At 66.8% G+C, this 55,921-nt stretch carries 55 protein-coding genes (2 of these 55 running past the window's edge); 25 read left to right on the forward strand and 30 right to left on the reverse strand.

Annotation, left to right across the window (positions count from 1 at the left end; genetic code table 11):
* The 6 genes from QOL57_RS09270 to QOL57_RS09295 form a co-directional block, all read left to right on the forward strand.
* On the forward strand, positions 1-339 hold the 3' portion of the coding sequence (locus QOL57_RS09270) for an amidohydrolase (RefSeq protein ID WP_089236804.1). Its footprint begins 1,071 nt before the window's first position; only the last 339 of its 1,410 coding nucleotides appear in the window; its start codon lies beyond the left edge, outside the window; it ends in the stop codon at positions 337-339.
* Positions 339-1,607 carry an amidohydrolase family protein gene (locus QOL57_RS09275; protein WP_089236806.1) on the forward strand — a complete coding sequence of 423 codons (1,269 nt, stop codon included), beginning with the start codon at positions 339-341 and terminating at the stop codon, positions 1,605-1,607. Before QOL57_RS09270 ends, QOL57_RS09275 begins: the two co-directional genes overlap by 1 nt.
* 19 nt (positions 1,608-1,626) lie before the next feature.
* A complete protein-coding gene (locus QOL57_RS09280; RefSeq protein ID WP_089236808.1) occupies positions 1,627-2,259 on the forward strand; it encodes a DsbA family protein in 633 nt (210 codons plus the stop codon).
* A gap of 95 nt (positions 2,260-2,354) precedes the next feature.
* Complete coding sequence (locus QOL57_RS09285) at positions 2,355-3,296, forward strand: DegV family protein (protein WP_049464775.1); 942 nt, start codon at positions 2,355-2,357, stop codon at positions 3,294-3,296.
* Between the two features lie 78 nt (positions 3,297-3,374).
* Positions 3,375-3,713 (forward strand): hypothetical protein, encoded by a 339-nt coding sequence (locus tag QOL57_RS09290; RefSeq protein ID WP_089236810.1) that lies wholly within the window; start codon positions 3,375-3,377, stop codon positions 3,711-3,713.
* A gap of 199 nt (positions 3,714-3,912) precedes the next feature.
* Positions 3,913-4,311: a hypothetical protein gene (locus QOL57_RS09295; RefSeq protein ID WP_089236812.1), complete on the forward strand. Its 399-nt coding sequence runs from the start codon at positions 3,913-3,915 to the stop codon at positions 4,309-4,311.
* A gap of 94 nt (positions 4,312-4,405) precedes the next feature.
* On the opposite strand, the gene QOL57_RS09300 is transcribed toward QOL57_RS09295, so the two are convergent.
* The 4 genes from QOL57_RS09300 to QOL57_RS09315 form a co-directional block, all read right to left on the reverse strand.
* Positions 4,406-5,815 (reverse strand): efflux transporter outer membrane subunit, encoded by a 1,410-nt coding sequence (locus QOL57_RS09300; protein WP_089236814.1) that lies wholly within the window; start codon positions 5,813-5,815, stop codon positions 4,406-4,408.
* Positions 5,812-6,894, reverse strand: coding sequence for an HlyD family secretion protein (locus QOL57_RS09305; protein ID WP_089236816.1), 1,083 nt, complete (start codon positions 6,892-6,894; stop codon positions 5,812-5,814). Before QOL57_RS09305 ends, QOL57_RS09300 begins: the two co-directional genes overlap by 4 nt.
* Before the next feature lie 21 nt (positions 6,895-6,915).
* Positions 6,916-8,445 (reverse strand): MFS transporter, encoded by a 1,530-nt coding sequence (locus QOL57_RS09310; protein WP_089236817.1) that lies wholly within the window; start codon positions 8,443-8,445, stop codon positions 6,916-6,918.
* Between the two features lie 154 nt (positions 8,446-8,599).
* Positions 8,600-9,517: a LysR family transcriptional regulator gene (locus QOL57_RS09315; protein WP_089236819.1), complete on the reverse strand. Its 918-nt coding sequence runs from the start codon at positions 9,515-9,517 to the stop codon at positions 8,600-8,602.
* Positions 9,518-9,658: 141 nt separating this feature from the next.
* On the opposite strand from QOL57_RS09315, the gene QOL57_RS09320 reads away from it, so the two are divergent.
* Together QOL57_RS09320 and QOL57_RS09325 are read left to right on the forward strand one after the other, a co-directional pair.
* Entirely contained in the window at positions 9,659-10,099 is a 441-nt protein-coding gene (locus QOL57_RS09320) for a universal stress protein (RefSeq protein WP_089238102.1), read from the forward strand.
* 11 nt (positions 10,100-10,110) lie between these two features.
* Positions 10,111-10,581, forward strand: coding sequence for a hypothetical protein (locus QOL57_RS09325; RefSeq protein WP_089236821.1), 471 nt, complete (start codon positions 10,111-10,113; stop codon positions 10,579-10,581).
* 41 nt (positions 10,582-10,622) lie between these two features.
* Here QOL57_RS09325 and QOL57_RS09330 read toward each other — a convergent pair whose 3' ends face one another.
* The 6 genes from QOL57_RS09330 to QOL57_RS09355 all read right to left on the reverse strand — a co-directional run bounded on the left by QOL57_RS09330 (position 10,623) and on the right by QOL57_RS09355 (position 15,926).
* The gene (locus QOL57_RS09330) at positions 10,623-12,068 is read right to left on the reverse strand and encodes a GGDEF domain-containing protein (protein WP_089236823.1); all 1,446 of its coding nucleotides are present in this window, start codon (positions 12,066-12,068) and stop codon (positions 10,623-10,625) included.
* Between the two features lie 184 nt (positions 12,069-12,252).
* A complete protein-coding gene (fghA, locus tag QOL57_RS09335) occupies positions 12,253-13,083 on the reverse strand; it encodes an S-formylglutathione hydrolase (RefSeq protein WP_089236825.1) in 831 nt (276 codons plus the stop codon).
* A gap of 62 nt (positions 13,084-13,145) precedes the next feature.
* Entirely contained in the window at positions 13,146-13,505 is a 360-nt protein-coding gene (locus QOL57_RS09340) for a YqcC family protein (RefSeq protein ID WP_089236827.1), read from the reverse strand.
* 8 nt (positions 13,506-13,513) lie between these two features.
* On the reverse strand, positions 13,514-14,623 hold the full coding sequence (locus QOL57_RS09345; protein ID WP_089238104.1) for an S-(hydroxymethyl)glutathione dehydrogenase/class III alcohol dehydrogenase: 1,110 nt from the start codon (positions 14,621-14,623) through the stop codon (positions 13,514-13,516).
* 62 nt (positions 14,624-14,685) lie between these two features.
* Entirely contained in the window at positions 14,686-14,961 is a 276-nt protein-coding gene (locus QOL57_RS09350; RefSeq protein ID WP_049461844.1) for a metal/formaldehyde-sensitive transcriptional repressor, read from the reverse strand.
* A 56-nt stretch (positions 14,962-15,017) separates the two neighbouring features.
* The gene (locus QOL57_RS09355) at positions 15,018-15,926 is read right to left on the reverse strand and encodes a LysR family transcriptional regulator (protein WP_089236829.1); all 909 of its coding nucleotides are present in this window, start codon (positions 15,924-15,926) and stop codon (positions 15,018-15,020) included.
* A gap of 131 nt (positions 15,927-16,057) precedes the next feature.
* Between QOL57_RS09355 and QOL57_RS09360 the strand changes: the two genes are divergently transcribed.
* Positions 16,058-17,161 (forward strand): alkene reductase, encoded by a 1,104-nt coding sequence (locus tag QOL57_RS09360; RefSeq protein WP_089236831.1) that lies wholly within the window; start codon positions 16,058-16,060, stop codon positions 17,159-17,161.
* A gap of 46 nt (positions 17,162-17,207) precedes the next feature.
* On the opposite strand, the gene QOL57_RS09365 is transcribed toward QOL57_RS09360, so the two are convergent.
* Both QOL57_RS09365 and QOL57_RS09370 read right to left on the reverse strand, forming a co-directional pair.
* Positions 17,208-17,777, reverse strand: a complete 570-nt coding sequence (locus tag QOL57_RS09365; RefSeq protein ID WP_089236833.1) for a hypothetical protein — start codon at positions 17,775-17,777, stop codon at positions 17,208-17,210.
* Positions 17,778-17,817: 40 nt separating this feature from the next.
* On the reverse strand, positions 17,818-18,495 hold the full coding sequence (locus QOL57_RS09370) for a hypothetical protein (RefSeq protein WP_100309797.1): 678 nt from the start codon (positions 18,493-18,495) through the stop codon (positions 17,818-17,820).
* 13 nt (positions 18,496-18,508) lie between these two features.
* On the opposite strand from QOL57_RS09370, the gene QOL57_RS09375 reads away from it, so the two are divergent.
* A complete protein-coding gene (locus tag QOL57_RS09375) occupies positions 18,509-18,925 on the forward strand; it encodes a VOC family protein (RefSeq protein WP_089236837.1) in 417 nt (138 codons plus the stop codon).
* A 9-nt stretch (positions 18,926-18,934) separates the two neighbouring features.
* Here QOL57_RS09375 and QOL57_RS09380 read toward each other — a convergent pair whose 3' ends face one another.
* On the reverse strand, positions 18,935-19,630 hold the full coding sequence (locus QOL57_RS09380; RefSeq protein WP_089236839.1) for a hydrolase: 696 nt from the start codon (positions 19,628-19,630) through the stop codon (positions 18,935-18,937).
* A gap of 75 nt (positions 19,631-19,705) precedes the next feature.
* Here QOL57_RS09380 and QOL57_RS09385 point away from each other — a divergent pair, with 75 nt between their 5' ends.
* On the forward strand, positions 19,706-20,368 hold the full coding sequence (locus QOL57_RS09385; RefSeq protein WP_089236841.1) for a TetR/AcrR family transcriptional regulator: 663 nt from the start codon (positions 19,706-19,708) through the stop codon (positions 20,366-20,368).
* Positions 20,369-20,390: 22 nt separating this feature from the next.
* On the opposite strand, the gene QOL57_RS09390 is transcribed toward QOL57_RS09385, so the two are convergent.
* The gene (locus tag QOL57_RS09390) at positions 20,391-21,062 is read right to left on the reverse strand and encodes an SMI1/KNR4 family protein (protein ID WP_089236843.1); all 672 of its coding nucleotides are present in this window, start codon (positions 21,060-21,062) and stop codon (positions 20,391-20,393) included.
* 164 nt (positions 21,063-21,226) lie between these two features.
* Positions 21,227-22,111, reverse strand: a complete 885-nt coding sequence (locus QOL57_RS09395) for a LysR family transcriptional regulator (protein WP_089236845.1) — start codon at positions 22,109-22,111, stop codon at positions 21,227-21,229.
* Between the two features lie 107 nt (positions 22,112-22,218).
* On the opposite strand from QOL57_RS09395, the gene QOL57_RS09400 reads away from it, so the two are divergent.
* Complete coding sequence (locus QOL57_RS09400; RefSeq protein ID WP_089236847.1) at positions 22,219-23,271, forward strand: NAD(P)-dependent alcohol dehydrogenase; 1,053 nt, start codon at positions 22,219-22,221, stop codon at positions 23,269-23,271.
* 131 nt (positions 23,272-23,402) lie between these two features.
* On the opposite strand, the gene QOL57_RS09405 is transcribed toward QOL57_RS09400, so the two are convergent.
* Positions 23,403-24,767, reverse strand: a complete 1,365-nt coding sequence (locus QOL57_RS09405; RefSeq protein ID WP_089236849.1) for a glutamate--cysteine ligase — start codon at positions 24,765-24,767, stop codon at positions 23,403-23,405.
* A 152-nt stretch (positions 24,768-24,919) separates the two neighbouring features.
* On the opposite strand from QOL57_RS09405, the gene QOL57_RS09410 reads away from it, so the two are divergent.
* The 3 genes from QOL57_RS09410 (at position 24,920) to QOL57_RS09420 (ending at position 28,073) form a co-directional block, all read left to right on the forward strand.
* Entirely contained in the window at positions 24,920-25,624 is a 705-nt protein-coding gene (locus QOL57_RS09410) for a VIT family protein (protein WP_089236851.1), read from the forward strand.
* Positions 25,621-26,445, forward strand: coding sequence for a helix-turn-helix transcriptional regulator (locus QOL57_RS09415; protein ID WP_089236853.1), 825 nt, complete (start codon positions 25,621-25,623; stop codon positions 26,443-26,445). The genes QOL57_RS09410 and QOL57_RS09415 overlap by 4 nt, the downstream gene beginning before the upstream one ends.
* Before the next feature lie 653 nt (positions 26,446-27,098).
* Positions 27,099-28,073 (forward strand): MBL fold metallo-hydrolase, encoded by a 975-nt coding sequence (locus QOL57_RS09420; RefSeq protein WP_089236855.1) that lies wholly within the window; start codon positions 27,099-27,101, stop codon positions 28,071-28,073.
* A gap of 118 nt (positions 28,074-28,191) precedes the next feature.
* On the opposite strand, the gene yihA is transcribed toward QOL57_RS09420, so the two are convergent.
* The gene (yihA, locus tag QOL57_RS09425; RefSeq protein ID WP_025878662.1) at positions 28,192-28,794 is read right to left on the reverse strand and encodes a ribosome biogenesis GTP-binding protein YihA/YsxC; all 603 of its coding nucleotides are present in this window, start codon (positions 28,792-28,794) and stop codon (positions 28,192-28,194) included.
* 155 nt (positions 28,795-28,949) lie between these two features.
* On the opposite strand from yihA, the gene QOL57_RS09430 reads away from it, so the two are divergent.
* The 4 genes from QOL57_RS09430 to QOL57_RS09445 all read left to right on the forward strand — a co-directional run bounded on the left by QOL57_RS09430 (position 28,950) and on the right by QOL57_RS09445 (position 32,216).
* Complete coding sequence (locus QOL57_RS09430) at positions 28,950-29,747, forward strand: c-type cytochrome (RefSeq protein WP_089236857.1); 798 nt, start codon at positions 28,950-28,952, stop codon at positions 29,745-29,747.
* 106 nt (positions 29,748-29,853) lie between these two features.
* Positions 29,854-30,504, forward strand: coding sequence for a thiol:disulfide interchange protein DsbA/DsbL (locus tag QOL57_RS09435; RefSeq protein ID WP_089236859.1), 651 nt, complete (start codon positions 29,854-29,856; stop codon positions 30,502-30,504).
* A gap of 106 nt (positions 30,505-30,610) precedes the next feature.
* The gene (locus QOL57_RS09440) at positions 30,611-31,426 is read left to right on the forward strand and encodes a thiol:disulfide interchange protein DsbA/DsbL (protein ID WP_089236861.1); all 816 of its coding nucleotides are present in this window, start codon (positions 30,611-30,613) and stop codon (positions 31,424-31,426) included.
* Positions 31,427-31,478: 52 nt separating this feature from the next.
* Positions 31,479-32,216: an endonuclease/exonuclease/phosphatase family protein gene (locus tag QOL57_RS09445; RefSeq protein WP_218946652.1), complete on the forward strand. Its 738-nt coding sequence runs from the start codon at positions 31,479-31,481 to the stop codon at positions 32,214-32,216.
* A gap of 112 nt (positions 32,217-32,328) precedes the next feature.
* Here the strand turns inward: QOL57_RS09445 and QOL57_RS09450 are convergent, their stop codons facing one another.
* Positions 32,329-33,204 (reverse strand): EamA family transporter, encoded by an 876-nt coding sequence (locus QOL57_RS09450; protein ID WP_089236864.1) that lies wholly within the window; start codon positions 33,202-33,204, stop codon positions 32,329-32,331.
* A 72-nt stretch (positions 33,205-33,276) separates the two neighbouring features.
* Here QOL57_RS09450 and QOL57_RS09455 point away from each other — a divergent pair, with 72 nt between their 5' ends.
* The 3 genes from QOL57_RS09455 to fhuE all read left to right on the forward strand — a co-directional run bounded on the left by QOL57_RS09455 (position 33,277) and on the right by fhuE (position 36,677).
* Positions 33,277-33,750, forward strand: a complete 474-nt coding sequence (locus tag QOL57_RS09455; RefSeq protein ID WP_089236866.1) for an Lrp/AsnC family transcriptional regulator — start codon at positions 33,277-33,279, stop codon at positions 33,748-33,750.
* Between the two features lie 43 nt (positions 33,751-33,793).
* Positions 33,794-34,363, forward strand: a complete 570-nt coding sequence (locus QOL57_RS09460; protein ID WP_089236868.1) for a M23 family metallopeptidase — start codon at positions 33,794-33,796, stop codon at positions 34,361-34,363.
* Between the two features lie 178 nt (positions 34,364-34,541).
* Entirely contained in the window at positions 34,542-36,677 is a 2,136-nt protein-coding gene (gene fhuE, locus QOL57_RS09465; protein ID WP_089236870.1) for a ferric-rhodotorulic acid/ferric-coprogen receptor FhuE, read from the forward strand.
* 147 nt (positions 36,678-36,824) lie between these two features.
* Here fhuE and QOL57_RS09470 read toward each other — a convergent pair whose 3' ends face one another.
* Together QOL57_RS09470 and QOL57_RS09475 are read right to left on the reverse strand one after the other, a co-directional pair.
* Positions 36,825-39,689: a TonB-dependent receptor gene (locus tag QOL57_RS09470; RefSeq protein ID WP_089236872.1), complete on the reverse strand. Its 2,865-nt coding sequence runs from the start codon at positions 39,687-39,689 to the stop codon at positions 36,825-36,827.
* Positions 39,690-39,947: 258 nt separating this feature from the next.
* Positions 39,948-40,355 carry a biopolymer transporter ExbD gene (locus QOL57_RS09475; protein WP_025878672.1) on the reverse strand — a complete coding sequence of 136 codons (408 nt, stop codon included), beginning with the start codon at positions 40,353-40,355 and terminating at the stop codon, positions 39,948-39,950.
* Between the two features lie 151 nt (positions 40,356-40,506).
* Between QOL57_RS09475 and QOL57_RS09480 the strand changes: the two genes are divergently transcribed.
* Positions 40,507-42,492 (forward strand): transglycosylase SLT domain-containing protein, encoded by a 1,986-nt coding sequence (locus QOL57_RS09480; RefSeq protein WP_089236874.1) that lies wholly within the window; start codon positions 40,507-40,509, stop codon positions 42,490-42,492.
* Between the two features lie 119 nt (positions 42,493-42,611).
* Positions 42,612-43,832 carry a multifunctional CCA addition/repair protein gene (locus QOL57_RS09485; RefSeq protein WP_089238106.1) on the forward strand — a complete coding sequence of 407 codons (1,221 nt, stop codon included), beginning with the start codon at positions 42,612-42,614 and terminating at the stop codon, positions 43,830-43,832.
* A gap of 43 nt (positions 43,833-43,875) precedes the next feature.
* Here the strand turns inward: QOL57_RS09485 and QOL57_RS09490 are convergent, their stop codons facing one another.
* From QOL57_RS09490 to QOL57_RS09505, 4 genes are all read right to left on the reverse strand, one after another.
* The gene (locus QOL57_RS09490; RefSeq protein ID WP_049467432.1) at positions 43,876-44,310 is read right to left on the reverse strand and encodes an SseB family protein; all 435 of its coding nucleotides are present in this window, start codon (positions 44,308-44,310) and stop codon (positions 43,876-43,878) included.
* A gap of 87 nt (positions 44,311-44,397) precedes the next feature.
* The gene (locus QOL57_RS09495; RefSeq protein ID WP_089236876.1) at positions 44,398-44,757 is read right to left on the reverse strand and encodes a transcriptional regulator; all 360 of its coding nucleotides are present in this window, start codon (positions 44,755-44,757) and stop codon (positions 44,398-44,400) included.
* Between the two features lie 63 nt (positions 44,758-44,820).
* Entirely contained in the window at positions 44,821-45,159 is a 339-nt protein-coding gene (locus QOL57_RS09500) for a hypothetical protein (RefSeq protein WP_089236878.1), read from the reverse strand.
* A gap of 3 nt (positions 45,160-45,162) precedes the next feature.
* Complete coding sequence (locus QOL57_RS09505; protein ID WP_157803062.1) at positions 45,163-46,197, reverse strand: S41 family peptidase; 1,035 nt, start codon at positions 46,195-46,197, stop codon at positions 45,163-45,165.
* Positions 46,198-46,589: 392 nt separating this feature from the next.
* Here QOL57_RS09505 and QOL57_RS09510 point away from each other — a divergent pair, with 392 nt between their 5' ends.
* Positions 46,590-47,012 (forward strand): hypothetical protein, encoded by a 423-nt coding sequence (locus QOL57_RS09510; RefSeq protein WP_089236882.1) that lies wholly within the window; start codon positions 46,590-46,592, stop codon positions 47,010-47,012.
* Between the two features lie 190 nt (positions 47,013-47,202).
* On the opposite strand, the gene QOL57_RS09515 is transcribed toward QOL57_RS09510, so the two are convergent.
* The 6 genes from QOL57_RS09515 to QOL57_RS09540 form a co-directional block, all read right to left on the reverse strand.
* Positions 47,203-50,337: an autotransporter outer membrane beta-barrel domain-containing protein gene (locus QOL57_RS09515; RefSeq protein ID WP_089236884.1), complete on the reverse strand. Its 3,135-nt coding sequence runs from the start codon at positions 50,335-50,337 to the stop codon at positions 47,203-47,205.
* A gap of 556 nt (positions 50,338-50,893) precedes the next feature.
* The gene (locus QOL57_RS09520; protein ID WP_089236886.1) at positions 50,894-51,961 is read right to left on the reverse strand and encodes a DUF5009 domain-containing protein; all 1,068 of its coding nucleotides are present in this window, start codon (positions 51,959-51,961) and stop codon (positions 50,894-50,896) included.
* Positions 51,962-51,963: 2 nt separating this feature from the next.
* Positions 51,964-53,112, reverse strand: a complete 1,149-nt coding sequence (gene nagA, locus QOL57_RS09525) for an N-acetylglucosamine-6-phosphate deacetylase (RefSeq protein ID WP_089236888.1) — start codon at positions 53,110-53,112, stop codon at positions 51,964-51,966.
* The gene (locus tag QOL57_RS09530) at positions 53,112-54,140 is read right to left on the reverse strand and encodes an SIS domain-containing protein (RefSeq protein WP_089236890.1); all 1,029 of its coding nucleotides are present in this window, start codon (positions 54,138-54,140) and stop codon (positions 53,112-53,114) included. Before QOL57_RS09530 ends, nagA begins: the two co-directional genes overlap by 1 nt.
* A gap of 7 nt (positions 54,141-54,147) precedes the next feature.
* The gene (locus QOL57_RS09535) at positions 54,148-55,215 is read right to left on the reverse strand and encodes a LacI family DNA-binding transcriptional regulator (protein WP_025878684.1); all 1,068 of its coding nucleotides are present in this window, start codon (positions 55,213-55,215) and stop codon (positions 54,148-54,150) included.
* Between the two features lie 39 nt (positions 55,216-55,254).
* On the reverse strand, positions 55,255-55,921 hold the 3' portion of the coding sequence (locus QOL57_RS09540; protein ID WP_089236892.1) for a sugar MFS transporter. It continues 626 nt past the right edge of the window; 667 of the gene's 1,293 nt are visible here — the last part of the coding sequence; its start codon lies beyond the right edge, outside the window; it ends in the stop codon at positions 55,255-55,257.

The raw sequence follows: 55,921 nt of genomic DNA on the forward strand, positions 1-55,921 counted from the left end.
GCCATCGTCCACTCCGACTCGCCGGAAGGCATCCAGCGCCTGAACCAGGAAGCGGCCAAGGTGATGGCCGCCGCGCGCCGCGCGCACATGCCGGAGATCGCGCCGGAACGCGCGATCACGTGGATGACCGCCAACGCCGCCAAGGCGCTGGGTATCGAAGCGCAGACCGGCACGCTGGAGGCCGGAAAGATGGCCGACGTGGTGATCTGGAACGGCAACCCCTTCAGTTCGTATGCGCTGGCCGAACAGGTCTTCGTCGATGGCCGCCGTGTGTACGACCGCAGCACGCCACCGGCAACGCCGCGGTCGGATTTCCAACTTGGGCAGGAGCTGCGCTGATGGGCATGTTCAAGGCAATGGCGAAGCCTGCCGCAACGCTCGGCGCTGCCGTCATGGCGCTGGCCTGCATCGCATCGTCTGCGCAGGCGCAGGACCTGCTGGTGCGCGGTGCGACCGTCGCTACCGCCAGCGCACGCGGCAACGTGGAGGATGCCGACGTACTGGTGCAGGGCGGCATCATCCGCGCGGTGGGTCGCGGCCTGTCCGCACCGGCTGGCGTGCCGGTGGTCGAGGCCAAGGGCCGCACGCTGACCCCTACCCTGTTCGGTGGCATCACCGAGATCGGCATCGAGGAAGTGTCCGGCGAATCGAGTACGGTCGACAGCGCGCTGAAGATCGGTGAGCAGCCGTTGCGTCCGGAGTTCGACGTGACCCTGGCCTACAACCCCGCTTCGGTGCTGATTCCGGTGGCACGCCTGGATGGCATCGGCTTCACGGCGCTGGGCGCGGCCACCGGCGGTGGCTTCGTCGCCGGCCAGGGTGGCGTGGTGCGCTTCGATGGCAGTGCCGACCCGATCGGCCCGCGCGCCCTGTTCCTGCGCCTGGGTGCTGCAGCATCTGAACTGACCGGACAATCGCGCGCGGCGCAATGGATGCTGCTGCAGCAGATGGTCGATGAAGCACGTGGCCAGGTCGCCGCCGACTCGCCGCATGCGCTGCTGACCCCGGCCGGTCGCTGCACGCTGGCCCGCTACCTGTCCGGCCAGGGCCGCATCGTGGTGGAAGTGGACCGCGCGGCCGACATCCGCCAGCTGCTGCGCTGGGCGGCCCGCGAGAAGGTGAGGATCGCCATCGCCGGCGGTGCCGAGGCCTGGCAGCTGGCACCGGAACTGGCAGCGGCCAAGGTACCGGTGTTCGTCGATGCACTGGGCAACCTGCCGACGACCTTCGACCAGATCGGCGCCACCCTGGAAAACGCCGCGCGGTTGCAGCGCGCCGGCGTGCCGGTGGCCTTTGCCCAGCGCGACGACGCCTCGCACAACGCGCGCAAGATGCGCCAGCTGGCCGGCAATGCTGTAGCCAATGGCCTGCCCTGGGCCGACGGCCTGGCCGGGCTGACCCGGGTACCGGCCGAGGTGCTGGGCGTGGCCGACCAGATCGGCAGCATCGAGCCGGGCAAGCGTGCCGACCTGGTGCTGTGGGAAGGTGATCCGCTGGATGTGGCGCACTATGCCGAACAGGTCTGGCTGGGCGGCCGCGCGATGCCGATGCGCTCGCGCCAGACCGAACTGCTCGACCGCTACCTGCAGCGCAACGCGCAGCCCTGACCGCTACAAGGAGCCCCCGATGCCCACCCTGCGCTGGTATTTCGACTTCGTCTCGCCCTATTCCTACCTGCACTGGCAGAAAGTGAAGCGGCTGCCGCAGTTCGAGCACATCCAACCGGTACCGATCGCCTTCGGTGCGGTCCTGCACCATCTGGGCAACCTCGGCCCGGCGGAGATCCCGGCCAAGCGCCGTTTCATGTACCGGCAGCTGCTATGGACCGCGCAGGCCGAGGGTACCCCTCTGCGCTTCCCGCCCGGGCATCCGTTCAACCCGCTGGCGGCCCTGCGCCTGTGCCTGGCCGCGGGCGCCAGCACCGAGGCGGTGGATGTGCTGTTCGACTGGATCTGGCGCGACGGCCACGCGGCCGACAGCGCCCCGGCCCTGCGCGACCCCGCCACCCGGCTGGGTATCAGCGATGTGGAGGCGGCCATTGGCGAGCCGGCAATCAAGGAACAGCTGCGTCGCAACACCGATGCGGCGATCGAGGCTGGCGTATTCGGCGTGCCGACCCTGGCCATCGACGGTGAACTGTTCTGGGGCAACGATACCCACCCGCTGATGGCGGCGGTGCTGGAGGACCCGGGCCTGCTGGATCGCCCCGACTGGCAGCAGGCGGTGGCCCTGCCGATGGCAGTGCAGCGCAGTCGCTGAACAGGCAGTGGCGCATTTCCCTCGCGCGCCCGATCCGGTTTTGAGATAGTTTTCACATTTCCGAACCTACAACCGCCCTGGAGGGGGAGCCGCGGATGCGCATCGGAATCGTCGTCGACTCGGCCTGCGACCTGCCGCAGGACTTCATTGCCGAGCACAACATCGTGCTGTTGCCGATCACCGTGCGGATCGGCGAAGCCGTGCTCGCCGACCACCGCGACGAGCAGGCAACGCTGAGCTTCCTGCACGCGCACGTAGCCGAGCACGGCGCCGAAGCGGAGACCATCCCCTTCAGCGTCAACCAGATCCGCGACCTGTTCCTGCAGCGGCTGGTGATCGACTACGACCACGTGTTCTGCATGACCATCACCAAGACCCGCAGCCCGATCCACGACAACGCACTGCAGGCCAGCTTCGCCATCCTCAACGACTACAAGCCGGTGCGGCAGGCGGCAGGCTACAACTCGCCGTTCGCGCTGCGCGTGCTGGACACCCAGAACCTGTTCGCCGCACAGGCAGTGACGGCGGTGGAAGCGGTGCGCCTGCGTGCCAGCGACGCCAGCGTGCAGCAGATCCGCGAGCGCTTGGAAGAACTGGCGGGCAACGTGCACGGCTACATGGTCACCCGCGACCTGTACTACATGCGCGCCCGCGCGCGGCACAAGGGCGACCGCAGCGTCGGCCTGCTCAGCGCAGCGCTGGGCAGTGCGCTGGACATCAAGCCGGTGCTGCATGGCTATCGCGGCGAGACCGGGCCGGTGGCGAAGATCAAGGGTTTCGACAATGCCGTGCTGAAGCTGTTCGGCGTGGTCGGCCAGCGCGTACGCGCCGGACTGATGACGCCCACGGTGTGCGTCAGCTACGGCGGCGAACTGGACGAACTGCGCGCCCTGCCCGGCTACGCGCAGATGAAGGAGGTCTGCGCCGGCCATGGCGTGACCGTGTACGAATCGGTGATGAGCCTGACCGGCATGGTAAACGTCGGCAAGGGCGCGGTCACCGTGGGCTTCGCCGATGGGCCGCATCGGTTTGAATGAAGGCCAACCACGCAGTGGAATCTGCACATCGATTCCACCGCGCTTATGCCAGCCTAGCGCCACCTCAAGGAGATCAACATGCCTGCGCAGTACCACATCAGCCTGCCCGAACCGTCCAAGGCCCGCGGCAACGACCCCGACCTGTCTTTCCATTCGCAGGGTGCCGCCGGCTTGGCCGAAGAACTGCAGAACGCGCTGCGCAATGGCAGCCTGTTCGAGCGCTGGCGCGACAAGCAGCCGGACCCGGATGCGGTGGAGCCGCAGTGGGGCGTGACCGATCCGGAGGCCACCGTGACCGGTGAGCAGAAGGATCTTCGCATCAACCTGGTGGCCACCACCCGCATCGACAGTGATGTATTCAAACAGCGCCTGCGCCTGCTGGCCGGGCACCACTGGGAACTGCGCGACGTGCGCTGAGGTGCCCGCCGGGCATGGCCCGGCGCTACCTGCCTTGCTCTACTACCTGCCCCGCTTTGGTAGGTGCCAACCTTGGTTGGCACTTTCCAAAAGGCTGCCAACCAAGGTTGGCATCTACCCGTTCCTCGTTGCCGGCACTACCGAGCACCAGGATCTGCTGCTATCGTGCCGCCGCCAACGGCGACTGCACGGATTGCACATGGACCCCAAGCTCAAAGCCCTCATCGAGCAGACCAACCTGTCGGACCTGCTGCCGTCGGCGCCCAAGGAAATGGACCTGCAGCAGCCCGTGGCGCCGCCGGAACCAGCAAAGCCGCCGCCCGCCCGTTCCACCAACGATGCACTGCAGGTGTATTTCGGTGGCACCGACATGGTCGGCAAGCTCGCCAACGCGCCCACCAGTGGGCGCATAAAGACTTTCGCGATGCTCCTGCTGGGCGGGCCGACCATCGTGCTCGGCCTGCTTCTGCTGGGCATGGTCTGGACCGAGCCTGGCAAGTCGGTGTTCGCGCTGGTCTACGGCACGGTCATCGCAGCGGTGTTGATCGGCATCTGGCCTTATCTGCTGTTCCGCAAGCGCGAGAAGTCGTCGGACTGACGCGGACTGCCGACCAGGGTAGTGCCGGCCGCTGGCCGGCAATCCATGCATCCTGCAGCTGCCGGCCAGCGGCCGGCACTACCCATCCTGCGGCCTACCAACCGCCGCCCAGCGCGCGATACAACTGCACGCGCGCAATTGCGGCTGTGGCCTGGCTGTTGGCCAGCGCGGCCTGATTGTCCAGCGCGATGCGTTGCGTGCTCAATACATCCAGCATGTCGACCACGCCTGCCTGGTACTGCCGACGCGCAGCGCCCAGCGCCGTCTCGCTCTCATCCACCGCCACATGCAGCTGCGCGGTGCGTTGCTGTTCGGCGGCATAACCGTCGATGGCGTCGTCCACTTCATGCCAGGCCTGCAGCACGGTACGGCGGAACTGCAGCGCCGACTGTTGCTGCTGCAGCCTGCTCAACGCCAGGTTGGCCTTCAGGCGTCCGCCCTGGAAGATGGGCAGGCTGATCGACGGCCCGATGCTGAAGCGGTGGGCATTCCAGCCATCCAGGTCATCCAGCTGCCTGGCCTGGAAACCGGCATCGCCATTCAAGGTGATGCGCGGCAGGAAGCTGGCTTTGGCCACGCCGATGCCAGCCGTGGCTGCATGCAACGCAGCCTCGGCACGGCGGACATCGGGGCGACGCTCGGCCAGCTCACTGGGCACGCCCACGGCGACGGTCGGCAACGCAGGCCAGTCGCGGCGCGCGTTCTGCAACTGCGCGTCCAACGTCTGCGGTGGCTGCGCCAGCAGGAACGCCAGAGCATTGCGCAGTTGTGATTCGCGATGCCGCAACGGCGCGATGCGCGCCTGCAACGATGCCACCTGTGCCGCCGCACTGGACACCTGCAACGTGCTGGCCACGCCCTGGCGTTGGCGCGCTTCGGTCAACCGCTTGATGTCGTGGGCGATGCTGAGGTTGTCCTCGGTGATGGCCAGCAGCTGGCGTGTTGCGCGCAACTGCAGGTAATCGCGCGCGGTTTCCGCCAGCAGCGCGATACGCACCGCGTGTGCATCTTCCTCGGCCATCTGCACGCGTGCGTCGGCGGCTTCTACCTGACGGCGTACGCGGCCCCACAGATCCAGTTCCCAGCTCATGCCGATGCCGGCCTGGAACAACCCATAGTCATCACGACCGCCATTGCCGGACGGATCGTTCAGGCCTACCTCGCTGTTGCGCGCGCGCGCGCCGCTGGCGGTGGCGCTGACGCTGGGCAGGCGTTCGGCAGCGGTGATGCCCCGCGCGGCGCGGCTCTGCTGCACGCGGTTGGCGGCCAGCTGCAGGTCGAGATTGGCCTGCAGCACCTGCGTCGCCAATTGCCCCAGCAGCGGGTCATCAAAACCGGACCACCAGCGGGCGTCGTCATCCAGCGCAGCTGACGCCACCGCTTCGCCCTGCCAGTGCGTGGGCAGTTCGGCCTGCGGGCGCACGAAGTCCGGGCCCAGCGTGCAGGCGGCCAGCGCCGTGCACAGTACCGCTGCAGCCAGTACACGTGGGAATACGCGGATCATGCGCCCTCCCCGCCCTTGCGGCGCTGCTCGTGCTGCGCACTCTGCACCCGCTGCGGGCTCTGCAGATCCACGCTGGCTTCCACCGACATGCCGGCACGCAGCTGGCCCAGCAAGGCCTGCCCGGGCTCCAGCACGATCTTCACCGGAATGCGCTGCACCACCTTGGTGAAGTTGCCGGTCGCGTTCTCCGGTGCAATCGCGGCGAACGTCACGCCGGTGGCTGGTGCGATGCTGTCGATATGGCCACGCAGCGGCGTGCCGGGGAACACGTCCACCGTCAGCTCAACCTGCTGCTCCGGCTGCATGCGGGTCATCTGCGTTTCCTGGAAGTTGGCGACCACGAAGGCGCGCTGCAGCGGCACCACCGCGGCCACCGGCGTGCCCGGGGTCAGGTAGGCACCGACGCGCACTGCGCGGCGCCCGACCATGCCGTCGATCGGTGCGCGCAGCTCGGTGTGCGACAGATCCAGCTCGGCGCGTGCCTGCGCGGCTTCGGCACGCTGCACGGCCGCCTGCGCGGCCTGCACCCCGGCAGTGAGGATGTCGGTGCGCTGGCGCGCGGTCGACAGTGCGGCCTGCCCCTGTTGCAGGTGCGCATTGGCCACGGCCTGCTTCGACTGCGCCTGCTGTGCGTTCTGCACGGTACCGGCACCGTCGCGGGCCAGCTCGCGGTAACGCTGCTGGTCGGCGCTGGCCAGGGTCAGTTCGGAGCGACTGACATCCACGCTCGCCCTGGCCTGTTCGATCAGCGAGCCCTGCTGTGCCAGCGCTGCTTGAGCGTTGCTGAGCTGCGCACGTGCGTTGGCCAGGTCGGCGCGGGCGGCCAGCAACGCGACCTGGTAGTCACGGTCATCGATGCGGGCCAGCACGTCACCGGCTTTCACCGCTTGGTTGTCTTCCACCTCCACCGCGCTGACGAAGCCGGCGATCTTGGGTGCGACCACTGTGTAATCGGCGACCACATAGGCGTTGTTGGTGGTCTGGTGGCGGCCATCGCGCAGCAGCAGCCATGCGGCGCCGGCCAGCACCAGCACGCCCAGGCCGAGGCCGGCGTTGAGATACGTTCTATTGATTGTCATGAGGGGTTCCTGCGAAGGGAATCAGGCCACGGCACGTGGCGGATGGATGCGGGTGGGCATCCAGGCAATGAGGGGAATGAAGGCCAGCGCGACCAACGCGACCAGCAGGTAGAGATCGGCCGAGGTCAATGCCTGCACCTGCGCATGCAGGCGCGCGCCGAGTTGCGGCCCATCGGCCAGCCACGGCTGTTCGCCGAGGCGGTCGACCAGCACGGTGGAATGGAAATGTCGGCGTCCCTGCGCGACCGCTTCAAGCACGCCGCTGGCCAGTACTGCGGCAAAACCCTTCACCGTGTTGAACCACGCCGAGGCGAAGGGGCCGTCCTGTGGCGCAAGGCCACCGGTGGCCAGCATCAGCAGCGGCAGTACCGCCATCGGCTGCGCAAACACCTGCAGCAACTGCACCCACAGGAAGTTGTCGCGGATCCAGCTCACGTCCAGATGTGCGCCCAGCCAGCAGGCCAGCGCCAGCAGCGCCAGGCCGGTGGCCTGCACCCAACGGCAGTCGATCGCGCGGATGTTCAGCAATGCGGCTACCAGCGGCAGCGCGATTACCTGCGGCACGGCCACCCACAGCAGCATCGGCGCGGTCTGTTGCGGCCGATAGCCCTGCACGCTGGCGAGGAAGCCGGAGGGAATGGAGATCACCGCCAGCAGCACGAACAGCACGCCACCGAGAGTGATCAGCGAATAGCTGAGGTTGCGGTTGGCCAGCAGCTGCAGCTTGAAGAACGGCAACGGATGGAACCACTCGTTGACCATGAAAAGCACCAGCAGGCCCGCGCCGCCTCCCAGCATCAGCGTGATCAATGACGAGTCGAACCAGTTCAAGCGCGGGCCCTGCACCAGGCCCAGTACCAGCAGCACCAGCGCCGGCAGGCCGAGCATCAGGCCGACGCCATCGAACTGTGCGAAGCGCTCCAGGCGCAGGGGATCCTGTGGCAGGCCCCAGCCGACCATCGCCATCGCTGCCAGGCAGTACGGCACGATCTGCCAGAACGCCCAGTGCCAGCCCACCTGCTCCACCCAGAACGCGGCCAGCGGGGTGCCCATGCTCGGCCCGAAGGTGGCGGTCAGTGCGTAGGCGGCCAGGCCGTACAGCTTGATGCCCGGCGGCAGGAAGCGCAGCGCCACGCTCATCAGCAGCGGCGGCAACGCGCCACCGCACAGGCCCTGCAACGCGCGCAGCACCAGAAAGGTCGGCAGGTTGGGTGCCAGCGGGCACAGCACGCCCAGCACCATGAACCCGCCGATCATCGCCAACGCGAAGCGGCGCAGCGAGAAGGTGGCGGCGCACCACGGTGCGAACGCCATCGCGCTGACCGACATCGCGCTGTACAGCGCCACGATCCAGCTGCCTTCATCGACGCTGAAACCCATCGCACCGCGGATGTCGGCCAGTGCGACCTTGGTGACGTTCTCGTTGAAGCCCGACACCAGCACCGCCAGCAGCACACCGCACAGCCCTACCAGGATGCGCCGGTCGAGCCCAGGTGCAGCGACGGGACGGGACGCTGCCGGCGCCGGCAGTACGGCGGCAGGCGTGCTCACTGCCGGCTGCCGATCCGTGCAGTGCACGGCATATGTGGAGTCATTGGATTGCGCTCAGTGAAACTATCGGGAGCGCAGTCTAGAAAGGCCGTTGCCTGTGAAAAATGGCGTGTCCGGCATCGCAGGCGTGCGTCCGGCGCACGCCTGCAGGCGATCAGCGGCGGGCCGCCTCGACTGAATCGCACATCACCTTGATCGCCCGCCGCAGCCACTGGTGCGCAGGGTCGTTGTCCATGCGCGGGTGCCATGCCTGCACCAGTGCCACGGTGCGTACCGGCACCGGCAGCGGGAACATGCGCAGCGGCAGGCCCATGTGGGTGATGCGGTCAAGCATCACGCTCGGCATCTGCGGCAGTACCAGGTCTGAATCAGCAGCAGCGAAGATCGCACCGTGGAAGGTGGGAATGACTACCGCTACCCGTCGCTGCAGGCCGAGCACGGCCAGTTCCTCGTCGATCGGGCCGTGCGCCAGCCCGCGCCGGGACACGGCGATGTGGTCGCAGGCCGCGAAGCGCTCGGCACTGATGTCACCGTCGAACAGCGGATGGTCCTCGCGCGCGGCGCCCAGCAGCGAAGTGGTGAACAGATGCTGCACCTTGGTTTCCGGGCTGTGCTTGCCCGCCGTACTGATGTACAGGTCGATCCGCCCCTGCACCATCGCATCGTCATCGGTATCGCCCTCGGGCACGAAGCGCAGCATGCAACGCGGCGCCTGCTGGCGGAACACCTCGCGCAGGCGGCCGCCATAGCTGCCGATGAACACATCGTTGGCGCGCACGCTGAACGTGCGTTCCAGGGTGGCCATGTCGACCTCGCGGCCGGCATTGAACACGCGGTGTGCCTGCTCGATCACATCGCGCACCTGCTCACGCAGTTCCAGCGCGCGGGGTGTGGGAGCAAGCCCACGGCCGGCGCGCACCAGCACCGGATCGCCCAGCGCCACCCGCACCCGGCCGAGGGTACGGCTCATCGCCGGCGCACTGAGGTTCATCCGCCGCGCGGCGGCGGCCACGCTGCATTCGTCGATCAGCACATCCAGTGCCAGCAACAGGTTCAGGTCCGGCAGGGGCATGACAGTCTCCCGTAAATGCGATGACTCTACTGCAATCCAAACCAGCCAGAGTTGCGTCCTGCGCACGCATTGACTGCGGCGCACGGCATGGGTGCGCGCGACGACATGCGCGACCATCACCGCCCTGCAAAGGAGCTTTTCATGTTCAACACCCTGCTGGTCGCGCTTGATGGCGGCCCCCAGCACGACCGCGTGCTGGACCTCGCCGCCGCCATGGCTGGCCCTCGCAGCCGTCTGCACCTGCTGTGCGTGCTCGACCCCGAATTCGCACTGGCAGCAGATTCCAGCGATGCCGACCGCCGCGAATATCCCGCCGCCGCCCGGCAGCAGGCGCATGCCGAAGCCGTGCTTGCCGACGCCCTGGCCGAGCTGCGCGAGCGCGGCGTGGACGCCATCGCACAACTACCGTCCGGCGACCCGGGCGAAGTGATCAGCGCGCAGGCGCGCCGCCTGCAGTGCGATCTGATCATCATCGGCCACCGCCACCTGTCACGTCTGCAGCGTCTGTTCGAGCCCTCGGTCGGGCAATGGACCATCGACCACGCGCCCTGCCCGGTGCTGGTGGAAACGCGCGATCCCTAGGTACTCCCGGCATGGCCTCACGTTCCCCTGTATTTCCCACCCGCGTGAGTTATCGCGCCTTCGGCCGTCAGTTCAGTCGCGGCGAACAAGCCCTGCTGGCTGCACTGCGGCAACTGGGCGACCCTGCGCTGCAGGCCGAGGGCCTGCTGCAACTGGCCGCCCTGGGCCTGGATGCCGAAGGGCGCGACGCCTTCCGTGAACTGCTGCCATTGCTGGCCACGCCGCATGCACCGATCGAGCTGCTGCCGGCCGGGTCGCCGTTCATTTCCGCCAGCGAACTGGACCTGCTGGTCTGTCTGCTGCGCATTGCGCAATGGCGGCACGCACGCCCACGCGAGGACGATGTGCTGGCGCCGCTGCGTCGCCAACTGGCATGTTGTGCGACGGCGGTGCACGCCACGCCGTTGATATTGCGGCAACGGTCGCTGTCACCAGTGGGCCTGCGCCTGCTGGATCCGGCCGGATGGCTGCGTCAGCGCTGATCGGCCGCGCACCTTCCTGCCGCGGCGGTAGTCCAGGCGTGCTAACAGTCCAGCGTGTCGTGCGCACCCCCGTGGTCGTCCAGCACGTGCGCGTGCAGGATCACCCGGTTGCGGCCTGCACGCTTGGCCGCGTACAGGCCCGCATCGGCATCGGCCAGCAACTGTTCGGCGCTGGCCAGCGCCGGCGGATGCAGGTAGCCCACACCCACGCTGATGCTGACCGGGCCTTCCGGCAGCGGCAATGCTTCCACCGCCTCGCGCAGACGCTCGGCCAGTGCCAGCACACCCGACAGCGGGCTGCCGGGCACGATCACTGCGAACTCCTCACCGCCATAGCGCGCCACGCTGTCGGCCGCGCGCCCGGCGGTGGCCTGCAGCACCGCAGCCACCGCCTGCAGGCAGCGGTCGCCGGCGGGATGACCGTGCTGGTCGTTGAATGCCTTGAAATGGTCGATATCCACCAGCAGCAACGCCATCTCGCTGCCGCTGCGGCGCGCACGGTTCCATTCGGCCAGCAGCAGCGTATCGAACTGACGGCGATTGGCTACGCCGGTCAGGCCATCCTGCCGCGCCAGCTGATCAAGACCCGCCTGCCGTTCCAGCAGGTCGATCTGCAGCAGGGTGCTGCGGAGGCCGAAGCCCAGTGTCGCCACCACGAAGCCGGTCACCGCCAAAGGCCGCGCATGATCCACCACCAGGGTGCCGACCACCAGCAGCAGCAAGGGCAGGATGATCGGTCCGCCCGCCTGCACCAATCGCAGCAGGCGGGGATGCAGCACGAAGCCCGGCGCAGGTGCCTGGCGCAGCGCCAGTACCGCCAGCAGCAGGAACGGCAGGTCGATCAACAGATCGTTGTAGGCGCCGAACGACTGTTCGGAGGTGTAGTGATTGATGTAGAACGCCAGCAGCAGATAGCTCAGTGCGTACAGCGCCAGCGCGCGGTAGAAGCTGCGCCGTTCAGGCGCGTCGCCGGCGACCCAGCGCACCACCGCGAAGCCGGCGATGCACAGGTTCTGGATGTCGAACATGCGCTGCATGTGGGCCATCGCCTGGTCATCGATATCGATACGGTCGGCAAAGGACTGGGTATGCACGAAGAACAGCACGCCCAGCAGCGCGGCCATCACGCCGTCGATCAGGCTGATCATCCGGCGTTCGCGACGGGCGCGGGCCAGGATGAACACCAGTGGCACGCCGTACAGCACATACAACAGCAGGCTGGCGCGCGGGGTGATGTCGGACCGTCCGGCCCCCAGGGCGTCGGCCATGTTGAAGGCCATGCCACCGGCCCAGAGCAGCAGCGCCATTGCCGTGGCCCGCCAGCCCAGTGCAGCGCGGTCGCGCTGGCCGCGCCACAGGCAGGCCGCGGCGGCCAGCAGAGGCGCCGCGGTCAGGAACACGAACGATCCCCCACCGGCCGTACCCGGCCAGAACGCCACGACCACGCCATGGCAGATCACGAACATCAGCGCCAGCACAACCAGCATGCATCCCCCATGCGCAAGGCCGTATGGCGGCACGATAGCGCGCCGCCACGCCACAGCGGCGTGATCCACTGCAGCAAACTGGACTGTTCCTGCACCGCCCGGTAGTGCCGGCCGCTGGCCGGCACTCCCAGGAAAGCCCGGGGCCGCAGGTTGCCGGCCAGCGGCCGGCACTACCGGCAAACCGTCAGGCGTATAGGGCGCGGGCGTGGTGGGCGATGTGCTCGCCGATGAAGCTGGCGATGAAGTAATAGCTGTGGTCGTAGCCGGGCTGCAGGCGCAGGCTCAGCGGATGGCCGGCGGCATCGCAGGCCTGCTGCAGGCGCTGCGGCTGCAGCTGGGTGTGCAGGAACTCATCGCCCTCGCCTTGATCGACCAGCAGCGCCAGGCGCTCTCCGGCGTTGGTCACAAGCTGGCAGGCATCCCACTGCGCCCAGTCGGCCGGGTTGTCACCGAGGTAGGCGGTGAACGCCTTCTGTCCCCACGGCACGTGACTGGGCGCAACGATCGGCGAGAACGCCGACACGCTGCGGTAACGGCCCGGGTTGCGCAGCGCGATCACCAGTGCACCGTGGCCGCCCATCGAATGGCCGCTGATCGCGCGCGCATCGGTAGCCGGGAAGTTCGCTTCAATCAGCGCCGGCAGTTCCTGCGCGACGTAGTCGTGCATGCGGTAGTGCTTCGCCCACGGCGCACGGGTGGCGTTGAGATAGAAGCCCGCGCCCTTGCCCAGGTCATAGCCCTCGGCATCGGCCACGTCATCGCCGCGCGGACTGGTGTCCGGGGCGACGATGATCACGCCGTGCTCGGCTGCATAACGCTGCGCACCGGCCTTGGTGATGAAATTCTGCTCGGTGCAGGTCAACCCGCTCAGCCAGTACAGCACCGGCAGCTTCTGGCTGGCGGCCTGCGGCGGCAGGTATACGGCGAACTGCATGTCGCAGCCCAGCGTGGTGGAGTGATGGCGATAGACGTCCTGCCAACCGCCGGCACAGGCGCGGTGTTCGATACGTTCCATGATGTTCTCCTCCGCGGCGCGTCAGCGCACGCGTGCTCTGGTAGATGCCGACCTTGGTCGGCTTATCCACGCACGGCGTGGATGCCTTTGTTGATCAGTTCGTCCAGCTGCGCCAGCAAGCGCAGCAACGGCTCGACGCCAGGCTGGCCATCAAGATTGCGATACGCCACCGCTGCCACGTTGCTGCGCGGCGGCCACTGGCCATCAGCGCGGGCCTCGTGCAGACGCGGCAGGAATACCTGCCCCAGCCACTGCTCGAACGGCATGCCATCGTCGCTGCCGAAGGCCGAGGTCACCGCACGCGGTGGCCCCACTTCACCCACGACCCAGCCCAGCGCGCGCAGCGCCTGCTCGATCGGGGCCACCAGGGCCGCGCGCGGGTCTTCCGCACGCGGCCGGCGCAGGGCATCCAGCCAGCCCATGACACGCCTCAGTAATGGACCACCGAACGAATCGACTTGCCTTCATGCATCAGCTCGAAAGCTTCGTTGATCTTGTCCAGGTCCATGGTGTGGGTGACGAACGGCGCCAGCTCGATATCGCCCTTCATCGCGTCTTCGACCATGCCCGGCAGCTGGCTGCGACCCTTCACGCCGCCAAACGCGGTACCCATCCACTTGCGGCCGGTGACCAGCTGGAACGGGCGGGTGGAGATCTCCTGACCCGAACCCGCTACGCCGATCACCACGCTCTGGCCCCAGCCACGGTGCGCGCATTCCAGCGCCGCACGCATCACGTTGACGTTGCCGATGCACTCGAAGCTGTGGTCCACGCCCCAGGTGGTCATTTCAACAATGACCTGCTGGATCGGCTTGTCATGATCCTTCGGGTTGATGCAGTCGGTGGCACCGAATTCGCGGGCCAGCTCAAACTTGGACGGGTTGGTATCCACCGCGATGATGCGGCCGGCCTTGGCCTGGCGCGCCCCCTGGATCACCGCCAGGCCGATACCGCCGAGGCCGAACACCGCCACGCTGTCGCCTTCCTGCACCTTGGCGGTGTTGTGCACCGCGCCGATGCCGGTGGTGACGCCACAGCCGAGCAGGCAGACATGCTCCGGATTCGCGTCCGGGTTGATCTTCGCCAGCGACACCTCGGCAACGACGGTGTATTCGCTGAAGGTCGAGCAGCCCATGTAGTGGTAGATCGGCTCGCCGTTGTAGCTGAAGCGGCTGGTGCCATCGGGCATCACGCCCTTGCCCTGGGTGGCACGCACGGACACGCACAGGTTGGTCTTGCCGCTCTTGCAGAACAGGCATTCACCACACTCGGCGGTGTACAGCGGAATCACGTGGTCGCCCGGCTTCACGCTGGTCACGCCCTCGCCCACTTCCACCACGATGCCGGCGCCTTCATGGCCCAGCACCACCGGGAACAGGCCTTCCGGATCATCGCCGGACAGGGTGAACGCATCGGTGTGGCAGACACCGGTGTGGGTGATCTTGACCAGCACTTCGCCCTGCTTCGGCGGGGCGACGTCGATCTCGACGATCTGCAGCGGCTGGCCGGGACCAAAGGCGACGGCGGCACGGGATTTCATGATGGCACTCTCCAAAAAGGCTTGCGGAAAACAGGATGCGCGGCGCTGTGTCGCGCCGTCGTTCATTTCAGGTACGAGCGGATCAATGCGCTCATGTCGCGCACGCGTTCGGCGCGTTGTTCATCGGAGGCGGCGGGCTGGCCGAACTCCTCGCGCAGGTGCGCTTCCATCACTTCGGACATCAGGCCGTTGACCGCACCACGGATGGCGGCGATCTGCTGCAGCACCGGCCCGCAATCGGCGCCGGCTTCCAGCGCGCGGTCCAGCGCATCGCACTGGCCGCGGATGCGGCGCACGCGGGCGAGAACCTTCTTTTTTTCTTCGAGGGAGTGCGGCATGACGGGCCAGCCTCGGAACTATACTGGGGGATAGTATACAGAAACCAATTCATACCTCAATCAAACACGCCCTGACCCGCCAACCGGGTCAACTCCTCCACTACATAGCGCACCTTCGGCCGCAGGTGCCGCGTCTGCGGCCACAGCGCGTGAATGTCCACGTGGTGCTGCATGCAGTGATCGAGCACCGACTGCAGCGCGCCGGACTCAAGATGCCGGCGCACCAGCGATACCGGCATCTGGCAGATGCCCAGGCCAGCCAGCGCGCCTTCGATCACCGCATCGCCATCATTGAGCTGGTAGGTGCCGCTGGGAATGAACACACCCTGGGTGCCCGCATCGCCCATCCGCCAGGCTACGGGTTGTCCATGGCGGTAGCCGACGATGCTGCGGTGTGCATGTAGATCGTCAATGGTCCGTGGCGTGCCGTGCGCCTGCAGGTAGCCCGGCGCGGCGCAGGTCACCAGCCGCTGGCTGGCCAGCTTGCGTGCGACCAGGTGCTCGGCGTGGTGCAGGCCGCCGAAGCGGATCAGCAGGTCGATGCCTTCCTCCAGCGGATCGACGAAGTGATCGGTGAAGGTCATCGTCAACTGCAGGTCCGGATACTGCTGGCACATTTTCAGCAGCACCGGAAGTAGCACCAGCCGACCGAACGAGGACGGCATGTCGATGCGCAGGCGGCCGCTCGGCAGATGCGCAGCCGAGCCCAGGCAGGCTTCGGCTGCCGCGATTTCATCCAGCGCCGCAGCGCAGGAGGCGTAGTAGGCCTCGCCATCGGTGGTAAGCGCGATGCGCCGGGTGGTGCGATGGAACAGGCGCACCCCCAGCCGCGCTTCCAGCCGGGCGATGGCCTTGCCGACCGCCGAGCGGGAGATGCCCAGCGCGTCGGCCGCCTCGGTGAAGGTGGCCGAGCGCGCCGTGGTGACGAAGGTCACCAGGCCATTCAACGATTCGACGGGGAGCATCGGCAGGCTCGCTCATTGGGGACAGATAGTCCCGCTTGACGGGAAATTTACCGCCTTTATGCGCCCGCATGTCAACTCCATCATGGTGTTGTCGCGCCGTTGGCGCCCTCCCCCGTTCCGAGATGACTGACATGACCGCCCCCCTGTTCCGCCCGTTCGACCTCGCTGGACTGCCCCTGCACAACCGCATCGCGATGGCGCCGATGACCCGCGCCCGCAACCCCGGCGCCGTCGCCAATGCACTGACCGCGCAGTACTACCGGCAGCGCGCCAGCGCCGGTCTGATCATCAGCGAAGGCACGCCGGTGTCGGCGCAGGGCCAGGGCTACATCGACGTGCCCGGCATCTGGTCCGCTGAACAGGTTGCCGGCTGGAAGCTTGTCACCGACGCCGTACACGCTGCGCAGGGCGCGATCTTCGCCCAGCTGTGGCACGTCGGACGCATGTCACACACCTCGCTGCAGCCCGACGGCGGCCAGCCGGTGAGCGCCGGTACGCGGGCGGTGGCGAGCGATCCGAAGAACACCTCGTTCGTGTATCTGGACGACGGCAGCCGTGGCCATGCCGATCCGACGCCGCCGCGCGCACTGTGCACCGACGAAGTGCCGGGTATCGTCAGCGACTTCGTACGCGGCGCTGAAAATGCCATCGCTGCCGGCTTCGATGGCATCGAACTGCATGCTGCCAACGGCTACCTGTTCGAGCAGTTCCTCAACCCGATCACCAATGATCGGCACGATCTCTACGGCGGTTCACTACGCAACCGCGCACGGCTGATCCTGGACACCGTCGATGCGATGGCGCAGCGGATCGGTGCACAGCGGATCGGCGTGCGCCTGGCGCCGAACAGCCAGACTTTCGACATGCCGGCCTATGCAGAGAACGAAGCCACCTATCTTTATCTGGCCGAAGAGCTTGGCAAGCGCGGGTTGGCGTATGTGCATCTGAACGACAACTACCTGCGCGGCGTGCCAGTCATCGGCGAGGCGTTCCTGAGGACCTTCAAGGAGACCTACGGCGGCACCGTGATCCTCGCCGGTGGTCTCACCCGTGAGCGTGCTCTGCGACTGGTCGAGGACGGCATCATTGATCTGGCCGCGTTTGGCCAGCCGTTCATCGCCAACCCGGATCTGGTCGAGCGCCTGCAGCGCGATGTGCCGCTGGCCGTTCCGGATCGCAGCACCTATTACGGCGGTGGCGTCGAAGGCTACCTCGACTACCCGCTCGCACAGTAGATCCACGCCATGCGTGGATGCGATGCGCTCCTCGCCACCGAGCACATCAGAGTGCTTTCTCCACCTTGGTCGAGTCCGAATCAAAGGTCAGCACCCGGGTGCTGATCTCCCCCTTGGCTGAATCCTTGCGACTCAGTTCAAGCCGCCCCTGGTTGCCCTGTGCAATCAGGCTGGCAGCGAAGCTGCCTTCATTGGACAGCGCGGTGATCACGGCCGTGCCATCGGCCGCGACCTTCATACCCGCCCGATCGCGCACCTTGTAACCCACGCCAACTGGCGCATCCAGCGCCATCACCGCGGCGCCGTTGGCCATGGTGCCGATGCCCCCACGTTCATCGCCCATGGCGTCATAGATCGTCAGCCCCGCCGCACGCGAGTTTCGCGGGATGTCATCGGCGTCCTCGGCAATCTGCACCCGCATGCGCCCTTCGCTGTCGAGCACGGTCAGCTTGTAGGTGCGGAGCTCGGGCACCACGCTGACATCGGGCGTAGCGACGCTTGTCCCGATCAGCGCCAGCGATGCACCCAGCACGAGCATCGATGCTGCCAGCAGATTCCCGCGACGGACCCTGCGCTCAAGTCTTTCCAGGCGTACGGCCACATTCTGCTCATGCATGTTGCACTCCTTGTTGTTTGTACGATTGTTGCGACATCGATCAGGGTCGACCTGAAGATGTCGTACTGTCGCCATCCAGGGTGATCACCCGCGTGGAGGCGCTGCCCTCCACAAAGCCCACACGGCTCAGTTCCAGCCGCCCTTCTGCGTCCTTCGCGGCAAGGCTGGCGGCGAACCCTCCCGCGTTGGACAGAACACCGACAAACGCCGAGCCGTCCGCTCCTACCTTCATTCCGGCTCGATCGGACACCCGGTAGCCGACGCCGCGAGGCGCATCCAGGGCGACGGTCGCACTGCCAAGGTCATCGGTGACCACGCCGCCGCGCTCCTGTTCATTGCCATCAAAGATGATCAGCCCCGCTACCCGTGCGTTGCGCTTGATGTCCAGGTCCGGGGCATCCTCGCCGATCTCCACGCGCTTACGTCCTTCGCGGTCGAGCACGATCAGCCGCTGCGTGCGGATCTCCGGGACGATGCCGGATTCCGGTCTGGCAAGGCCGAAGTCGGCCATCGCCATCGAGATCCCAAGCACGAACATGGCCGCTGCCCGCAGAGGCCACTGACCGACCTGCCGCTCCAGAACTCGCAACCGCACTTCCACTTCCAGGTCCTGCATGGAATCCTCCATGGCATCCAGGCCACCTTCGAAACACCCGGCCGGCACCCCGATACGGGACTGCAGTGCGATGCTAGACGTCACATCCATGCCCAACAACATGACGAAAGTCCCGATGGACCTCATCACCGCCTCCTTCATCGTCAACCTCGACGTCCCCGACATCACCACCGCCGCAGCCTTCTACACCCGGGCCTTCGCCCTGCACACCGGCCGCCGCCTGGGCGCCGGCGCGCTGGAACTGCTCGGTGGTCCCGCGCCGCTTTATCTGCTGCAGAACGACGCGGGCAGTACAGCGACCGAAGACGGCAATGTGCGCGATTACGAGCGACATTGGACGCCCGTGCATCTGGACTGGGTGGTCGCTGACATCGACGCTGCGCTTGCCCGCGCCGTTGCGGCTGGGGCCACCCTCGAACAGGCCGTGCGCGAACACAGCTGGGGAAGGATCGCCGTGCTGGCCGATCCCTTCGGCCATGGCTTCTGCCTGATCCAGTTCAGCGATGCAGGCTATGACGCCCTGCTGGCGTAGCACGCGGGTTCACCACGGCAACGGCACCGCCTCGCCATTCGCGCGTTCGCCGTAATACAGCGACGGCAGCAGCCGCGACAGGAAACTGAACTCGGTATAGCAGTGCTTGAGCAGTCCCAGGCCGATCGCATCGCTGGCGTCGCGCTGCGGATCTTTGCTGTCCAGGCCAAGCACGAAGCGACTGCGCAGCACGCAGCCGAACGGCGTATCGCGGGCGACGTGCAGCATCTGGCCGTCGCAGGGATCACCGTGCGCATCCAGCCGAACGTGATCACCAAAACCGATGCGCGCGGCGATCACCGCCGAGACATCGCCGGCATCCTGCGCCGCCTGCAGACGCTCGGGTGTCAGCAACGTGCGCGGATCGTGGAACTTCAGCCGTGCCGCCACCGGCGGAATGTCGGCCAGCGATTCCACCGCATGGATGCTGGCGCCATGGTAACTGCGCCCACGCTGCCAGGCCGCGTCCCAGCCACGATGCTCGACATGGTCCAGCGGGTGCCACCAGCGAATGTGCTGGGTGGTCTCGAAGAAGGTGAACCACCAGTCCAGCATGCGGCCCTTGCAGCCATGCAGATCGGTGCGCACTGCGACCAGCAGGGTGCCGTCTTCGCGACGCTGGATGCCGGTTTCCAGGTGCATCGGCGCCGGGTCGAGGAGATCGTGGTGGTCCAGCCAGGCGTGAGCGTTGGCGACGGTGTCCATGGTGAATCCTTGGGGAGGTGAAGTCCGGACAATACGGAAACGCACTTCGTTTCACAATTATCGAAATGCGCTAGAATGCGCGCAATGACCGCTACCGCCCCGCCCGATCCGATCGCTCCACCCCGTCGCCGCGGGCGTCCCGCACGGCCAGAGGCCGACGTCCGCCATGCCGTGCTGCAGGCGACGCTGGATCTGCTGCTGGCGCAGGGGTACGAAGCGACCACCATCGAAGCAGTCGCCGCGCATGCCGGCGTGGCCAAGAAGACGGTGTACCGGCATGCCGGCAACCGCGACGAGCTGGTGGGCCTGGCGGTGCGCGAGTGGACCGATGGCTTCGCACCGCAGCTGCAGCGTGATGCCCGCCACGCCGATGACGTGCTGCCGCTGCTGCACGATATCCTGCAGGCGGTGTGCGCGCAGGCATTGTCAGCGCAGGCGGTGCGGGTGTTCCGGCTGTTGACCACCGACTTTCCGGGCAAGGATGCGCTGCTGCGGGCCTACCTCGACAACGGCATCGGTCGCGGGCGCGCACTGCTGGCCGATTGGCTGGCGCGGCAGCAGCAACGTGGCCTGCTGCGCGCCGGTGATCCAGAACGGATGGCACGTCTGGTGCTGTCCATGGCCGTGGCAGAACCTCTGCGCGAACGCGCCATCGGCGTGGTAGCCGAGGACGCATCGGTGGATGCGCATCTGCGTGATTGCCTGCACCTGATGGAACCGATGCTGCAGGCTGCGTAGCGTGGCTTCGTATCCATGCCGTTCAATCCCGTACGTACGGCATTCTGCTGTCCATCCGCTCAAAGCCGATCAGCGGCTTCAGCAATGCCTGTACGTCCTCTTCACTGATGCCACCGCCGGCAATGTCATCCACGCGCGCGAACAGCGCTTCCAGCGCAGCCACCTGATCCCCACGCAACCAACCGCGATGAGTGGACAGCCAGGCCTGCAGGTTCGCACCGATATCGCCTTCCGACAGCAGCGAATCATCTTCCTCCAGTTCAACCACCGCTTCGGCCATCTTGCGGAACAGGAAATCCTGGAGGTTCGCCGCCACCAGGTCGGCGCGATCATCGTCGTGCCAGACCAGCAGTACCGGCGGCTCAGCGAAGCCTGGTGCGTTGGTCCAGAAGCAATAGTTGTCGCCGGCGCCGGTGCGTGCGAACGGCAGCAGCTTCAGGTCTTCACGCACCGGGTTGTAGTGATCTTCGGCAGTCAGGTCTTCCCAGGCCGCGCGCAGTTCATTGGGCTCGATCGGTTCGTACTCGCTCGCGTACAACAGCACCGGCGGCTGTGCCTGTAGCTGTGGGAACACCTCACGGTACCAGCGCGGCCCCTGTTCGCCCCAGCTGAAGTGGTTGCCTGCGACGAGCTGGTGGAACAGCGGCGGAAAGGCTTGGCTGGAGGCCTGTTCGAGATCGGCGAGCGTGCTCATGGACGTCCTTGTTGGATGAGGGTGGTTACCTTAGCGCGCGCCTGCACCATCCACGCATGGCGTGGATCTACTGCGGAACGGCATCCACACATGGCGGGGGTCAAAATGAGCATGCGGCGATGGTCAGTAGATCCACGCCATGCGTGGATGCGACCCACTGCGATTCATTCGCGCAACATGTCCACGAACGCGCGCAACGCACCGGGCATCTGCCGCTGCTTCGGGTAATACAGCGCAAACCCGGCGAATGGTTCGCTCCAGTCTTCCAGCACCGCCACCAGCCGCCCATCGTCCAGGTACGGGCGCGCGGTGTCTTCCAGCACATAGGCCAGGCCGATGCCATCGAGCACCGCGCCAACGACGGTGCCCTGCTCGCACAGCGTCAGCCGGCCCGGTACGTCGATCTCCAGTGTCTGGCCCTCGCGCTCGAACTGCCACTTGTACAGATGGCCGCTGGCGAAGCGGAAGCGCACGCACTCATGCGCGGCCAGGTCGCGCGGATGCTGCGGTGCCGGCCGGCGCCGCAGGTACTCGGGCGAACCGACGATCAAGCCGCGCAGCGGCGGCCCCATCGGCACCGCCACCATGTCCTCGGGCACGAACTCGTGCAGGCGCACGCCGGCGTCGTAACCCTCGGCGACGATGTCGACCAGGCCATCGTTCTCGGTCAGCTCCACCCGTACATCCGGATGCGCGTGCAGGAAACGCGCCAGCCGTGGCCCCAACTGGGTTGCCACCGCCGCCCGCGTCGCGTTGATCCGCAGCAGGCCTGCCGGAACGGCGCGGAAGTGATTCATTTCCTCCAGTGCATCGTGCACCTGGCCCAGCGCCGGCTGCAGGCGCTCCAGCAGACGTTGGCCTGCCTCGGTCAGCGCCACGCTGCGGGTGGTGCGGTGGAACAGGCCCACCCCCAACCGTTCCTCCAGCGCGCGGATCGCATAGCTCACCGCCGAGGTCGACAGGGCCAGTTCGGCACCGGCGCGGCGGAAACTGCGGTGGCGGGCGACCGCAGCGAAGGCGGCCAGGTGGGTCAGGTTGTCAGTGGCCATGATTGTGCAGTCTGCCTTGATGAATCATGCCGATGTATACGCTTCTTACCCCGAGGTACGGAGCGTATTGTAAAACGCCTTTCGACAAACCCTGCCAAGGATTCCCCATGTCCCTCGCCCGTGGTTACGCCGCCCACACCCATACCGACCCGCTGGTGCCCTTCGAATTCGAGCGCCGCGCGGTTGGCCCGAACGATGTGCGCATCGAGATCCTGTACAGCGGCATCTGCCATTCCGACCTGCACCAGGCCCGCGACGACTGGGGTGGCTCGATCTATCCGATGGTGCCGGGCCACGAGATCATCGGCCGGGTCACCGAAGTCGGCAGCGAGGTCACCCGCTTCAAGGTCGGCGACCACGCCGGTGTCGGCTGCATGGTCGATTCCTGCCGCCATTGCGATGCCTGCCAGCACGACCTGGAGCAGTACTGCGCCGAAGGTGCGACCTGGACCTACAACGGTCGCGAGCGTGAAAGCGGCGCACCGACCTACGGCGGCTATTCCGACCACGTGGTGGTCGAGCAGCGCTTCGTGGTCAAGGTCTCCGAAACACTGGACCTGAAGGCAGCCGCGCCGCTGCTGTGCGCCGGCATCACCACCTGGTCGCCGCTGCGCCACTGGAAGGTCGGCCCGGGCCAGAAGGTCGGCGTGATCGGTCTGGGTGGCCTCGGCCACATGGGCGTGAAGTTCGCCAAGGCGCTCGGCGCGCACGTGGTGATGATCACCACCACCCCGGAAAAGGGTGCCGATGCCAAGCGCCTGGGCGCTGACGAAGTGCTGGTTTCGCGCGACGCCGACCAGATGAAGGCACACGCCGGCAGCTTCGACTTCCTGCTCAACACCATCCCGGTCGGCCATGACACCAACCCGTACATGGGCCTGCTCAAGCGCGAAGCGACCATGTGCCTGGTCGGTGTGCTGACCGAACTGGACCCGCCGTTGACCGGTGGCAGCGTGATCTTCGGTCGCAGGAACCTGACCGGCTCGGCGATCGGCGGCATGGCCGAAACCCAGGAGATGATGGACTTCTGCGCCGAGCACGGCATCGTCAGCGACGTGGAGATGATCGACATCAAGAACGTCAACGAAGCCTGGGAGCGCATGGCCAAGAACGATGTGCGCTACCGCTTCGTGATCGACATGGCCACCATCAAGGCCTGATCGCTGCGCTGATGGAATGAAAAAACCCCGGCATTGCCGGGGTTTTTTTGCGTACGCCCCCCCGCCGGGCATGGCCCGGCGCTACCGGATTCGTGGCGGGTAGCGCCGGGCCATGCCCGGCGGGCGCATTTTCAGTACGCGAACTCGCGGAACACCGGATCCACGTCACCGTGCCAGCGGCCATGGAACAGCGCCAGCTTGCGCTCGGCCGGGGTCAGGCCGGACTCGACGATTTCCTGCAGCACGTCCAGGAACTTGCTTTCATCCTGGCCATCGGCATTGCGCGCCGCACGGCGCTTGAGCCCATCCACCGAAATCTTCACCGCCTCGCGGGCGAGGTCGCGCACGGTGCCACCGCGGAACGGCAGGCCCATCGCGTGCTTGGGCACCTCATCACGCAGCGCATGGCGCTCGGCCATGCTGAAGTCACGCACCAGATCCCACGCCGCATCCAGCGCCGTGTCGTCGTACAGCAGGCCCACCCAGAAGGCCGGCAGCGCACACAGGCGGCTCCACGGGCCACCATCGGCACCGCGCATTTCCAGGTACTTCTTCAACCGCACTTCCGGGAACGCGGTCGTGGTGTGGTCCGACCAGTCGCGCAGGGTCGGCAGCTGGCCCGGCAGCACCGGCAGCTTGCCCTGCATGAAGTCGCGGAAGCTCTGCCCGCTGGCATCGTGGTAGATGCCATCGCGGTAGGAGAAATACATCGGCACATCGAGCAGGTAGTCGACATAGCGCTCGTAACCGAAGCCGTCCTCGAACACGAAGTCGAGCATGCCGGTACGGTCGGCATCGGTATCGGTCCAGATGTGCGAGCGATAGCTGAGGTAGCCGTTCGGCTTGCCTTCGGTGAACGGCGAGTCGGCGAACAGTGCGGTGGCGATCGGCTGCAGCGCCAACGACACACGGAACTTCTTCACCATGTCCGCTTCGCTGGCGTAATCCAGGTTCACCTGCACGGTGCAGGTGCGGGTCATCATGTCCAGGCCGAGCGAACCGACCTTGGGCATGTACGAGCGCATGATCTTGTAGCGGCCCTTGGGCATCCACGGCATTTCATCGCGCGTCCACTTCGGCTGGAAGCCCATGCCGAGGAAACCCAGCCGCAGTTCGCCGGCCACCTGCGCCACTTCATTGAGGTGGGTGCCGGTTTCCACGCAGGTCTGGTGAATGGTTTCCAGCGCCGCACCGGACAGCTCCAGCTGGCCCGCCGGCTCCAAGGTCACCGAGGCGCCATCACGCAGCAGGGCGATGGTGTTGCCGTTCTCCTGCACCGGCGTCCAGCCGAAGCGGACCAGGCCGTTGAGCAGGGCCTCGATGCCGCGCTCGCCATCGAAGGTCGGCGGACGCAGGTCATCCAGGCGGAACCCGAACTTCTCGTGCTCGGTACCGATGCGCCACTGCGAACGGGGCTTCTCGCCGGAGGCGATCTCCGCCACCAGTTGCGAGCGGTCGGTAATGGGCGTATCGGCGACGTGGCTGGGGCTCGACAAGGGGGTGGCTCGCTGGACGGTGGCAGGGGATGTGGGGCTGGGAGCCTTGCATCGCAAGGGCGCACTATAGCGTGGCGGCTCGTTACGTCATGCGACGGTGACGGGTTTCAGCATCCTACCGACACCCTCTTGACCCTCGTACACTCAGGGCCATGAGCCGCCATTCACGACATCCTGAACTGCACCGCGCCGATCGCGTCGGCTGGCTGCGTGCCGCCGTGCTGGGCGCCAACGATGGCATCGTCTCGGTCGCCGGCCTGGTGGTCGGTGTGGCCGCCAGCGGCGCCTCGGCCAGCACGATCCTGGCCACCGGTGTGGCCGGTACCGTGGCCGGTGCGATGTCGATGGCCGCCGGCGAGTATGTGTCGGTGCAGACCCAGGCCGATACCGAGAATGCCGATCTGGCGATGGAGAAGCGCGAGCTGCACGAAGACCCGCACAGCGAACTGGACGAGCTGACCGCGATCTATCGCCACCGCGGCCTGGAGCCGGCGTTGGCACGGCAGGTCGCCGAGCAGCTGACCGCCCACGACGCGCTGGGCGCCCATGCGCGCGACGAACTGGGCATCACCGAGGAACTGCGCGCGCGACCGTTGCAGGCCGCACTGGCTTCGGCCGGTGCCTTCACCTGTGGTGCCGCCCTGCCGGTGCTGACCGCGCTGCTGGCACCAGTACAGAACGTCGCCACCGCCACCACGGTCAGCACGCTGGCCGGCCTGTGCCTGACCGGCGCGATGGCAGCGCGCGCCGGTGGCGCGTCACCGACGCGAGGTGCCCTGCGCGTGATGTTCTGGGGTGCGCTGGCGATGGCCGCTGCAGCTGCGGTCGGCCGCCTGCTGGGCGCGCACGTCGTATGACCGGCATGCCCCCCACTGCCATGGCACTGCTGGCGGAGATGGCCAGCCTGGCCGGCTGCCAACGCGCCGAAGGCTACGCCTGCATCACCGCCCGCCGCGAACATGGCGCCAGTTCGGTGGAAATACCGCAGCCGCAGTTTGCGATCCTGCTGGAAGGCCGCAAGCAGGTGCGTACCGCACACCAGTCACTGACCTTCGTCCCGGGCGACATCCTGCTGATCACCCAGCGTTGCCGCATCGACGTGGTCAACACACCGGACCCGCAGACCGGCCGCTACCTCAGCGCGATCGTGCCGCTGTGCACGGAAGTGCTGGCGGCGGCGCGCACGCTGTGGAGCGAAGCCTTGCCGACGGCCGGACCGGCGCTGGCACGGCAGGCGTTGAGCGATCACGCCACGGCGCTGCGCAGCTGGCGGCAGTCGTTGCAGGATGGCCGCTACAGCGAAGCACGGCTGGCCCTGGCCACGCTGGTGCTGGCGTGGTGCCGGCAGGGCCACGGCAACCTGTTGTTGCCGCACGCACCGACGCTGGGCGAACAGATCCGCGACCGCATCGCCGCCGAACCGGCACGTGACTGGCAGTCACGCGACGTTGAAGCACACTTCGCGCTGAGCGGCGCGACCCTGCGCCGGCGGTTGGCGGCTGAGGCCACCAGCCTGCGCCAGCTGCTGACCGAAGCGCGCCTGGCCCACGGCATGCAGCTGCTGTACACCACCGACCTGCCGCTGAAGACCGTGGCAGCGCGCGCGGGGTATCGCTCTGCAGCGAGCTTCAGCAAGCGCTTCGCCGAGCAGTACGGGCTGGCTCCTACCGACATCTAGGGTTGTTCAGCAGGGCTGCGCCCTGCACCCGCAGAGGCTCTTCAAGCAACGGCAACAGCAAAGGCCAAAGCGGCATTCCGTGGGATGGCGGGGCACTGTGGGTTTGCGGGGACGCCGTGAATCCGTCCATGGAGGCTTGGTCGCCGCATCCATGCGGCTCACACCCCGCAAACCCACAGTGCCCCGCCTTCGACAGTTTCCTGGTGGCCAGTAGATCCACGCCATGCGTGGATGATTTCCTCCACCTCCATTCGATTCATTTCGATGATTCCGAATTGAATTCGAAGAGCATCCACCCATGGCGTGGATCCAAGGTCGACACCCACCAAGAGCAGGTCATGCCATCCCAACAGATCGCGGGAATCTGTCGAAGGCGGGGTGGGTCCGGTTGCGGGGGCGTGAGCCGCATGGATGCGGCGACCGAGCCTACATGGACGTACTTGCAGCGTCCCCCGCAACCGGACCCACCCCGCCATCCCACAGGAAACCCGGCTTTTGACGTTGACGTTGCTGCTGCCTCTGCGGGTGCAGGGCGCAGCCCTGCCGATACCCCCCCTTGAGCATTCCGCGCAGCGGTTTGAGCGCCGCACGCACGCGCAACGCGGCAGGCTGTGCGCACCGGGCCTGCCCATCACTCATCGAGAAGAACCGCCATGACCCTGTGCCACCTGCCGCTGCGCACCGCCCTGCTGCTGGCCCTGTCCTCCCTGCCGCTGGCCGCGCTGGCCGAGGCCACCTCGCCCGCCCCCACCCAGCAAGTGCCGGGTGTACAACACCAGCGCATCGGTGCGCTGCAGGTCACCGCCCTGTTCGACGGCGTGGTCGCGCTCGGCCGGCAGGAAGTGGTGGATGTGCCGCCAACGCTGGTCAGCCGCCTGCTCGAAGGACGCTACGTGCCCGAAGACAAGAAGGGCCTGCAGACCGCGATCAACGCCTTCTTGGTGCGCCAGGGCAAGCACCTGACCCTGGTCGATGCCGGCACCGCGCAGTGCTTCGGCCCTGACCAGGGCCAGGTGCTGGGCAACCTGCGCGCGGCGGGCGTGGACCCGGCCGAGATCGATGAGGTGCTGCTGACCCACGCCCATCCCGATCACCTGTGCGGCATCCTCGATGCACAAGGCAAACCGGCCTATCCGAATGCGACGGTGTGGCTGTCCAAGGCCGATGCCCGCTACTGGCTCGACCCGGCCAGCGAAGCTACGGCGCCGCAAGGCGTACGCTTCGCCTTCGCGCTGGCACGCAATGCGGTGGCGCCGTACCAGGCCGCTGGTCGCCTGCACACCTTCCAGCCTGGCGACGCCCTGCCCGGCCACGCGGTGGCGATGGATACCCACGGCCACACGCCGGGGCATGTGTCCTATCGCTTCGACAGCCAGGGCCAGTCACTGCTGGTGTGGGGCGATGTCCTGCATTTCCACGCAGTGCAGTTCGCACACCCGGAAGCGGCATTCGAGGCCGATTCGGACCGCAAGGCGGCTACGGCCAGCCGTCGCAGCCTGTTGCAGGAAGCCACCGCCAAGGGCTGGTGGGTCGCCGGCGCGCACCTGCCCTTCCCCGGGCTGGGTCACGTACGCAGCGAAGGCAAGGCGTATGCGTGGGTACCGGCGGAGTTCTCGCCGTTGAAATGACCCTGTGTAGAGCCGAGCCCATGCTCGGCCATCAGGGTCTCGCCGCGCTACGCGCGGCAGCCGAGCGTGGGCTCGGCTCTACAAACGTGTCGCCGGGCAAGGCCCGGCGCCCTGTTCCTTATTCCAGCCCCAGCCAGCCGCCGATGATGCCGCGGGCTTCATCCACGCCGGTACGGGCCGAGCCGGAGAACACCTGCACGCTCACCGTATCGCCGAACGAAGAATGCAGTTCCTTGCGCACCTTCTGCAGGGTCTGCATCTGCTGGCTGCGGCTGAGCTTGTCGGCCTTGGTCAGCAGCGCATGCGCCGGCAGGCCACGCTGCACGGCATAGGCCAGCATCTGCCGGTCGTAGTCCTTCAGCGGATGGCGGATGTCCATCACCACCACCAGGCCCTTCAAGGCCTCGCGGGTGCGGAAGTAGCGGTCGATGAAGGCCTGCCAGTGCGCCTGCAGGTCCAGCGGCACCTTGGCGTAGCCGTAACCGGGCAGATCGACCAGGTGGGCGTCTGGGGTGACCTGGAAGAACACCAGCTGCTGGGTCCGGCCAGGGGTCTTGGAGACCCGGGCCAGGCTGTTCTGGCGGGTCAGCGCGTTGAGCGCGCTGGACTTGCCGGCGTTGGAGCGACCTGCAAAGGCCACTTCAGAACCTTCATCGGGCGGCAGCTGCCCCATGTTGTGGGCAGAGAGGTGGTATTGGGCGCGTTCGATGAGCAATGACATGCGCATAGGATCGCATGTTGCGGCGCCGCGCGCCCGGCCCGGGGCCTTCCAGCGGGAAAATGCTGCACTGCTGCGTTGACCGTGTACGGAAACGGCGTTGATAATCCGGGCGATGCCGGCCGCCGCCGCCCGGCCGGTCCATACGGAGCTTCAGCATGCGCCACGCTCGCGTTCTTGCCGTATCCGCCCTTGCTACTGCCGTTGTTGCCGCTGCTGCCTTTGCGCAGACCACGCTGACCCCGCTGCCCGACAACGGCCCGATCAGGACCGCCTCGCTTGAGGTGGATTTCAGCAAGACCACCTGGGGCGACGCCAAGGCCGGCCAGACCAAGGCCACCGCGTGTGCCGCCTGCCATGGTGCCGATGGCAATTCCACGGTGGAGATGTATCCCAGCATCGCCGGCCAGAGCGAGCGCTACGTCGCCCAGCAGATGGCCCTGATCGCCAACGGCCAGCGCAGTTCCGGCGCCGCCGTGGCGATGGTGCCCTTCGTGCAGAACCTCACTCCACAGGACATGCGCGATATCGGCGCGTTCTTCGCCACCCAGAAGGCCAACGCCGGCATCGCCGACGACACGCTGGTGGCCGAGGGCCCGTACAAGGGCATGAAGTTCTACCAGATCGGCCAGCAGCTTTACCGCGGCGGCGACGCCCAGCGCGGGCTGCCGGCCTGCATGGCCTGTCATGGCCCCAGTGGTGCCGGCAACCCCGGCCCGGCCTACCCGCACATCGGCGGCCAGCACGCCAGCTATGTCGCCCGGCGCCTGCAGGAATACCAGGCCGGGCAGACCAACGAGACCGACAAGGCGCACTTCCAGATCATGGCCACGGTGGCGCAGAAGCTGACCGAGCAGGAGGTGCAGGCCCTTTCCAGCTACCTGCAGGGTCTGCACAACAAGGCCGACGACCTTGCCGCCGAGAGCGCTTCGACGCGACCGGCTGCCGCCCCCTGACCGCCACTGGTCGGCGCGGGTCGCCACGACGGCCCGTCGCTGCGGTATGTTTCCTTCACGCCGGCGGCTGCGCCGGCGTTGTCATTTTCAACGGAGATGCGTGTCGATGAGGTTGATTCCCCGCCTTCTGCTGTCCCTGCTGGTGCTGCTGCCGTTGGCGGCCTGCGCCGCCACCCCCGCCAACGCCCCGCTGGTCGAAGGCAAAGACTACGAGCGCATCGCCCAGCCTGGCCCGTTCCAGCCGCTGGCCGGCAAGATCGAAGTGGTCGAGGTGTTCGGCTACACCTGCCCGCACTGCGCCCATTTCGAACCACAGCTGGCCGCCTGGGCCGCCAAGCTGCCGGCCGACGTGCGCTTCACCCCAGTCCCGGCCGCCTTCGGCGGTGCCTGGGATTCCTGGGCCTTGGCCTACTACGCCGCCGACGAAGTGGGCGTGGCCAAGCGCAGCCACGCCGCCGTGTTCAAGGCTCTGCACGAGGACGGCACGCTGCCGATGCAGAACGTCTCGGCCGATGAGCTCGCCAGCTTCTACAAGGCCTACGGCGTGACCCCGGAGCGCTACACGCAGGCCCTGCGCGGCGAGGCGGTACAGAAGAAGGTCGATGCCGCCCGTGCCTTCGCCCAGCGCACCCAGGTGCCGGGTACCCCGGCCATCATCATCAATGGCCAGTACCTGGTCCGTGGCAAGAGCTTCGAGGACCAGCTGCGCATCGCCTCGGCGCTGATCGCCCAGGCCCGCGCCGCCCGCGGCCGCTGAACCAACGCACACCATCGACACGGCGCTGTCGCCGCCGCATGTCATCATTTCCCTCTGGCCGGCGCCTGACGCCGGCCCCACCTTTCCAGATGCTGGAGACGTTTCCATGAAGACCCGTTTCGCCGCCCTCGCCCTCGCAGCGCTGCTGCCGATCCTGGCGGCCTGCAAGGCCGACGATGGCACCGCCAACACCTCCGCCCCGGCAGAACCGGCCGCGACCCCGGCCAGCACCGAACCGGCTGCGCCGGCCGCGGGCAGCGAAGCCGCTGCTCCGGCTGCCGAAGGTGACAAGACCGACGCCGGCGCCGCCCCTGCACCGACCACCGCCGCGCTGACCGGCCCGGCCCCGGTGGAAGGCGCCGACTACCAGCTGATCCCGAACGGCCAGCCGTTCCAGCCGGCGGCCGGCAAGGTCGAAGTGGTCGAGATCTTCGGTTACGTCTGCCCGGCCTGCGCCGCGTTCCAGCCGCTGGTCGGCCCGTGGAAGGCTGGCCTGCCGAGCGATGTGAACTTCGTCTACGTGCCGGCCATGTTCGGCGGCACCTGGGACAACTACGCCCGTGCCTTCTACGCCGCGCAGACCCTGGGCGTGCAGGAGAAGACCCACGAGGCGCTGTACTCGGCCATCCACTCGCAGCAGACCCTGAAGGGCGAGCGCGGTGCCGATTCGGTTGATGACATCGCCAAGTTCTACGGTGCCTACGGCGTGGATCCGAAGCAGTTCGCCGCCACCATGGGCAGCTTCGCGGTCAATGCCAAGACCAACTCGGCCAAGCAGTTCGCCCAGCGCAGCCAGATCAGCGGCACCCCGTCGATCATCGTCAACGGCAAGTACCTGGTGAAGGGCAAGAGCTTCCCGGACATGCTGCGCATTGCCGACCACCTGATCGCCCGCGAACGCGGTGCAGCCCAGGCCCACTGATCAAAGAGACGTTTTCCCGGCCGTGACTTCCCCCACAACACGGACCCTGCGCTTGCTGACGGCCAACATCCAGGCCGGCTCGAGTACCCGCCGCTACAGCGACTATGTGACCCGCAGCTGGTCACATGCGCTGCCGGCGGGTCGCAAGCGCAGCAGCCTTGACGCGATTGCCACTCTGGCGCGCGGTCATGACATCGTCGGCCTGCAGGAGGCCGACCCGGGCAGCCTGCGCTCGGGCTTCACCAACCAGACCCATTACCTGGCCCAGCGTGCCGGCTTCAATTACTGGAGCCACCAGCCGAACCGGCGCATGGGCGGTGTCGCATCAAGTGCCAACGGCCTGCTGAGCAAGCTGGAACCGGTGGAAGTGCAGGACCACGCCCTGCCCGGCCGCATCGGCGGGCGCGGCGTGCTGCTGGCCAAGTTCGGCGATGGCCGCGATGGCCTGGCCGTTGCGGTGGCCCATCTGTCGCTGGGCGCAGGCTCGCGGATGGCCCAGCTTGGCTTCATCGCCGAGCTGTTGTCGGACCATCCCAATGCCGTGCTGATGGGCGACTTCAACTGCCTGGCCGAACGTCCGGAAATGCAGGTGCTGTACCAGAAGACCCGCCTGCAGCCGCCCGGCTGCATCGTGCCGACCTTCCCCAGCTGGCGCCCCGACCGCGCCATCGACCACATCCTGGTCAGCAGCGGTCTGCAGACCCGCAACGTGGAGGCGGTACCGGCTGCGTTCTCCGACCATCTCGCCCTGGCAATGGCGATCGACGTCCCCGCCGACGCCCTGCGCTGAATGCTTCTGGTAGGTGCCAACCTCGGTTGGCACGCTGATCTGGTGGGTGCGGAACGTTGCTCGTGGGTGCGGACCGTTGGTCCGCACGCTCTCAGCCGGGCATGGCCCGGCGCTACCCCGCCTGCGCCACCGGCACCTTCAACCGCCTTGCCGTCATCGTGCTGCCCACCGAGGCCAGCACCGTGCAGCCGATCGCCAACCACTGCAGGCCATGCAGGTGCTCGTGCAGCAGCAGCATCGCCCACAGCGCGGCCACCGCCGGTTCCATGCTGATCAGGATCCCGAAGGTCTCCTTCGGCAGGCGCTTGAGTGCCATCATCTCCAGCGACATCGGGATCGCGCTGGACACCAGCGCCACCACCAGCCCGGCCAGCAGGATCTTCGGTTCCAGCAACGCCGCACCGGCATGCACCACGCCCACCGGCACCACCACCAGCGACGCGGCCAGCAGCCCCAGCGACACCGAATGCCCGGCATGCAGGTGGCCGGCGCGCTTGCCGAACACGATGTACAGGCCCCAGCAGGCCGCCGCGCCCATGGCGTACAGCACGCCCACCGGGTCCAGAGCCGGGCCGCCGCCGATCGGCAGCAGCAACAGCAGCCCGACCGCCGCACAACCCACCCAGAGGAAATCGATCGGTCGCCGCGACGACAGCATCGCCACCGTCAACGGGCCGGTGAATTCGATGGCCACCGCAATGCCGAACGGGATCGTGCGCAAGGCCATGTAGAACAACAGGTTCATCAGGCCCAGGGTGAGGCCGTAGCGCAGGATCGTGATCGCATCCACGCGGCTGGTCTTCCAGCGCCACGGCCGCCAGAACAGCAGCAGCAACAGCGCCGAGAAGCCCACGCGCAGCGCGCTGGTGCCCTGCGCACCGATCAACGGGAACAGCTGCTTGGCGTAGGAGGTGCCGATGGCCAGTGCGGTGACTGAGCCGAGCACCGCCAGCGCCGGCAACATCGGCGCGATTCGAGAAGTCTGCATGCCGCCAGTCTATTGCGCCGGCGGCGAGCACTTGGCTCAATTGACGGCCCGTCCGTGCAACTTCTGCTCACCATGGCCACCGCCCCTGTGCTGGACAGCTTCGACCGCGCCATCCTCGCCCTGCTGCAACAGGACAACACCCTGCCGCAGCGGCAGATCGCCGAGGCCGTGCACCTGTCGACCCCGGCCGTGCAGCGGCGGATCAAGCGCCTGCAGGACAGCGGCGTGATTGCCGCCAACGTGGCCGTGATCGATGCCACGAAGATCGGCCGGCCGCTGACCATCATCGTCGAGGTGCGCGTGGTCAGCGAACAGCGCGAGAAGGTCGCCCCGTTCCGCCGCCGCGTGCAGGACGATCCTGCCGTGCAGCAGTGTTACTCGATCACCGGTGATGGTGATTTCCTGCTACTGCTCTCGGCGGCATCGATGGAGGAGTACGAGGCGATCACCGAGCGCTTGTTCGGTGCGGATGACAACATCGAGCGCTTCCGAACGTCCGTGGCGCTGGGCACGTTGAAGCGCGGCTTCGACGTGCCGTTGTCATAGCGCAGATGCGTTCGAGCATGGCCTGCTCCTACACTGGCAACGCATGAACAGCCCTGCCCCCTCCAACGCCAAGCGTCTGCGCCGCTGGTTGCTGCGTGGCGCCATCCTGCTGATCCTGGTCATCGCGGCGATGGCCTTCTGGAACAGCCCGTGGGCCGCCGCACCGAAGATGCTGTGGACGCTCTCGCGCATGCCGCCGGCCACGGAGCTGCCGGTGCCGGTGGACGGCGTCCGCCCGCGCCAGATCGCCGATACCTTCGGAGCACCACGCGGGCGCGACCGCACGCACGCGGGCATCGACATCTTCGGCAAGCGCGGCACGCCGGTGCGCAGCGCTACCCCCGGCGTCATCGCCGACATCCGCGACAGCGGCCTCGGTGGCCGCCAGGTCTGGGTCATCGGGCCGGGGCGCGAACGCTACTACTACGCACACCTGGAAGACTGGGCCGATGGCCTGGCGCACGGACAGGTTGTGCAGCCCGGCGACCTGCTCGGCCATGTCGGCGACAGCGGCAACGCCAAGGGCACGCCGCCCCACCTGCATTGGGGCATCTACGGCGCCGATGGTGCCCGCGACCCGTTGCCGCTGCTGCAGGGGCCGGACACCCGCTGACTGCGGCGCGGGTCTGGCCTTGGAGTCCTGCGTTCACCATTTGTAAATGGGAATAGTTCGTATTACCATTTCTTTCGTTTCCGGTGGTGCCAGGACGGCCTGCCCGCCCTTCCCCTACCCGTAGCGCCTCGCCTCCTGGATGCCGGCAGAACGCGCGTGCCCGTCCAGGAATCCCCCGATGATCCGTCCCGCCTTCCGTCCCCTGCAGCCGCAGCGGCTGTCCGCTGCCGTGTTCGCCGCACTCTGCGTGGCCACCGCCCCGGCCGCTTTCGCCGAAACCGCCGCCGACCCGACCACCCTCGACAAGGTCGTGGTGAAGGGCGAGCGCGCCGAAGGCTATTCGGTGCGCCGCACCTCGGCCGGTACCCGCTTCGACCTGGCGCCGCGCGAAATCCCGCAGTCGGTCAGCATCATCAGCCACCAGCGCATCGAAGATCAGAAGCTGGACGACATCATCGACGTGCTGGGCAACACCACCGGCGTGACCAGCACGCAGTCGGACAGCGAGCGCACCGAGTTCTACGCGCGCGGCTTCTACATCGACAGCTACCAGTTCGATGGCCTGCCCACGCAGATGGTGCAGAACTGGAGCTACGGCGACTCCGGCCTGGACCTGGCCCTGTATGACCGCGTGGAAGTGGTGCGCGGCGCCACTGGCCTGCTCAGTGGCGCCGGCAATCCGTCGGCGTCGGTGAACCTGATCCGCAAGCACGCCGACAGCGCCGAGCTGACCGGCAGCGTGTCGGTGAACGTCGGCAGCTGGGGCCGCACCCGCACCACCGTGGACGTGGGCAGCGCGCTCAACGCCAGCGGCACCGTACGCGGCCGCGTGATCGGCAGCTACCTGGACACCGACGCGCAGATGGACCGTTACAACCAGCGCAAGACCCTCGGTTATGCGGTGATCGATGCCGACCTGACCGCCGATACCCAGCTCAGCGTGGGCTACGACTACCAGCACAAGAAGGCCAGCGGCGCGACCTGGGGCGGCTTCCCCATGTGGTACGCGGACGGTAGTTCAACCCACTACCCGACGTCGTTCAATCCCTCGCCGGACTGGACCTACTGGGACACCACCAGCAAGCGCGCCTTCGCCACCCTGCAGCACGCGTTCGGCAATGGCTGGAAGTTCAAGATCGGCGCCACCCACGATCGCACCCAGGCCGATGACAAGCTGTTCTATCCGTCCTACACCGCCTTCGACAAGACCACCGGCGCAGGTGTAACGCCGATGGCCGGCTTCTACAACACCGAGCGCAAGGTCGATGGCATCGACGGCTACATCGATGGTCCGTTCCAGCTGTTCGGTCGCGAGCACCAGTTCATGGCCGGCCTGAGCTACAACAAGCGCGAGTTCGCCAACTACGGCGATTTCCAGATGGGCGGCCCGGGCTGGAACCCGTTCGATACCTACCTCAACTGGACCGGCAACATCCCCCAGCCGAACTGGAACCCACTGGCACTGGCCAGCGAAGGCACCATCACCCAGAAGGCCGGCTACGTGGCTGCGCGGTTGTCACTGACTGATCCGCTGAAGCTGATCGTCGGTGCGCGCTACACCGACTGGAAGAGCGAAGACGAAGGCAATGATCGCTCGCACAAGGTCACCACGCCGTACGCCGGCCTGGTCTACGACATCAACGACACCTACTCGGCGTACACCAGCTACACCGAAATCTTCCAGCCGCAGACGCTGCGCAACAAGCAGGGCAGCTACCTGGATCCAGTCGATGGCAAGAGCTACGAAGTGGGCGTCAAGGGTGCCTGGTTCGACAACCGCCTGAATGCCTCGCTGGCCGTGTTCCGCATCGAGCAGGACAACGTCGGCCAGGCCACCATGGACAAGGTGGATGGGCAACAGAATGAAACGGCCTATGTGGCCGCACGCGGCACGGTCAGCCGTGGCTTCGAGTTCGAGTTGAACGGCGAACTGGCACCGGGCTGGAATGCCACCTTCGGTGCGTCGCGCTACGTGGCCAAGGACATCAACGACGCCGACATCAACACCAACCTGCCGCAGACCGCGCTGAAGCTGTTCACCAGCTACACCCCGCAGTCGCTGCAGGAACTGACCGTCGGTGGTGGTGCCAACTGGCAGAACCGCATCTACTACGCGGCGCCGGTGGTGGGTCGTTTCGAACAGGAAGGCTATGCGCTGGTCAGTGCGTTCGTGCGCTACCGCATCTCGCCGGAATTCAGCGTGCAGGCCAACCTCAACAACCTCCTGGACAAGAAGTACTACTCGCAGATCACCGGCTACGGTGCGTATGGCGATGGTCGCAACGGTTCGCTGACCTTCACCTGGTCGTTCTGAGCAGGCGCGGGGCACGATCGCCCCGCACCTGTAGAGCCGAGCCCATGCTCGGCTGCCTTTCGCAACGTTGTGGGCGATCGAGCCGAGCATGGGCTCGGCTCTACCTCCACATGGGGACGCCGGGCTGAGCCCGGCGCCGTCCCCTCATCAGAACCGCAGGTCCGCGCGCAGGTACCAGTAACGGCCACGCGGGATGTCGTAGGTGGAGGCGTCATAGCCGTTCAACGAGCACGACAGGCAGATCGGCGGATCCTTGTCGAACACATTGTTCAGACCGGCCGTCAGCTGCAGCCCCTTCATCCAGTCGATCTTGTAGCCCACCTGCGCGTCATGGAAGGTGGTCGCCGACAGCGTGTTGGTGCCGGCAGCCTGGTTGCTGCACACCGGGAATGCCACGGCGTCACCGCAGTCTTCGGTCAGTTCGGAAATATGGCGTACCGTCCAGTTGGCGCTCCAGTTGTCCAGCGTCCAACCGATGCTGGCGTTGCTGGTCCATTCCGGAATCGAACTGTCAGCCACTTCCACGCCGGGCTTCTGCGGCTGCCGCTGGCCGGCCGCACCGGTGGCCTCATAGCGACCGACGAAGGTGTTCTTCCAGCCCAGCTTGAACTGGCCGATCGAGCTTTGCGGCAGGGTCCAGAACAGATCCACATCCCAGCCGTCGGTCTTGATCGAACCCAGGTTGGTCAAGCGGTTGTTGAAGCTGCTGACCGCACCGGTGCTGGCACGGGTGATGCCATCGCAGTAGATCGGGTCCAGCGTATCCACGCATAGGTCCAGCTGGGTCTGCGCGTTGATCGCCTGGATCGCGCCATCGATGTTGTGGCGGTAGAAGGTCACTTCCACGTCGAAGCGCTCCGACCACGACGCATCGTTGCCGAACCAGGGGCTCCACACGAAGCCGGCACTGAAGCTGCGCGACCGCTCCGGTTCCAGCTCGCGGTTGCCGCCGGTGGTCACCGAGATCTGCGAGTTGGCCTGCTGGAAGCCAGTGGGCACGCCCAGCGAGGCACAGTTGGCCGCACTGCCGCGCGGCGGTGTGCCGCCCAGGCCCACCGAGCACGGATCGAACAACTGCAGGTCGGCGCGCGCAGCCGAACCGTACAGCTCACCGATCGACGGTGCGCGGAAGCCTTCGGCGTAGGTGGTGCGCAGCACGAAGTCATCGGTCACCTGCCAACGCAGGCCGTACTTAGGCGTGAACTCACCACCGAAGGTCGAGTAATCCGAGTAGCGGCCGGCCAGGCTCAGGTCCAGCTTCTTGCCCAGTGCCGAGTCGGCGAAGATCGGCACGCTCAGCTCCAGGTACGCTTCATTGACGTCGTAGGAACCGGACGTCGGCTGTGACGGTACGCCGTTGTAGTGGCCGATCACCGTCAGCGGGTCAGGCTGGTACGAGCCTTTGTATTTGCGGTGTTCGAGGCCGGTGGCGAAGGACACCGGGCCGGCCGGCAGGGTGAACAGATCGCTGGACAGGTTGGCGGTGAACAGGCTCAGCTCGTTCTGGCTGCGGTCGCGCACCACCGGCTGGATCCAGCGCAGCATGTCCGGAGTGATCGAACCTGCACCACCGAAGATGTTCAGCGGCACGCAGCCTGGCGTGGCCGCGCACACCGCCGGATCGCCCAGCGCCATGTTGACGTTGTAGATGTTGTAGCTGCCGTAGTTGGTCTGCTCGGCCTTGTTCTTGCTGTACATGCCGTTGACGTCCCAGTACCAGCTGCGGTCGGCTGCCTGGAAGTTGCCGACCAGGCCGGTGGCGAAGTACGTGGTATCCACCTGCTGCTCGAACACGCGCGCGCCACCTTCCACCGGGCGGCGACCGATCAGGCTCATGTTGCCCGATGACACCAGGTCGAAGCCGAACGGGTTGTACGGGTTCAGTGCCGAGACCACGATGTTGTCGGCCAGCGGATTGCCGGTGGCGCCATCGGGACCGAAGAACAGCGGCTCCGGGCCGGCCTGGTTGGTCGACTCGCGGCGGTTGCCCAGTGCCTTGACGTACCACTGCACGTTGTCGGTGATGTCGAAACGGAACTGGCCGAACAGGCCCTTACGCTCCGACGGCGTCAGCACCATGTTGTACTCGGCGAAGTTGAAGCGGTCGGCGCTGGTGAAGCAGTGGTAGTCGTCGGTGCGGTTGCAGCCGGCGCTGCCGTCGTAACGCGGGCTGCTCACGCCGGTGTTGGGCACGATGTCCTGTTCGGCACCGGTGTTGGGATCGACGAAGGCAAAGCGTCCCTGCGGAATGCCGCCGCTGCCGAAGGCCAGGCCGGTGCCGGGAATCGGGAAGCGCGACTGCTCGCGGTCCTTCGCATACACCGGGTCCTGCTTGGTCCAGCTTGCCCCCAGGAACAGGCTGTAACGGTCGCCGCTCTTGCCCCAGGCCAGGTCCACGCCCTTCTGCGTGCCATCGCCCTTGCCGTACTGGCCATAGTTCAACGTCACCTGGCCGCCATCGAAATCGCGGCGGGTGATGATGTTGACCACACCGGCGATGGCATCGGAGCCATACAGCGATGACGCGCCGTCCTCCAGCACTTCGATGCGTTCAACGATGGCCAGCGGAATGGTGTTGAGGTCGGTGGCCGAGCCCACGCCCGAGGCCGAGGATTCGTTGACCCAGCGGATGCCATCGACCAGCACCAGTACACGCTTGGCACCCAGATGGCGCAGGTCCACCTGCGCCGAACCCGCGCCGACGCCACTGCCGTCGGGCGGGAAACCGAAGTTGCCCGACGAATTGAATTTGGCATTGAGCGCCGAGCCTGAGCCGGTGAGCTGTTGCAGCACTTCACCGATCGAGGTCAGGCCGGTGCGTTCGATGTCGGCGCGATTGAGGGTCTGGACCGGCACCTGGCCTTCCACTTCAGCGCGCTTGATGCGGGTGCCGGTGACTTCGATCGCGTCCAGATTGGTGGTGGTCGATTGGGCAGCAGCACCCATCGGTGCCAGGGCGGTCACGCACAGCGCGACGGCAACCGCCAAGGGGCGGTGGTGCAGGTAATTCATTCGCTCTCTCTCCAAAGGAATGTCGGGACATGGACTGCCGCGCTCCCCCCTGCATGGCGGCAGCGTCTCCTTTGTAAACAAGCGGTAAAGATCGCGGCGTGATGCCCGACACTCTTTCACGCAGATTTGACGATTCTGAAAGCAGATAACGTCATTTGGCTACGTATTCACCGAAGGCGGCGATCTACATCGGCGCGCTTCCGAGAGCCTGCTGCCCTAGTGCGGCCCTCCCTATGGAAGGCCGCACCGGTCAAGCCATCACTGCACGAACGCGATGCGTTGCATGCCGGTGGCCTCGGCGGCGGCCAGGATCTTGGCCATGCCGTCGTACTCGGCCGACGGATCGGTGCTGATGCGCAGCTCCGGCAGGTTGCCGGCATGCTCACTGGCCTGCGCCTGCAGGCGCGACTGCAGATCGCCGATGGCCATCGGCTGCCCGTCCCAGCTCAACTGGCTGGACGCATCCAGGCGCAGCTCGATCGGCGGCGGTGGCTCGGGGCGATCAACCACGCGATCGGTGGCCTGCGGCAACTGCACGTTGATCGGCCGCGACAACATCGGCGCGGTCACGATGAAGATGATCAACAACACCAGCATCACATCCACCAGTGGCGTGACGTTGATGTCCGCCAGTGGGCCGCTTCTTCCTGCGCTACTGAATGCCATGTGCCGCTCCCTGCAGCAGGGCCGGTCGCCCCAGCCCAAACCTACGCCGGGCAGCCGCCCTCGCGGCAGTGCGGATCACATCATCATTCAGCTGTCGTTGCCCTCTGCTGCCGTGTACGCAATGAGAAACTGAATTCAGCCACTGCCCGCTATGCTGGTCGCCATGACCCGACGATCTTCGACCGCCCTGTCCCTGCTCCCGCTGGCCACCACGCTGCTGATCGGCTGCGCGAGTGCCCAGTCCCTCGATGCCCAGAACGCCCAGTTGAAGGCCGCCATCGCGGCTGCCGAACGTGGCCAGTTCGATCCCGGCCAGGCCGCCGCGCTCAGCCGCCATCCGGCGTATGGCTGGCTGGAGTTCGCCAACCTGCGGCGCAACATCGACACCGTCGATACGGCGCAGGCGCAGGCCTTCCTCAAGCGCTACCAGGGCCAGGCCGTGGCCAACAGCTTCCGCAGCGCCTGGCTGCCCTCTGTAGCGCGCCGGCAGGACTGGCCGACGCTGCTGGCCAACTGGGTGCCGACCGACAACCTCGGCCTGCGCTGTGCGCAGCTGACAGCGCGCCAGGCCACCGGCAAGGTGGACCCGCAGTGGATCGGTGAAGCCCAGGATCTGTGGCGCAAGAACGGCAAGTCGCTGCCCGATGCCTGCGACGCCGTGTTCGCCGTGCTGCAGGCGCAGGGTGGCATGAGCGATGCCCTGCGCTGGGAGCGCATCGATGCCGCTGCCGATGCCCAGCAGCCGGCGGTGATGCGTTCGGCCGCACGCGGCCTGCAGGCGGGCGATCTGGCGCTGGCCAACACCTACGCCGCCTTCGTCGACAAGCCCAACGCCAGTGCCCTGAACTGGCCGCGCAACGAGCGCAGCCGGCGTATCGCCACCGACGGCCTGGCGAAGCTGGCCAAGGCCGACCCGGACGCCACCGAACAGCAGCTGCCGCAGTACGCGCAGGCGCTGGGCCTGAGCGCCGAACAGCAGGGCCAGGTGCGTTACCAGATCGCCCTGTGGACGGTGGCGTCCTACCTGCCCGACTCTGCCCGCCGTTTGAATGCCGTACCCGATGCGGCCTACGACGAACGCCTGCACGAATGGCGCGCACGCGAAGCGATGTCGCGCGGCGATTGGCCGGCGACGTTGGCAGCGATCCGCAAGATGGGCCCGACCCAGCGCAACGATTCGCGCTGGCGCTATTTCGAAGGACGCATGCTGGAAAAGACCGGGCAGGCACAGCAGGCGCAGCCGCTGTTCCGCGAAGCCGCACGCGCGCCTACCTTCCATGGCTTCCTGGCGGCCGACAAGCTGCAGCAGCCCTACACGCTGTGCCCGTGGAAGCCCAACGACAGCGCGCAGGCGCAGGCCGTGGTGGCCCGCGATCCGGCCATCCAGCGCGCGATGGCGCTGTACCAGATCGACCGCGCCGGCTGGGCGGTGGCCGAATGGAACAACGCACTGTCGCGCTTCGATGACACCCAGCGTCGCCTCGCGGTACGCGTGGCGCAGGACAACGGCTGGTTCGACCGCGCAGTGTTCTCCCTCGGCAAGCAGAAGCAGGAACAGCGCCTGTACGACCTGCGCTTCCCATTGCACCACGACGCCACGATCCGCCGCGAGTCGGCGCGCAATGCGCTGGACCCTGCCTGGGTGGCCGCTGAGATCCGTGCGGAAAGCGTGTTCAGCCCACGCGCGCGTTCGCCTGCCAACGCCATGGGCCTGATGCAGGTGCTGCCGGCGACCGGTGCCGGCGTGGCCAAGTCCATCGGCCTGACCGGCTACGGCGGCGCTGACAGCCTGTACGACCCGGACACCAACATCGCCATCGGTACCGCGTACCTGCGGCAGTTGATGAACAAGTACGAGGGCCTGCCCTACGTGACCATCGCCGCCTACAACGCTGGCCCGACGCCGACTGCACGCTGGCAGACCCAGCGCCCGGGCTTCGATCCGGACCTGTGGATCGAGACCATCAGCTACAAGGAAACACGCGAGTATGTTGCCCGCGTACTGGCCTTCAGCGTGATCTACGACTGGCGCCTCAATGGCGACGCATTGCCGCTGAGCGACCGCCTGATGGGCCGCCTGGTGGACAAGCGCAAAAGCTTCACCTGCGCCGCCAACGCCGACCAGGGCGGCGATTGATCGCCCGCCTTCTGTAGAGCCGAGCCCACGCTCGGCTGCTGTTCTGTCCGGTAGCGCTACCGCCTGAGCAGCCGAGCATGGGCTCGGCTCTACAGGTCGGGCATGCGATGATCCCGACCATGAAGATCTATCTTGTTGGCGGCGCCGTGCGCGACCGCCTGCTGCAGCGCCCTGCCGGCGACCGTGACTGGGTCGTCGTCGGCGCCACGCCCGCGCAGATGGAAGCGCAGGGTTTTACCGCCGTGGGCCGTGATTTCCCCGTCTTCCTGCACCCGAAGACCGGCGAGGAATACGCGCTGGCGCGCACCGAACGCAAATCCGGCCGTGGCTACCGCGGCTTCGTGGTCGATGCCGATCCGGCGGTGACGCTGGAAGAAGACCTGCAGCGCCGCGACTTCACCATCAACGCCATTGCCTGCGATGAAGACAGCGGCGCGCTGGTCGATCCCTATGGCGGCGCACGTGACATCGAGCAGCGCGTGCTGCGCCATGTCGGTCCCGCCTTCGTCGAAGACCCGCTGCGCGTGCTGCGTGCGGCGCGCTTCATGGCCCGCTTCGCCTCGCTCGGCTTCGCCGTCGCGCCGGAAACCATGGCGTTGATGCGCGAGATTGCCGCCAGCGGCGAGCTCGACGCACTGGTGCCGGAACGTGTGTGGCAGGAACTGCGCAAGGCACTGGTGTGCGAACGCCCGTCCGCGTTCCTGCGGACTCTGCACGAGGCACACGCTCTTGGCCCCATCCTGCCGGAACTGGAAGCGTTGTACGGCGTACCGCAGCGCGCGGAATTCCATCCGGAAGTCGATACCGGCGTCCACCAGGAGATGGTCAGCGACATGGCTGCGAAGCTGGCGCCCGGCGATGATCTGGTCGGCTTCGCTGCACTGACCCACGACCTCGGCAAGGGCCTGACCCCGCCCGAGGAATGGCCGCGCCACATCATGCACGAACAGCGCGGCATCAAGCCGCTGAAAGCACTGTGCGCGCGCCTGAAGATTCCAGCCGAGCACCAGCAGTTGGCCGAGGCTGTCTGTCGCGAACACTTGAACGTGCATCGCATCGACGAGCTGCGCGATGCCACCGTGCTGGAACTGCTGGGCCGCTGCGATGCACTGCGCCGGCCGGAACGGGTGGCCCGCATCGCGCTGTGCTGCGAGGCCGACAAGCGCGGTCGGCTCGGTTTCGAGGACAGCGACTACCCTCAGGGCGAAACGCTGAAGCGCCTGCACCAGGCGGCGTTGTCAGTGCAGGCACGTGATCTGGATACCACCCATTTGAAGGGTCCAGCCATTGGCGAAGCGCTGGCCAAGGCGCGTGTGAAGGCGATCGCCGCCGCCCGCTGAAGCACTTGGTAGTGCCGGCCGCTGGCCGGCAACCACAGCTTTATCAGTGCGCCATCCCACGCGTAATCGCCGCAGCACGTTCCTTCAGCTGCGCCACCGCGTCGGGGATCATCTCCATGCCCACGTCCAGGCCCGGGTTCAGCACCAGGCCGACGCCCTCGCCGATGCCTGACAGCAGCGCATGCACCGCGATGGGCATGGCATGGGCAAACTGCGGCAGCTGCTCATGCCAGATTTCCGCGCGCTCGGGCGCAGTGAACACCGCGAACATCGGCTCCCCGCCTTCGCTGGTCAGCACCAGCGGCGAAATGCTCTCGTCCCAGGCACCGTCTTCACCGATGGCCTTGTCCAGCAGTACGAACACCGGCGCGGTCAGCAGGCCATCGAGGAACTGCGAGGCCGTGAGGGTTCCATCCTGGGCCTGCAACAAGCGCACTTCCAGGTCGTTGGCGGGTTCGAACGGCGTTTCGTGGTCCATGGTGGGTTCCGGTACGTGATTGCTGGCTGCAACTTTAGCAGGCCCTGCACAAGGCTACGTACACCCCATCCCGCACCAGGATGAACCTCAGCGGCCGATCAGGCTTTCCGCTGGAATGCCCAGGTTGCGGTGCAGGTTGCGGATCATCTCCAGGGTCAATCCACGCTTGCGATTCAACACCTCATACACGCGGTTGAGCTGACCAATGGAGGGCACCAGGTCCTTGACGGTCAGACCGCCCTGCTCCATGCGGAAGCGGATTGCCTCGATGGGATCCGGCAGCTCGATCGGGTAATGCTTCGCTTCGTAAGCCTCCACCAAGGTGGCGAGAATCTCGAAGCGGTCGCCTTCTTCACTGTCCAGGGCGGGTTCGTTGTCGATATATGCCGATATCTCGCCCAATGCGATCTCATAGTCGCTTTCGGTGCGAATAGGACGAATGTTCATGGAAGCTCCACGGGGCCAGCGCCAGTCCGATCATAGTCCGCAAGGGGTACTTCCGGTATACGGTCAGCCTCCACCGTGTCCCATCCGCCACACCCACCCCGCCACTGCCAGCCCGGCCACCACCACCAGCATCACCGGCAGGCCGAAGCGATGCCGCCAGGGGATCGGCACCCCGCCAAGCTGCTGGTCCATGCTTTCGGTATCCAGCACCCAGCCGTGCTCGCAGCCGGTGCAGGCCAGCTCGTAGCGGCGCTGGTAGACGAAGCCGAACAGCAGGTCGATGCGCGCCATCTTGTAGCGCAGCTGGGGGGCGAATTCGGTTTCAGCCTGGCAGCGCAGGCAGTGGTGGGACTCGGTCGGGCCGACGATCATCACCCTCTCGTGTTGGCCGATCAGCAGCATGGCTCAGCCGTCCTTGCAGGCCGGCTGGGCGAGCAACCATGTTTCTGCGGCCAGCAGGGTGGAAGGGCCACTAGGCGTGATCTGGTCGGGCTGCAGCTTGGCGCCATCGCCCTGTCCACTGCGGTCGGTCATCACATTCCCTGTCAGCACAAGCATCGAGCCATCTAACAGAGGAACCGGGCGGTTGCCGGTGGAAAGGCCCGCGCTGGGCTGGCCGAAACTGCGGCTGCCCGGCTGACCGCGGAACGCCAGCGCCACGGCCTCGCCGGAACTGGCCGTGCCTGCACCCATCACGACCGCGACAGGTGCGGGCGACACCCGCAACGTGTAGGTGGCCTGACGCGAGCGCAGCGAGCCATTGCCGCCGGCCGTCACCGCTCCCTCCCCCTGCCGCCAGGGCTGCAGGCCGCCAGCACTGCGGAACCCACCAATCACACCTCCCTCGGGATCCGTGGTTCCATGCAGCAACGGCAACAGTCCCAACAGCATGGGCCACATATTGCCGCCGCCATTGCTGCTTACATCCACCACCCAACCGCACCGTGCACCATCATCCAAGGTGGCGATGCGCTGCTGCAGCGCCAGCGCGTACGCCTTGCGCGCCGTATAGCGCTCCTGCTCGCTCTTTCGCAGATCCTCAACGAAGGGGCTCACCTGCAATATGCCGATGCGTGGGTTGTCCTGCCGAGACGCGGACAAGGCAGCGCTCTGGCCCCCGTTCAAACGCTGGGCGCGCTGGGAACGTTGGTGCTGCTCGCCGGGCGAGATCCATCGCCCATGCCCTCCGCTGCTGCGTGCAGCCGCCTCATCCAGCACACGGCGTTGCAGAACGCGGTCACTGCCAGCGGCAGCCAGCTGCATGCGCACCTCGCTCCAGTCCACGCGGTCGCGATACAGCGACTGCGTTTCCAGCAGTTGCAACATCTGGTCACGTGCTTCAGGCGTAGGCAGTTCGACCGCAGCTTCCGCCGCTCCGGCAGCGGATGGAATCAGAAGCATGCCGAGCATGGCTACGCGCGCATCCCTGTACTTCAGCATTGACGACTCCATGTCATGTAGTGAATGGGAAGGATAACTGTGTCCAATGGCCTGGCGCTATCACGCAACGCGTCGTTTCTGGCACGACATGCACCCGCCGGGAATCTGCAACTTCACTCATTCCAACAGGCCGGCCAGCGTGTGAAATTCCTTATGCCAGCGCGTTCTGTGTTGGCCGGGATTGGCGTCCCGAACGAAGCTTTTCAGAGGCGGGCTTGCAACGACGTTGCAGGACCGAACAATGCACCGTCCGTCGTTCTGCGGCGGGCGGTGCGAGGGGATCTTCAGGATCCGCCGGCTTCATTTCCTCTGGAAAGCTTCACCGGCACGCCAACCCGCACCGCCCGCCACCTTGCATCCCGCAGGTGGCCTTGCCTTGTGAGGTTGTTGCCATGACCACGCTCTACCCCACCTATCCGCGCCTGCACACATTGCTGGGCGATGCACTGCCCGACCTGCAGCTGTCCAACGCGACTGCCGAGGCGTTGGAAGACGCGCTGACCGAAGCCGAGGAAGCCGCTCCCACGCCGGCCTTTTTCAAGCGGTTACGCGACGTCACGCGCTGCCACGCCGCCGACGGCGAGCCGTGGACGGAACTGCGCATCACGCCGGCGCGTGCCCGCGATCTGGCCTGCACCACGCGCTGCCTGCTGGCGTTGTCGGCATTGGGTGGCGTGTTGCTGGCGACACAGGCCGCGCGTGAACTGGACGACGCGGAGGCTCAATGCCCGCCGCTGACAGAGGAAGGGTTGCTGCATGCGGTGCAGCTGCTGGCCGATCACGCGGGTGCGTTGCTGGGGCGATCGCCGTTGTGATGCAGGTGTATGGGAATTGATTGACTGCTGCCAAGGCGTGTCGACCAAGGTCGACACCTACCAGGGCGGGTCATGGCGCCGGCTGGATTCGTGTCGACCAAGGTCGACACCTACCAGAGCGGGTCATGGCGCCGGTTGGATTTGTGCCGACCGAGGTCGGCACCCACCAAAGCAGCCAACGCGGCGAGCGTCACCAATCCGCACGCAGGCCGATGTTCCCTTCGATGATGCGGCGCTTGCCGTTGTCGCTGCCACCCAGCTCGCGGGTGTAATCGGCCACAGCATATGCACTGATCGTGCGATTGAAGCGCCCGACCACGCCGACACCGGCTTCCAATGCGCGTGACCGCTGCGAATTGATGATCGCATCGCTGTCGAACAGGATTCGGTCCTCGCCCGAGCGGCCATGCCAGTAATTCAACTTGAAATACGGCTGCCAGCCGTTGTCAGCCAGTTGGTAATCACCCGCCAGGCGCAGGCCGACGCGGCCGGTCCAGGCGTTGTCGTTGTCGAAGGAAATGGTGGACACCAGATCGCGTTGGTCATCCAGCGAACTGCGTTGCCAGATCACCTGCAGCTGCGGCTCCAGCCACCACGATGACTGTCCGATCTGCAGCAGCGGCTTACCCGCTTCCAGCGACAGCGTGGTGCCATCACCCTTCAGGTCGATGCCCAGCCCGCGCGACGAACGCGTGCGGCCGTCGTAGCGGCTCTGCATCGCCACTGCGTCGATGTAGCCGCCGCTGCTGTCAGTCAACGTCCAGTACAGGCCCACGTGCTTGTCGTCCAACCGGCTCTGGCCGACCAGCACATTGTCCCAGCCCACGGCCAGACCGGTGATCCTGCCATCGGCACGGGTACGGCCGACGAACACGCCGATCTGGTTGCGATGGTTATCGGCGGCAGCGGCCCAGACGTCCAGGCCCGCCTGCACGCCCATCACGTCGCCATCGAAGCCGGGCCGTGCATCGCCCTTCCAGTGGATCTCGCTGCTCTGCCCCACCAGCCGCCCCCACGCGGTGCGGAACGCGCCCTGGCTGTACAGCAGGCGCTGTTCGCCCTGGCGCTCGTGGAAGGTACCCAGGCTGGCCAGCGAGGTCTCACGCAGCAGCGGGGGCACCACGGCGTAGGCAGCGGTTTCCAGGCGGTACAGCAGCACCAGGCCGTTCTCGTCCGGCGCGGCGGGTGTTGCTCCCGCACTGGGCGGTGGCGCACCGGTGCCGGGCAGGCTGCCCCCGGCCACCGGCACGTCCGGCACCGGCGGGTCGCTGGGCGGTGCCACGGGCGGCGGTTCCGGCGGCGGCGGCGGCGGCGCGGTCTCACCGGCGGTCAGGTTCGGATCGATGGCACCTTCCGGTGGCGGTGGTGGTGCCGGGGGAATCGGCGGCGGCGGTGCGACCGGCGGTGTCGGCGGCGGCGGCGGAACCACTTCGCCACCACCGTTCGGCGCGGGGGCCGGCCCGACCGCAACCGTCGAACGCAGGTACCAGTTCTCGCCGGTGCCGGCGCTGACGCCGCCCTTGAACAGGAAATACTCGTAGGCGCCGGCCGAGACCGGTGCGAACAACGAGAACGCACCGGGCGCCGTGGTGGCACCGTTCAGCGCCTGCACCACCAGGATGCCGTCGACCAGCGTGGCTGCCCCGCTGCCGCCCGCGTTGAGGATGCCGATGCCGGTGCTGCCGGTGGCCGTGCCGCCATCGATCACCAGCCGGTCGCTGGTGGCGTTGTCCGCCGCCAGCACGGTACGCAGGTACAGCCCGCCGCCATCGCCACGGTAGTTGCCGCGCACGGTAAATACATCGCCCGGCGCGGAGCCGGTCAGATCGATGCGCCCGGCGTTGACTACATTGACCAACGTGCTGCCGCTGAAAGGACGCACTGCATGCGTACCGCTGCCTGCATAGATCGTGCTGGTGTCATCCAGGGTGAGTGAACCGGTACCGCTGACATTGTCACCGAGCACCAGATCGCCATCGAAGGTGAGCTCTGTGCTGCTGGCCAGGCTGATCGCTTCCCAGTTCTGGAAACGCGCGACGCCGCTGCCTTTGACGTTGCTGAAGCGGAGACGATCATTGCCGCTGCCACCGTCGAACAGCGGCACCGCGCCGATGTTGCCCTGGTTGAGGTTGCTCAGCGTGGCCACGTCGTCATCGGGGCCTGCGTCGATGGCGCCGTACACGATGCCGCCGCCGTTCCAGTTGAAGGTGTCGTTGCCGGTGCTCAACAGCACCTGGCCACGCACGGTGCCATCGGTGATGGTCACGCTGTCATTGCCGCCGCTGACGCTGATGTTGCCGCCGATATAAGCGGTGCCGGAGATGATGATGGTGTCGGTGTCGAAGCCGGTAACCACGTTGCCGTCGACGGTGCCGCCGGACATGTCCCACAGGTTCTTGTCCAGCTTCATGTTGACCCGGCCGATGCGGCCACCGGTCATCCACGCCTGGTCGCCATCTTCGAACGCGCCGACGATGCGGCCACCGCTCATGCGGAAGGTATCGATGTTGTCGCCCTGCTGCAGGGCACCGATGGTGCCGCCGGTCATGACGAAATCATCGCGACCACTGAACTGCGTCACCAGCCCGGTGATGGTGCCGCCGTTGACGGTCAGCTGGTCATCACCGCTGCCCTGGTCGAGGCTGTCGAGCGTCCCGCCATTGAGCAGCAGCACGTCGTTGCCGTCGCCCTGCTGGACGGCGCCAGTGATGCTGCCGGCCAGCATCTGCAGGCGATCGTTGCCGGCACCGAACTGCACGCCGCCGGTGCCGCCGCTGATGGTGCCGCGGTTGACCACGCTGCTGTCGCCTGCACCTTTGAAGGCGATGCCCCAGCCAGCGACTGCACCGATCTGGCCGTCGTTGACCACGCCGCTGCCCCCCTGCAGATACAGCGCGTACCCCTGTGCCGAGGAAATGCTGCCACTGGCGGCATTGTTGACCGTCACCACGGCATCGGCATTGATGCCTCCGGCGGTGCCGCTGCCGACGGTGCCGCTGGCCGCGATGCTGCCCTGGTTGTTGATGGTGCCGCCGGCCGTAGGGGCGACGTAGATGGCGTTGGCGTTGCTGGTACTCAGCTGCGCGCCGCTCTGTACGTTCACGGTAACGCCGCTGGCTCCGGCGCCAAGGGTGACCGGCGTCGCATCGGGGTTGGGCGCGGCCGCACTGCAGGTGACGGTCTGCCCGGCGACGGGGGCGGAGGCATCGCATCCCGCCCAGGCTGCCGGGGCGGCCAGGGCGAGCAGCGACGGCGCCGCCAGGATCTGTAACAGGGAAACGGTCAAACGACGCCGGCGGTACCCGGGCGGGACGGCATGTGACATACGGCACTCCTGGGTCGGGGGATCAGGAACTGCGAATGCTATGTACGGCGCTGCTGACGCAGTCTGCCCTGCCATGAATGGTTTCGATAGGTGAAATTGCAGGCAAGCGGTCACGTTTTTGATGTGAACCCAGGAAGTGCTCACGCGGCCTGCATGTCGATGAATGCCTTCACCATCATTGGCCCGCCAAAAGCATCCACGCATGGCGTGGATCTACTGCAATCCTGGCCCAGTAGATCCACGCCAAGCGTGGATGAGCCCGCAACCCACCAGCACAGTAGATCCACTCCATGCGTGGATGACCCGCAAACCCACCAGCACAGTAGATCCACGCCATGCGTGGATGACCCCGCAAACCCACCAGCACAGTAGATCCACGCCATGCGTGGATGAGCCCGCAACCCACCAGCACAGTAGATCCACTCCATGCGTGGATGACCCGCAAACCCACCAGCACAGTAGATCCACGCCATGCGTGGATGACCCCGCAAACCCACCAGCACAGTAGATCCACGCCATGCGTGGATGAGCCGTTCGCTACTACCTTTGCCCGCGCTCAGATCTTCAAATAAATGCGACGTCGGTCCAGCCACCACGCCACGCCCCACCACAGCGCAACGAACACCAACGCCTGCAGCATCGAGGCCAGCTCCAGCGCCTGCGGCATCGCCACGGCCAGTTGCTGCCAGACCCATCCCCAGGCGCCGGTCGCCAGCAGGATCACCGACATCACCGAAGCCCCCAGATAGGCAGTGATTGCATTGACGCCGAAGCGCCGGCCCAGCGCCGGCCATCCCTTGCGGTCGATCAGCACGTGGCCCAGCCACAACGCCAGCGCGGCCAAGCCCCCGGTCCACAGCACGTAGCTGGGCGTCCACAGCTGCTTGTTGAGCGGCAGCACGGTGGCCAGCAGCAGGCCGAGCACGGCGGTGATCGCACCCAGCGCAGCCAATGCACCGGCGCTGCCCCTGCGCAGCAGGCCGCCGGCCAGCAGGCCCAGCACGGTACTGGCCAACGCGCCGAGGCTGCTCAGCAAGCCTTCGGGGTCATGGCCCAGACCGGTATCGGCCTGCCATTGGTAGATCCAAGGCGCGAACAGGGTGGTGTCCAGACGGCTGGCCGGGTTGGTCCAGGGCGCAAGGTCACCCACGCCCAGCAGCAGCGCTGCATACCCCACCAGCAACGCCACCAGCACGGCCATCTGCATGCGCGGGCGCGCATACACCGCCAGCACGCCCACCACTGCCGCGCACAGTGCAATGCGCTGCAGCACACCCCATATGCGGAAGTGGTGCGTATGCAGTGCCCACCACACCAGCAGGTGCAGCAGCACGCCGGCAATGGCGATGCGCAGTGCGCGTTCCAGCACCCCACGTGCAAGTGCCGGGCGTGCAGCGCGATCCAGCGCGCGCGGTGCGACGCTGAAGGCCATCGACACGCCCACCAGGAACAGGAAGAACGGGAACACCAGGTCGGTCGGTGTGCAACCGTGCCATTCGGAATGACGCAGCGGTGCGAACACCGCGCTCCAGTCACCGGGGTTGTTGACCAGCAGCATCGCCGCCACGGTCATGCCGCGCAGGGCGTCGATCGAGCCCAACCGGCGTGGCGGCGTGCTGCTCATCGTCAAGCTGCCTCGTACTGGCCGGCGATCCACGTACCGCGCACCCGCAGCGCATCGTCCAGCAGCACCAGGTCGGCCTGGTAGCCCTCGGCGATATGACCCAGGCGATCATCGACATTGAGGAACTGCGCCGGATAGGTCGAGGCCATGCGCGCGGCTTCGGCCAGCGGCTGGCGCAGCAGCTGCACGGTGTTGCGCACGGCGGTGGCCATGTCCAGCGCTGAACCGGCCAGCGACCCGGCGGCGTTGCGCACTACGCCATCGATGGCGGTGATGGTTTCGCCATACAGCACGTAGCTGGGATCGTCCGCACCGACCGGCGGCATCGCATCGGTCACCAGCAGCAGGCGGCCGCGCGGCTTGGCCGCCAGCGCCACGCGCAGGCTGGCCGGATGCACGTGCACGCCATCGACGATGATGCCGATCCAGCTGTCGCGATCTTCCAGCGCCGCACCGACCGCACCGGGCTCGCGGCCCTGCAGCGGCGACATCGCGTTGTACAGGTGGGTGAAGCCACGCACGCCGGCATCGAGACCGGCACGGATCTCTTCATAGGTACCGGCGGTGTGGCCGGCGGCAACGATCACACCGCGTTCGACCAGCGCGCGGATGGTCTCCAGCGGCACGCGCTCCGGCGCCAGGGTCAGCAGGGTCACGCCGTTGTCCAGCGACGACGCCAGTTCGATCTCTTCCTCGTCCGGCACGCGGAACTTGCTGGCATCGTGCGTGCCTTTGCGCGCCGGTGCGATGTACGGACCTTCCAGGTGGATGCCGATCACGCCCGGCACGCCCTGTGCAATGGCCTCGCGCATCGCACCGATCGCCTCGCGCATCACACCGAGGTCATCGCTGATCAGCGTCGGCAGCATCGCGGTGGTGCCGAAGCGTCGATGCGCACGCGCAATCGTGCGCAGCGAAGCCACGTCGGGCGTGTTGTTGAACAGCGCACCACCACCACCATTGACCTGCACATCGATGAAGCCCGGCAGCAGCCAGCCGCCACCCAGGTCCACCTGCTCGACGGCCGTGCCCAGCTGCGGTGCAGCGTCGGGCAGCAGCGCGCTGATGTGGCCGTCTTCGATCACGACCGCAAGATCGTCGCGGAACTCATCGCCGGCAAGAATGCGGGCATTGCGCAGCACGGTTGCCATCACACCGTCTCCGTAACCTTGTTCAGATGCGGCGGCAGATCCGGGTTGAAGCCGCGGCGCAGCGCCAGTGCGTTGATCGCGCGGTAGAAGCTCTGCACCGTCAGCAGCGGCGCACACAGCGGATGCGGCGCAGCAGCGACCGGCAGGTTGCCGCCAGCACCGGCCAGCCACACCTGGGCGCCACGTGCGGTGAATTCTTCGGCCACGGCGCGGGTGCCGGCACCGGTTTCATCAGGCTGGGCGAAGGCCAGCACCGGGAAGCCGCGATCGACCAGCGCCATCGGCCCATGCTTGACCTCGGCCGAGCTGTAGGCCTCGGCGTGCAGGCTGCAGGTTTCCTTGAACTTCAGCGCGGCCTCCTGCGCCGCGCCGAGCCCGAGGCCACGGCCGAGCACGAACAGGTTGTTGGCCTCCACCAGGCCCTCGGTCACTGCGCTCCAGTCGCACTGCCAGGCCTCGCGCATCGCATCGGGCAGCAGGTCCAGGGCATTGCGCAATGCGCTGTCCTGCTTCCAGTACGCCGCCAGCTGCAGCAGCGCGGACAAAGAGGCGAGGTAACTCTTGGTCGCCGCCACGCTTTTCTCCACGCCCGCATGCAGCGGGATGACCGTGTCGGCAAGCTGTGCCAGCGGCGAATCCTCGACGTTGACCAGCGCCACCACGCGCGCGCCAGCGGCCTTGGCCGCCTCGGCATTGCGCAGCAGGTCCGGGCTCTTGCCGGATTGCGAAATGACGATGAACAACGCACCGCGCAGCTGCAACGGTGCGGCGTAGACCGAACCCACCGACGGCGAGGCCGAGGCAACGACCAGGCCCAGCTGGGTTTCCAGCAGGTACTTGCCGTAGGTCGCGGCATGGTCGGAGCTGCCGCGTGCGCAGGTCACCACGAACGGCGGCGGCGTAGCGCGCAGGCTGGCTGCCAGCGTCTCCATCACGGCATGGTTGCGGGCGAACTGGCGGGCAACGACCTCGGCCGCTTCGGCGGCCTCGGCGAACATCAGGGTGGCGGTGGGGTCGGACAGCGACATGGCAGGCTCAGGAAGGATCGGAAGGAAGGGGGCGGGCGGCGGCAGGACGCATCGGTGCGGTGGAGCCACGCACCACCAGCTGTGGCACGAAGCCCTGGTTGTGCAGCGGCGCCGGCGCATCGTCGTAGGCATCACTGCGCAGCTGCGCGATCAGCAGGCGCGCGGCATGGCGGGCGATGTCCTCGGTGGCCTGCTTGGCGGTGGTCAGCGGCGGCCACGACTGGCGCGAGAACGGGCTGTCCTCGAAGCCGGCGATGGACAGGTCGTAGGGCACGTTCATGCCGGCCGACTTCGCGGCGGCCAGCACGCCGGCGGCGATTTCATCGTTGGAACCGAAGATGGCGGTAGGCGGTTCGCGCAGTGCCAGCAGGCGCCGCGCACCGCGGAAGCCGTCATCGAAGGTGTAGTCGCCCTGCACCACCAGATGCTTGTCCACGGTCATGCCGTAGTCCTTCAGCGCGGCCTCGTAACCGGCGTAGCGCTCGCCCGACGACCGGTGCGAGGTGCCACCCCAGAGGAAGCCGATGCGCTGGTGGCCCAGTTGGATCAGGTGTTCGGTGATTTCATAGGCGGCTTCGCGGTCGTCGACGAACACGCAGGCGCCATCGGCCGGATCTTCGGTGGCGGCGATGATCCGCACCAGCTTGATGCCACGCGCGGTAAGCGCCTGGACCAGGTCGCGACGTTCGGACATCGGGGCGGTCAGCACCAGCCCGGCCAGGCGCGAGCGCTGCACCCAGTCGGCCAGTTCATCGGCCAGCAGCGGCGAACTGGAATCGCACGGATGGATCTGCAGGCCGAAGCCGGTTTCACGACAGGCGGCGAGCACGCCGTTCTGCACGCCGATGATGTGGTACGGGTTCGGGTTGTCGTACACCAGCCCGATCACGAAGGTGGTGCCGCTGCGCAGGTTGCGCGCGGAGGGGTCGGGTTCGTAGTCGAGCTCGGCGATGGCACGCAGCACCCGCGCACGGGTGGCCTGCATCACCGAGGGCTCGTTGTTGATCACCCGCGACACCGTCTTCAGCGAGACCTTGGCCTTTTCGGCAACGTCCTTGATGGTCGCTCTGCGCATCGGCTTTTCCTGGGGTTGGCTGCCGTCCATCATCGCCGATCAGCCCTTGTCCTGCGGCAGGCCGACGCGATGGCCGACCACCGAGTAGAACAGGATGTACAGGTAGCACGGCACCATCAGCAGCAGGAACACCAGCTGGAAGTCGATGTGCTGCTTGAGCACGGCGAACAGCTGCGGAATGATCGCGCCGCCGGCGATGCCCATCACCAGCAGCGCCGAACCGGTTTCGGTGAAGCGGCCCAGGCCACGGATCGCCAGCGGGAAGATCGCCGGCCACATCATCGCGTTGGCAAAGCCCAGCAGCGCCACGAAGGCGACCGACACATAGCCGTGGGTGAAGAAGGCGCCCAGGCAGAACACCACGCCCAGTACCGCGGAGATGGTCAGGTAGCGCGATTGCGAGACCACTCGCGGGATCAACGCCAGGCCGACCACGTAGCCGATGAGCATGGCAAACAGGGTGACCGCGGTGAACATCTTGGTCTGGTCCAGCGGCAGGTCGAAGCCATGACCGTAGGTACCGATGGCATCACCGGCCATCACTTCCACGCCGACGTAGACGAACAGGCACAGCACGCCCAGCCACAGGTGCGGGAACTGGAAGATGCTGCTGCGCTCGGCCTTGCCCGGTGCGCCGGCCGGGGTGGCATTGGCCTCGGAGGCCTTGATTTCAGGCAGCGGCGAGAACAATACCGCGACCGCCAGC

Source organism: Stenotrophomonas sp. yr243 (genome assembly GCF_900184195.1).
Taxonomy (GTDB): Bacteria; Pseudomonadota; Gammaproteobacteria; order Xanthomonadales; family Xanthomonadaceae; genus Stenotrophomonas; species Stenotrophomonas lactitubi.

Coding starts and splice junctions, on each gene's coding strand:
- QOL57_RS09340 (WP_089236827.1), bottom strand. CDS start 13,505: ATGGGCTGGCTGGATGCCCTGCGCCGGCCGCGTGCGGAAGACCCGCGC.
- QOL57_RS09280 (WP_089236808.1), top strand. CDS start 1,627: ATGCCCACCCTGCGCTGGTATTTCGACTTCGTCTCGCCCTATTCCTAC.
- QOL57_RS09450 (WP_089236864.1), bottom strand. CDS start 33,204: ATGCAGACTTCTCGAATCGCGCCGATGTTGCCGGCGCTGGCGGTGCTC.
- QOL57_RS09485 (WP_089238106.1), top strand. CDS start 42,612: ATGAAGATCTATCTTGTTGGCGGCGCCGTGCGCGACCGCCTGCTGCAG.
- nagA (WP_089236888.1), bottom strand. CDS start 53,112: ATGGCAACCGTGCTGCGCAATGCCCGCATTCTTGCCGGCGATGAGTTC.
- QOL57_RS09360 (WP_089236831.1), top strand. CDS start 16,058: ATGACCGCCCCCCTGTTCCGCCCGTTCGACCTCGCTGGACTGCCCCTG.
- QOL57_RS09520 (WP_089236886.1), bottom strand. CDS start 51,961: ATGAGCAGCACGCCGCCACGCCGGTTGGGCTCGATCGACGCCCTGCGC.
- yihA (WP_025878662.1), bottom strand. CDS start 28,794: ATGTCATTGCTCATCGAACGCGCCCAATACCACCTCTCTGCCCACAAC.
- QOL57_RS09275 (WP_089236806.1), top strand. CDS start 339: ATGGGCATGTTCAAGGCAATGGCGAAGCCTGCCGCAACGCTCGGCGCT.
- QOL57_RS09435 (WP_089236859.1), top strand. CDS start 29,854: ATGAGGTTGATTCCCCGCCTTCTGCTGTCCCTGCTGGTGCTGCTGCCG.
- QOL57_RS09330 (WP_089236823.1), bottom strand. CDS start 12,068: ATGCTGGTTGTGCTGGCGCTGATGTTCGTGATCTGCCATGGCGTGGTC.
- fghA (WP_089236825.1), bottom strand. CDS start 13,083: ATGGAACGTATCGAACACCGCGCCTGTGCCGGCGGTTGGCAGGACGTC.
- QOL57_RS09390 (WP_089236843.1), bottom strand. CDS start 21,062: ATGAGCACGCTCGCCGATCTCGAACAGGCCTCCAGCCAAGCCTTTCCG.
- QOL57_RS09285 (WP_049464775.1), top strand. CDS start 2,355: ATGCGCATCGGAATCGTCGTCGACTCGGCCTGCGACCTGCCGCAGGAC.
- QOL57_RS09440 (WP_089236861.1), top strand. CDS start 30,611: ATGAAGACCCGTTTCGCCGCCCTCGCCCTCGCAGCGCTGCTGCCGATC.
- QOL57_RS09370 (WP_100309797.1), bottom strand. CDS start 18,495: ATGTTGTTGGGCATGGATGTGACGTCTAGCATCGCACTGCAGTCCCGT.
- QOL57_RS09530 (WP_089236890.1), bottom strand. CDS start 54,140: ATGTCGCTGTCCGACCCCACCGCCACCCTGATGTTCGCCGAGGCCGCC.
- QOL57_RS09290 (WP_089236810.1), top strand. CDS start 3,375: ATGCCTGCGCAGTACCACATCAGCCTGCCCGAACCGTCCAAGGCCCGC.
- QOL57_RS09510 (WP_089236882.1), top strand. CDS start 46,590: ATGACCACGCTCTACCCCACCTATCCGCGCCTGCACACATTGCTGGGC.
- QOL57_RS09320 (WP_089238102.1), top strand. CDS start 9,659: ATGTTCAACACCCTGCTGGTCGCGCTTGATGGCGGCCCCCAGCACGAC.
- QOL57_RS09350 (WP_049461844.1), bottom strand. CDS start 14,961: ATGCCGCACTCCCTCGAAGAAAAAAAGAAGGTTCTCGCCCGCGTGCGC.
- QOL57_RS09455 (WP_089236866.1), top strand. CDS start 33,277: ATGGCCACCGCCCCTGTGCTGGACAGCTTCGACCGCGCCATCCTCGCC.
- QOL57_RS09375 (WP_089236837.1), top strand. CDS start 18,509: ATGGACCTCATCACCGCCTCCTTCATCGTCAACCTCGACGTCCCCGAC.
- QOL57_RS09305 (WP_089236816.1), bottom strand. CDS start 6,894: ATGACAATCAATAGAACGTATCTCAACGCCGGCCTCGGCCTGGGCGTG.
- QOL57_RS09500 (WP_089236878.1), bottom strand. CDS start 45,159: ATGCTGCTGATCGGCCAACACGAGAGGGTGATGATCGTCGGCCCGACC.
- QOL57_RS09395 (WP_089236845.1), bottom strand. CDS start 22,111: ATGGCCACTGACAACCTGACCCACCTGGCCGCCTTCGCTGCGGTCGCC.
- QOL57_RS09460 (WP_089236868.1), top strand. CDS start 33,794: ATGAACAGCCCTGCCCCCTCCAACGCCAAGCGTCTGCGCCGCTGGTTG.
- QOL57_RS09535 (WP_025878684.1), bottom strand. CDS start 55,215: ATGCGCAGAGCGACCATCAAGGACGTTGCCGAAAAGGCCAAGGTCTCG.
- QOL57_RS09385 (WP_089236841.1), top strand. CDS start 19,706: ATGCGCGCAATGACCGCTACCGCCCCGCCCGATCCGATCGCTCCACCC.
- QOL57_RS09325 (WP_089236821.1), top strand. CDS start 10,111: ATGGCCTCACGTTCCCCTGTATTTCCCACCCGCGTGAGTTATCGCGCC.
- QOL57_RS09475 (WP_025878672.1), bottom strand. CDS start 40,355: ATGGCATTCAGTAGCGCAGGAAGAAGCGGCCCACTGGCGGACATCAAC.
- QOL57_RS09400 (WP_089236847.1), top strand. CDS start 22,219: ATGTCCCTCGCCCGTGGTTACGCCGCCCACACCCATACCGACCCGCTG.
- fhuE (WP_089236870.1), top strand. CDS start 34,542: ATGATCCGTCCCGCCTTCCGTCCCCTGCAGCCGCAGCGGCTGTCCGCT.
- QOL57_RS09365 (WP_089236833.1), bottom strand. CDS start 17,777: ATGCATGAGCAGAATGTGGCCGTACGCCTGGAAAGACTTGAGCGCAGG.
- QOL57_RS09315 (WP_089236819.1), bottom strand. CDS start 9,517: ATGCCCCTGCCGGACCTGAACCTGTTGCTGGCACTGGATGTGCTGATC.
- QOL57_RS09295 (WP_089236812.1), top strand. CDS start 3,913: ATGGACCCCAAGCTCAAAGCCCTCATCGAGCAGACCAACCTGTCGGAC.
- QOL57_RS09355 (WP_089236829.1), bottom strand. CDS start 15,926: ATGCTCCCCGTCGAATCGTTGAATGGCCTGGTGACCTTCGTCACCACG.
- QOL57_RS09505 (WP_157803062.1), bottom strand. CDS start 46,197: ATGCTGAAGTACAGGGATGCGCGCGTAGCCATGCTCGGCATGCTTCTG.
- QOL57_RS09420 (WP_089236855.1), top strand. CDS start 27,099: ATGACCCTGTGCCACCTGCCGCTGCGCACCGCCCTGCTGCTGGCCCTG.
- QOL57_RS09470 (WP_089236872.1), bottom strand. CDS start 39,689: ATGAATTACCTGCACCACCGCCCCTTGGCGGTTGCCGTCGCGCTGTGC.
- QOL57_RS09380 (WP_089236839.1), bottom strand. CDS start 19,630: ATGGACACCGTCGCCAACGCTCACGCCTGGCTGGACCACCACGATCTC.
- QOL57_RS09415 (WP_089236853.1), top strand. CDS start 25,621: ATGACCGGCATGCCCCCCACTGCCATGGCACTGCTGGCGGAGATGGCC.
- QOL57_RS09490 (WP_049467432.1), bottom strand. CDS start 44,310: ATGGACCACGAAACGCCGTTCGAACCCGCCAACGACCTGGAAGTGCGC.
- QOL57_RS09300 (WP_089236814.1), bottom strand. CDS start 5,815: ATGATCCGCGTATTCCCACGTGTACTGGCTGCAGCGGTACTGTGCACG.
- QOL57_RS09480 (WP_089236874.1), top strand. CDS start 40,507: ATGCTGGTCGCCATGACCCGACGATCTTCGACCGCCCTGTCCCTGCTC.
- QOL57_RS09430 (WP_089236857.1), top strand. CDS start 28,950: ATGCGCCACGCTCGCGTTCTTGCCGTATCCGCCCTTGCTACTGCCGTT.
- QOL57_RS09515 (WP_089236884.1), bottom strand. CDS start 50,337: ATGTCACATGCCGTCCCGCCCGGGTACCGCCGGCGTCGTTTGACCGTT.
- QOL57_RS09410 (WP_089236851.1), top strand. CDS start 24,920: ATGAGCCGCCATTCACGACATCCTGAACTGCACCGCGCCGATCGCGTC.
- QOL57_RS09495 (WP_089236876.1), bottom strand. CDS start 44,757: ATGAACATTCGTCCTATTCGCACCGAAAGCGACTATGAGATCGCATTG.
- QOL57_RS09345 (WP_089238104.1), bottom strand. CDS start 14,623: ATGAAATCCCGTGCCGCCGTCGCCTTTGGTCCCGGCCAGCCGCTGCAG.